Genomic DNA, 55,589 nt, shown 5'->3' with positions numbered 1-55,589 from the left:
TCCCTGCTCTCCTCGAGGGTGATGTAGACCGCACGTTCACCGCGCGAGAGCGCCTCCTCGAGGAACTGCAGCGAGAACGTGGTCTTTCCGGTCCCCGCGGACCCGATCGTAACCATCAACGACCGCGTGGGCACGCCGCCGAGGATCATCTCGTCAAGCCCCTCGATCCCGACGTCGATCCGGTCGAGATTGGACTCGAACGCCTCCTCGTCGAAGTCCGTTCCGCCGCCGGGAGCGGCGAATCCGCCCTCCTCGTCGGCCCCGCCGAAGGACCCGAACCCGAAGTCGTCGCCTCCACCGCCCGGGTCGAACCCGCCCGAGTCGTCGAACTCGGGCGGGGACGCGTCATTCCCGCCCCCGAAGCCGGTGGCATCGGAACCGCCGCGATCGAAGGCGTCGTCCGCCGCGGCGCCGTCCGCCCCGCCGCCATTCGCGTCCCTCGAACCCTCACCGTCGAAGGTTCCGAACCCGAACTCGTCGGTTTGATCCTCGTCGTCTCCCGAATCGGAACCGGAGTCGGAACCGGAAGCTGGGCGCGTCTCGCGGTCGGCCGACCGTGGTCGAGAATCCGGTCCATCGCCCGCGTGCTCGTCCGATTCCGAGCCGTGCTCGGAGGGCTTCGACTCAGAATCCGCCTCCGACTCAGAATCCGCCTCCGACTCAGAATCCGCCTCCGACTCAGAATCCGCCTCCGACTCAGAATCCGCCTCCGACTCAGAATCCGCCTCCGACTCAGAATCCGCCTCCGACTCAGAATCCGCCTCCGATCCGGATTCGGGGGACTCCTCCTCGAGCTCGCGGCGCGCACGCTCGAACCAGTCGTCCTCGTCGTCGCTCATGGCGTCCCCCTCGGCGCGTCCGCCCGCATCGGCTCGCGGGTCGATCGGCGGATCACGTTCGGGAACTGGGTCGGCGAGGGCTTGAAACTTTACGTGTGGTTTTTCTCGGCGGGCCCACACCCTCCGGTATGCAGACCGGCATCGTCGCACAGCGGAACAATCCCCGAGCCGCCTCGCTCGCGGGCGAACTCCGCGACGCGCTCGTCGATCGGGACGTGGAGGTGCGGATCGACGAGTCGACCGCCGCGGCGCTCGATCTCTCGGGATCGCCGATCGAGACGTTCGACGGCTGTGATCTCGTGGTGGCGATCGGCGGCGACGGGACGCTGCTTTTTGCCGCCCGCAACGCGGACGGGACGCCGATCCTCGGGGTGAACCTCGGGGAGGTCGGGTTCCTCAACGCGGTTCCCCCGGAGGACGCCGAATCCGCGGTTCTCGACGCCGTTGGGGAGTTCCGGGCGGACGATCTCTCCGTTCGGGAGGCGTCCCGGCTCGTCGCGCGCGTCGACGGCTGGGAGTCGAATCCGGCGGCGAACGAGATCGTGATCCAGGGCGACCGCCGCGGACACGGCGGCGGGCTCGAGTACGCCGTCCGCGTCGACGGGTCGGTCTACTCCGAGAGCCACGCGGACGGCGTGTTGGTCTCCACCCCGACGGGATCGACGGCCTACAACCTCTCCGAGGGCGGGCCGATCGTACACCCGGACCTCGAGATCGCGGTGGTGAACGAGATGTGTGCACGCGACGGAATGCCGCCGTTCGCGGTCGAACTCGACGCGGAGGTCGTGGTCTCCACGACCGGCAGCGAGCCCGCGATCATCACGAGCGACGGACGCGAGCCACGCCGGTTCGAGGGACCGGTCGAGGTGTCGATCTCGCGGTCCGAAACGCCGCTTCGGATCGCGGGGCCCCAGTCGGACTTCTTCGAGGCGCTCGGCAAGTTGAGCTGACGGTCGGACGCCGCCACCCACGACCGACCACGGCACCCACATCCGCGACCAGCCATGGGCTTCCACGTCCACGACCAGCCAGGGCTTCGTCACCCGCGACCGGCAACGTCTTTGTCGCCCGCGCCCGATCGACCCGGGTGATGTACGTCGGCGCCGACGAAGCCGGAAAGGGTCCCGTGCTCGGGCCGATGATCGCCGCCGCGGTCCGTGCCGACCCGGATCGGCTGCCGGAGGGGATCGACGACTCGAAGCGGCTGGCGCCCGCCCGTCGCGAGGACCTCGCGGAGGGGATCCGGTCCGACTCCGGGACGATCGTCGGCGTCGGAGCGGTCGAACCGTCCGAGATCGACGACCCGGAGACCGACATGAACTCGCTCACCGTCGCCGCGCAGGCGCGAGCGATCGCGGCGGCCCTGCACTCGATCGATCGCGAGAGCTCGGACGACGAAGCGATCCGGCTGGTCGTCGACGCGGGTGACGTCTCCGAGGACCGGTTCGCCCGTCGGTTGCGGGAGGCGACCGAGGGACTGCTCCGCGAGGACGCCGACTTCCGGGGTCCGGTCCCTGCCCTCGAGGTCGACGCCCGCCACGGCGCGGACGAGGATGATCCGGTCGTCGGGGCGGCCTCGATCCTCGCGAAGGTCGAACGCGACCGACGGATGGCGGCGATCGACGCCTCCCATCCGGACCGCGGACCGGTCGGCAGCGGCTATCCGAGCGATCCCGACACGCGCGCGTTCCTCGAGACGTACGTGGACGAAACGGGGGAGTTTCCGGCGTGTACGCGGCGAACGTGGTCGACCTGCGATCGGATTCTGGCGGAGCGCGAACAGGCGGGACTCGAGGACTTCGGGAACTGAGCGACGGCCGGCGTGGTGGCGAACGAGGCGACGAGGAGGCGGCGACCGACACGGATCAGCGACGCGATCCGCCGCTGCGGTCCGCCCGGGTCACCGCTCCGTGAGGAGCGTCCGGAGGATGTCGCCGTAGGCCGGCCGGGTGATCAACACGCCGATGAGCACGCCGAGGATGGTGAAGATGGCGAACCCGGAGAGGTCGCCGAGGCTCAACACCATGAGCGGCGCCATCGCGATGATCGTCGTCGCGGCGGCGGCGCCGATCACCCAGAAGGCACGCCGGAACCGCGAGTCGAAGACCTTCCGCGAGTTGACCTCGCCCTCGCTCATCACCTCGTCGGCGATGATGACGAGGTCGTCGACCCCGGTCCCGACCACGGCGATGAACCCGGCGATCACCGCGAGATCCAGCGGATACCCGACGAGCGCGGCGAAGCCGAGGAGCGCGTACACCTCGGAGAGCGCCGTCACCGTCATCGGGAGGGCGACCTTCGGCTCGCGGTAGCGGAGGAAGACCATCCCGGCCACGGCGAACACGGAGAGGACGCCGACGATCAGCGAGTAGAACTTGAACTGCTCGCCCTGGGTCGGCGAGATGAACGAGGCGGAGCCGTCGCCCAGCTCGGCCGGCAGCGCGCCGGCCCGCAGGTTGATGGAGATCTGCTGGGCGCGCTCGAAGGAGCCCTCGGCGGCGCCGGTCGTCAGTCGGAATCCGGGATCGTTCACCCAGGTCCCACGAAGCATGGGCCCGAGCAGTGTTTCGTCCATTCCGAAGGAGTTGACGACCTCGTCGTCGACGACGAGCAGGAGACACGGGTCGGAGCTCTCGGTGTAGTCCTCCGTACAGGTCCAGTCGTCGCCGCCGCCGGCCGCCGAGTCGGCCTCCTGGACGGTTCGCTGGAGCCGTTCGGCGGGCGACTCCTCGCCCTCGGGTGCGTCGTCGATCACCGAAACGGGCACGTAGGAGCCACCCTGGTCGGTTCGGGTCGCGGTGCCGATGTTCTCGAAGTCGTCCTGGGTCAACACGCCCCGCTCGACCGTCCCGTTCCCGTCCGATCCGCCCGGGACGTAGATGTCGATCCGGACGGTGCCGCGCTCCTCGATCAGGCTCGTGACGCTCTCGATGTCCTCGCCGGGGACCTCGATGAGCACGAACGACCGGCCGGAGGCGTCGACGATCTCCCGGACGCTGCCGCCCGAGAGGCCCGCCTCGTTGATCTTCCCCTCGATGACGTTGATCGTCGCCTCGCGGGTCTCCTCGGTGACGCCCTCGCGGATCCCGTCGTGTTCGTAGCCGGCCGCCGCGAGCGCGGACTCGAACTGTTCCTCGCTCACGTCTGGGTCCGTGACCTCGACCGCGCCGGACCCGCCGTCCTCCTGGCTCCGGAGCTCGGCGTTGACGTCGCTGCTCGTGGTCTCGGGGAGTTCGGCCGCGACCTCGCTTGCGACCGTCGCCGGATCGGCGCCGTCGAAGGGAACCTCCATCGCGGTGTAGCCGACGAGCGGGGCGCGTATTCGCGTTCCGCCGTCGAGATCGAGGCCGAACTGGAGGTTCGTCAACCCCTGCGCCTCGGCGTCGTTCTCGGCGGCTATCCCCTCGGCGCCGGCGTCGGGCGCGAACTGCGGGGCGAACAGCACGACCGTGGAGGCGAGGAGAACGAGGACGAGCAGCCCGATCCGCCAGTGCTTCTTGACGGCGTCGATCATCGATCGGACACCCCCTCGAACTTGTACCACCGAAGCAGCGAGACGTTGAGCAGGTAGGTGTTCATCAGGTCGGCACACAGCCCGACCGCCAGAATGATTCCGATGTCACGGAGCAGGTCGACGCCGAAGACGGTCGCGACGACGGCCATCACGGCCATCGCCGCGATGGAGGTGATCGTCATCGTGACGCCGGTCCGCATCGCCCGGCTGACCGACTCGTAGAAGCCGCCGGTCCGGCGCAACACGGAGTTGTTCAACAGGATGTCGGAGTCGACGGAGTACCCGATGATCATCAAGAGCGCCGCGACGGTCCCGAGGGTCATATCGATCCCCAGCAGGTTCATGACCGCCACGGGGATCACGAGATCCGAGAAGGCCGAGAGGACGACGGCGATGGACGGAACGAACGTCCGGAACATCGCGAAGACGAGCACGCTCATGCCGAGGAAGGCGACGAGGAGCCCGCCGAGCGCCTGCGTCTGGACGCCGCTACCGAAGCTCGCGGAGACCCGGTCCTGGGCATCGACGGTGAATCCGACGTCACGCGCCTCGCCGGCCACGGAGCCGAAGTCGCCGCTTTCCCCGGAACCGTCGGGGGGGGCGTCGGGGCGGAACGTCACGACGTAGGTCTCGTCGCCGGGCACGTACTGGATCGAGGACGGCTCGACCGAGAACGTCTCCGGGTCCTCGAGCGTCCCGCGGGCCGCCGGCGTTCCCGGCTCGAAGTCCGCGCTCTCGTTGACGGAGAGCCGCAGTTCGGCTCCGCCGGTGAACTCGACGCCGAGGTCGGCGGGGGCGCCCGTCGCGAGGTACCACCCGCCGAGTATCAAAAGCGCTATCGCCAGGATCGCGAGGGGAACCGCGACGAGCTGGCGATTGGAGTACTCGGTGTAGTCGACCTCCGGTACCTCGATCGCTACCATATGTCTGCGGGGTCCGGCTGCATGCCGAATAAGCCTTCTTATCGAGCGGCTTCGCTCGTATCGAGGGGCCACGGACGGCCCTCCGGTCCGCGGGTCAGGAGACCTCGATCGTCTCTCGATGCCACCCGGTCGCGCCGCTCGGTCGAGGGCTCGACTCCTCGGCGGTCTGGACGGTCCCGTCACGCCGGATCGAGCGCGTCACCACCTCGAACTCGCTTCGATCCGGGGCCGCGAACTCGTGGCGCCATCGACGCCACGCGTGGGGTGCGAGCTGCGGCTCCAGTTCGGCCTCGCTCCACGTCTCGCCGCCGTCGACGCTGACCTCGACGGAAGCGATCTCCTCGATCCCGGTCTCGAGACCGCCGAAGGCGACGCCCCCGATGATGACGGCGTCCCCATCCCGCACGCCGCCGCGGACGTAGGAGGTGGTGTTGACGACCGCCTCCTCGTCCCAGCCGCGGGCCTCCCAGTAGGCCTCGTGATCGCCGGGTACAACCTCGATACGGTCGATCCACTTGGTCATCTTCATCCCGTAGCGTCCGGGGACGATCAGCCGGGCCGGGAAGCCGTGTTCGGTCTCGAGGGTCCGCCCGCCCATTCCGAAGGCGATCATGACGTCCTCGCGCTCGACCCGCTCCAGCGGGATGGCCTCGCTGTATCCGTCCGCGGCGTGGGTCACCACGTCGACGGCGTCGGAAGCGGGACCCGCCGCGGCGACGAGATCCGAGAGGGGAACGCCCGTCCAGTGTCCCGTCCCGATCAGGTCCCCGCCGACGACGTTCGAGACGCACACGAGCGTCACGGTCCGATCGACGGCCGCGTCGTGACCGATCAGCTCGTCGTAGGAGAGGGAGTAGGATCGCTCCACCGCACCCTCGACGTCGAGCGTCCACGTCTCCGGGTCGATCCTCGGCGGATCGACGTTGATGTCGACCACGTAGTGCTCCTCGGGCGGCGTGACGGCGGCCGGCATCCCCTCGAAATCGAACGCCGGATCGCCCTCCGGCGGGGACGTCGATCGCGCCAACGGCTCCGCGACCCGGTCGCTCTCCGAAACGCCGGCGAGCCGGTCCGATCCCCGTGCGAGACGATCGAGGAGCCATCGAAGACCGACCGTCGAGACTCCCGCGAGGACGCCCGCGTATCCGACGCGGCGAACGAACCGCCGCCGCCCCGGGAGATCGGGTCGCGCCCGCACCAACTGTGCCACGAGGGCCGCCACGGCGGTCACGACGGCGACCGAGAGAAGCAGGCCCGCGGAGAGTGGCGCGCCGGCGAGGAGGAACGACCCGGCGGTCACGCCCGCCCCGACGAACGCCATCGTCGAGGGACCGATCGGCACGTGGTGTCGGAGGACGCCGGCGACCCCGCTCGCGAGCAGGAGGGCGGCGATGACCCCGGCGACGAGCGCCGGCTTTGTCCCGAATCCGAGCAGGCTCACCGCCATGGTCGACAGCCAGCCGGGAGACCGGACGATGATCCCCTCGGCGAGCGCGGCGGGGACGAACACCCCGACCAGCGGCTGGACGGCGAACGTCCCGGAGATCCACGCCGCGCCGATCGCGACGCCGGCGTACGCGCGTCGATGGCGTGACGATCTCGATCGAGAATCGCCCGACTTCGAGGCGTCCGATGGACTCACGGTCGTGACGTTCCGGGGATCGATACGGTCATGTCGGTCCGTTCGGGGTCCAACGGGATAACGATGTTCCACGGTACCATGCCGGATACCACGGCGAGCGGGGAGACGAACGAACGCTCGACGGAATCCTTATCGGGACCGGTCGCCTACCGACGGACGGACAGAGGGAGCTCGACTCCCGTGCCGGGACGGCTCGCCGTCCACGGCATGAGGAAAGTCCCCCCACCGGCCGGACGGGCGACCGGGCACAAGCCCGGAGTCGGAGACGGCTGGCTCTGGAACAGAAACGCGACCCCCTGCCCCGACCGATGAGGCGTGCGAACCGACCCGCAAGGGAAGGGAGATAACCCGCCGAGGGACATGCGGCACGACGTGGCGCAAACAGCCCGAACGGCCCTGCCGTGAGGGATACGCGGTGCTCGCACCGCGACCAACCCGAACGGCCCTGCCGTGAGGGATACGCGGTGCTCGCTCCGCGGACGGGCAGGAACGGATGGAACGGCGAATCCTCGCCGGTGCAAGTCCGCGCCGCTAGGTAGTCCGGCCACGGCGTGGACGCTCAGCCGAATGTCGAGTCGAACGGAAGGGGGCTTACTCCCCTCAGTCCGAACACGACCGCGAGCGGCGGCTCTCGATCCGGGGTTCACCGGCGAGATCGTGTGTTTCCGCGAGGAGACCACGTTTCCTCGAACGAACGGGCTTATACGCGCCGGTGCGCAACGAACCGTATGATCTTCGAGGACCTCCCGACGACCCCCCGCGCGGAGGAACTCATCGACAAGGCGTTCTCGCGGGCGGCCCGCGCCGGGCGCGCGAAGTCGGGCCACGAGGCCCAGGAGTCGATGCTGCGAACGGCGGGGAACGTGCTCTCCGACAACCTCTCGAACGTGGTCACCTCCTGGCCGGACTTCGAGTACGACGTCGATCCGTTCTACTACGAACTCGCCGACGCGATCGTCGACGTCGACGCGCTCCGGCAGTCGCTCTCGGAAGTGATGTGGGCGAGCCGCCAGATCGAATCGATCCGCGACGAGTACACGACGAAGCTGCGGAAAAGCGACGTCGATACGGCCCGGAAACACCGCAAACAGGCGTTCGCCCGAATGGCCGACGTCACGGAGGAGGTGGCCGACGATCTGCGATCGATCGGCGACGCGCGCGACGAGTTGAAGACGCTTCCCGACGTCCGACTCGACGAGCCGGCGATCGTCGTCGCCGGCTATCCGAACGTCGGCAAGTCCTCGTTCGTCAACCGGGTCACCCGCGCGTCGAACGAGATCGCGGAGTACCCCTTCACCACCCGCGGCGTGCAGATCGGCCACTTCGAGCGCGACCACATCCGCTATCAGATCGTCGATACCCCCGGGCTGCTCGACCGGCCGCTCGCCGAGCGCAACGACATCGAGCTGCAGGCCGTCTCCGCGCTCGAGCACCTCGCGGACTGCGTGTTGTTCGTGGTCGACGCCTCCGGCGACTGCGGGTATCCGATCGGCGTCCAACTCGAGTTGCGCGAGGAGCTGCGGTCGCTGTTCGACGAGTCGGTTCCGCTCATCACCGTCTGCAACAAGGCGGACCGATCCCGGGACGTCGAGGCCGACGCGTACATGAGCGTCACCGAGGACGAGAACGTCGATGGCGTCCTCGATGCGGCCGTCGAGGCGGTCGGCTACGAGCCGGAGCTTCCCTCCCGGGAGTGACGGCCGACCGGGGATGGGCCGGGCGGGAATCGGGCACGATCAACACCGGATCGGGAGCGAACAACAAGGAAGCGGAAGCGAACAACAGCGGAGGATGAACGTCAACAGCAGAAGATGAACGGGTAGACCAGCGCGACCCGATCGCCGTCTTCCAGTTTCGTGTCGAACCCGCGCTGATTCTCGTTGAACCGCCCGTTGACGAGCACCCGTGCGTACGCCACCGTCTGTTCGCCGACGGGGTTCTTCCGCCACGTGCCCGGCAGCTCCTCGGGGGCGGGCGCCCACCCGTGGGCGGTCGACTCGTCCTCCGACTCCGCGATCAGGAGCTCCTGGAGCTCGGGGTGTTCCTCGAAGAGCGCGTCGAGGAACTCGCGCAGCGTGTCGCCCTCGAAGGTGTAGGTGAACTCGGATCGGCCGAGCTCCGTTCGGACGTGGCCGGTACACCGGACCGTCACCGTCGTCTCCGCGGACCGTTCCTCGGCCTCGCCCGTCGGACGTGCCTGCTCGTCGCTCGTCGCGTGCATATCGATCGTAGGAGGGCCGTCCGGTTACCCTCGTTGGCGAACATGTTCGAACACCGGGATTCGACACGAGGGCCCGATCAGGCCCCAGAGGATTCGATCAGGACCCGGACTCCGCCTCGAAGACCACGTGGACCTCGACGTCGACGGTCACGTCGCCGCTTTCGATCGTGGTCGGAACGCCGCCACCCCCGTTCCCGGCATCCTCAGCGACCGTGGGCTCGGCCCGGTACGGCGAGACGTGGTGGTTCGTCGTGGAGATCGTGTAGACGTCGACGATCTCCAGGCCGGTGCTGTTCGCGAGGGTTCGCGCGTTCGCGTCGGCGTTCTCGACCGCGTTCTCGAAGGCGGTCGTCCGAAGTTCGGACTCGCGCTCGTCGCTCAGTCCGAACTGGACGCGCTGGACGCGGTCGGCGCCGGCGCCGATCGAGACGTCGATGACCTCGCCGACGGCGTCGACGTCGTGGATCTCGAGTTCGTACTGGTGGACGCCGACGTACTGGCTGGACTCGTTCCGCTCCTCCTCGGGGTAGGGACGTTCCTCGCGGACGTCGTATCGGGTCGTCCGGATCTGGTCGTCATCGAGGCCCCAGTCCGCGAGTGCTGCCCGAAGCGATTCGTCGTCGCTCGCGAGCTCCTCGCGGACTGCCTGTGGCGAGTCGCCGCGCGCCTCGACCGCGACCGTGACGGTCGCACGATCCGGTTCGGCCGTCGCCTCGCCGCTCGCGGTCACCTCGACGGTTCGTTCGGGTTCGGTCTCGCCCGGGGCGTCGGAACTGCCGGCGACGCCGGCACAGCCGGCGAGCAGCACGACCGCGACGATGGCGAGCGCGCCGATGAGTCGTCTATCCATACGGCTCCGTAGGACGGGTGAAGTCCTTAAGCCAGCGGTGGCACAAAGAGCGGCTTGTCTCACCCGGACTGCTCGACGGTGAGGATGCGGACCTCCACGTCGACGGGCCCGTCGACGATGGGCTCGATCCGTGCGTCGAGGCGGTCCGCGAGCCCGGAGACCGTCGACCCCGGCTCGGAACCGACGGTTATCACCACGCGTTCGGTCCGCAGGGGCGGTATTCGCCCGGTTCTGTGGATCTCGAGCTCGAGCAGTTCGAGTTCCGACTCGGCGAGTTCGAGTTCGGTCTCCACCGCGTTGCGGATGTCCTGTTCGGTCGTCGCCGCGGTGTAGGAGTCGTAGGTGACCCCGCCGAGGAACACCGAAAGCACGGCGATCGCGGCGAGCAGGACCGCGACGCGCGTGAGGACTGCCGAGCGAGCCTCCGCCTCCCGAAACCACGAATCGGGTCGGTAGCCCTCGTACCACAACACGACGAGCGCGGCCAGGTTGATCGAGAGGACGTTGACGGACACGAGCACGCCCGACCCGAGCGCCAGCCGGGGGATTCCGAAGGCGATCCCGATCCCCACGGCGGCGGCGGGCGGGATCAACGCCACCGCGATCATCACGCCGACCAGCGCGGAGGAAACGCCCGTCATCAACGAGACGATGCCGGCGATGCCGGCGCCGATCGCCACCGCGAGCGCGAGGACGTTCGGGGCGAGACGCTCGGACACCTCCGCGAGGGCGAGGGGATCCATTCCAGGTGGAACGAGGTTGAGGGTTCGGAGTGCAGCGGCGAAGGCGGCCGCGGAGGCGACGGCGAGCGCGATGCCGAGCACTTGCAGGCGGATGCCCCGCGCGAACAGCTCGTCGTCGTCCACGACGGTGCCGACCGCGGCGGACATCGCCGGCCCGATGAGCGGCGCGATCACCATCGATCCGACGACCGTCGCCGGCGAGTCGAGGAGCAGGCCGGCGGTCGCGATGACCGCGGAGATGACGGTCATGAGGACGTAGGTCCGAATACCCGAGACCAGGTCCTTCGCTTTGGCCTGGAGCTCCTCCTTTGCGATCCGGTCCTCGCCGTGTTCCGCCTCCTCGGCGTAGTCCTCCTCCAGCTGCTCGAATCGGCGCGAGATGACCGTCTCCGCCTCGACGATCACGGTGTAGGTCCCCTCGTCGATCCCGGCCTCGCGGAGCCGCTCGAGGACGGGCTCGACGGCCGACGTCGGCAGGGGAAAGGAGACGACGCCCGTGTACTTCCGGCCGCTCGTCTCGTCCGTCACGACGTAGTCGATCCCCTCCTCGTCGAGGGCATCGACGACCGCGGCCCGCTTGCCCGCCGGGATCATCACCTGTACGAGTCGCACGGTACCGGGTGGGCGCGCCAAGGGATAAAAACCCGGGGGTGATCCACCGGCTCACTGATCGACGCGTCCAGCGAACCGCCGGTCGATCCCGGGTGGCAGATCACCGATTCGTCGGGCCCATCGACGGCAGATCACCGATTCGTCGCGTCCGCCGGCTCGTCGTCCCCCGTGTACGTTCGAAGCGACTCGATCCGGTCTGTGCCGATCGAGAAGACGTCGAGGAACGCGAACAGCACCTCCCCGTCGGCATCGAGGAGGCGGCCGCGTGCGGCACGGTCCGAACCGTTCGCGTAGACCGCGTCCACGACGTGTTCGGTGTCGGTCATCGGCCGCTCATCGCGCATGAACGCGACGAAACGATCGCGGCCGTCGAGCGTTCGGTCGGGCCGGTCGTGGACGAACGCCGGATCCAGAAGCGCCGCGAGCGCCTCGTAGTCGCCCGCGTCGATGTGCGCGTAGTAGCGTCGAACGAGCCGTTCGGCGTCGGCGTGGTCCGCATTCGTGAGGTCCTCCGTGCGGTTCCGACCGTCCATACCCGACGGTGACGCTCCGGAGTGAAACGTGTGGGGGGTCGAGGTCGGCGGGGCCGAACCGTCGATCCCCGCGGTTTTTACTCGATGACGACGAAGACGGCCCAGTGAGCGATCCCGTCCCCATCGGCTGTGAGCCGCTCGACGACCTGCTCGGCGGCGGGTTCGACCGCGGCGTCGTCACCCAGTTGTACGGTCCGCCGGCGGCCGGAAAGACCAACCTCGCGCTGTCGGCGGCCGTGCAGGTGGCGAGCGGAGGCGGGACCGTCCTGTACATAGACACCGAGGGGCTGTCGATCGAGCGGTTTCGTCAGATCGCGGAGGTACAAACCGACGGCGACGTGGAGTCCGTGGCCTCGCGACTGATCATCACGGAGGCGTACGACTTCGACGACCAGGCGGAGGCGGTTCGGGACGCCGCCGAGTTCGCGCCGGAGGCGGATCTGATCGTGCTCGACTCCGCCACCGGGTTCTACCGGATCGAGCGCGCGGCGGACGTCGAGGGCGGCGAGGCGCTCAGAACGATCGCCGACCAGATCACCCACCTCCTCTCGCTCGCGCGGCGACACGACCTGGCCGTGGTCGCCACCAACCAGGTGTACACCGACCCGGAAAGCGATAGAACGCGGCCGCTCGGCGGGAACACGCTCGAACACTGGACCGGGGTGATACTGCGACTCGACCGGTTCCGTGGCGGGAACCGTCGCGCGACACTCGAGAAACACCGGTCGCGAGCGGCCGGCGATCAGGCGACGTTCCGGATCACCGGGTCGGGCATCGAGGGGACGGACGGAGGCCCCGGAATGGACGGACTGTGAGGGATCGATGGGAACGGGCTGTGAGGGATCGGTAGGATCGGAGGGGATCGACGAACGAAAAGAACGGACGACGAAGAGGGACGGACGACGTCGTTCAGGCGGCCGAGAGCCGATCGGGGGCGATGCGGGAGCGACCGCTCACAGCTCGCCGAGCTTGCGGAGGAGCTGTCCGCGGTACTTCTCGTCGGCGTTGACGCCCTTCATCTCGAGGACGTTCCGCTCGAGCTTGTCGAGCGCGACGTGGAAGGCGTGTTCGGCGCCGTATCCCTCGCCGGTTCCCATGACCTGGCCCTTGTTGGTGCGGAGCCGGATCTGACACTGGATGAGCGGGGTGCCCCGGAGCTTCTCCTTGTGTTCGTGCAGGCGAACGTGCGCGTGAAGGACCTGCATCCGGCCGTACTTGTTCGTGACCTCCTGGATCGACTCGATGACGTGGGTGCGCGAGATCGTATCGAGCAGCTCGATGTTCGTGATCTGGACGTCCATCGACTCCTCCTCGGTGAAGGTGAGCGACCGGAGGATGTCGGTCTTGGTGATGATCCCCTCGACGGCGTCCTCGTCGTCCGCCGGGGTGACGACGAGACCGGCGATGTCGTTGTCGAACATGCGCTCCAAGGCCACCTTCGTCGTCTCGTCGGGGCGGACGGTGAGCGTGGGGCTCGACATCAGGTCGTAGATGGGGAGATCGAGCATCCGGTCGATGTCGCCCGCGCGGTCGCCGCTGCCCTGGCGGTCCTGGTCGCGCACGACGAAGTCGACGATGTCGTTGGTCGTGACGATCCCGGAAAGCGCCCCGTTCTCGTTTTTGACCGGCAGCCGGGAGATGCCGTGTTTGCGGAGCCGGTTTATCGCCTGTCCGACGTGTTCCTTCTCGCCGATGGTGACGACGTCCGCGGTGTACACCTGGTCGACGGTGTTCGCATCGAAGCTGTCGATGACGGCCTCGAGGATCCCGTCCTCCGTGATGATCCCGTAGAGCTTCTCGCCCTCGTAGACCGGGGCGATCTTCACGTTGCCCTCGATGAGCAGCCGGGCCGCCTCCCGGACGTCCTCGTGGCGATCGATCTCCGGGGCGGGCTTCATCACCACGGAGACCTTCGTGTCGTCGCCCATCCGCGACCGGATCAGCTGTTTCTCGCCGACGACGCCCGCGTACTCGCCGTCTTCGGTGACGATTACCCCCTTCGGGTTCTCCCGGTCGAAGAGGGAGCGGACCTTTGCGAGACGCTCGTCGACGTCGACCTCGACGTACTCCGGCACCGCGATATCATCGATGTTCATGGGCCTAATCCGAACCTACAGCCGGAACGGTATTGAAAGTACGGGCATCGTCTCGACTCGAGGCGACGAGACGGCCGGCGAACGGCACCTCGTTCCCAAGGCGACGAGACGGCCGGCGAACGGCACCTCGTTCGCCGAGCGCGTGGTGAGCCAAGGTTATACGTCTCTGTCGCTAACCTCACGTCAATGGACTCCGCGGTGCTGCTCGATCTCCTCGGCAACGAGAATCGACGGCGCATCCTCCGTCTGCTCTCGCACAAGTCCTGTTACGTGACGGAGATCTCCGAGTACCTGGGCGTTAGCCCGAAGGCGGTCATCGACCACCTCCGAAAGCTCGAGGAGGCCGGCCTCATCGAGTCGACGACCGACGGGACGCGCCGCAAGTACTTCCGCATCTCCCGGAGCCTTCGGCTCGAGGTGAGCGTCTCCCCGTACGGATTCGGCGCCAAGAGCGCGTATCCGGCGAGTCCGGGACTAGACATGACCGGCCGATGTCCGCATCTCTCCATCGAGGTGGAAACGGCGAACGAGAGCGATACCGACGATCTGTCGGAACTCGCCGGGGAGTTCGGACGTCTCCAGGAGCTCGACCGCGAGCTGTCCCTCGCCCAGCGGTGGGTCCACGGACGGATGGAGGACGTCCTCTCGCGGATCGACGAGCGGTTCGGCCCGGAGGCCGACAGCCGATTTTACGCGGAGATACTCGCGGCCGTCGTCGAGACGGACGGGTCGCCGGAGGCGATCGCCGCCGGGGTACAGGGCTCGAACGAGTCCGTCGAACGAGCGCTCTCACGACTCGACGACGCCGGGTTCCTCGAGCGTGAGAACGGCCGATTCGTGGTCCGGTAGACGGGCGATCGAACGAGGAACGTCGGCTCGCTATCGGTCGATGTTGCGCGTCAGTCCGTCCCGAAGGTCGCGTCCGAAGTAGTACCCGACGAGCGTCAAGGCGAGCCCGACGGCCGCGCCGAAGGCCGCCACGCCGAATCCGTACTCGCGGAGGAACTGGATGCCGACGGGGAGGACGCCGACCGAGACGAGCCCGGCGAGCGCGCTCGCCGTCCCGATCCCCGCGCCGGCCAGCCCGGTCTCAACGTACCGCCGGTCGGCACCGACCGCGCCGACGAGGAACGCGGCGGCGACGATCCCGAGCGCATTTCCGAGGGTCCCTCCGACGAGCGGGACGATCCCGAGGAGGGCTCCACCGAGAAATCCGCCGGCAGCGACCGACACGAACGCGATCGCGAACGCACGCACGGAGAACGCCCGCCCGTCCACGCCGACGATCGGGCGGTCGTCGGAGCCGGACCCGTCGACGGAACCGGATCCTCGAGCGGAGCCGCCCGCGGAACCCGACTCGGAGGCCAGGTCCGCGTCGATGGAGGTGTCCATGTTCGAGGATCGGTCCGACAACGCTTGGGTCTTGTGCCGGGATCCCGTCGCCGGTCCCGCGAAGCCAGGATCCGCGGCCGGAATCGCCATTACGGGTCGTCCTGTATGCTCGGGCGATGGAACCACGAGACTGGCGGACCTACCTCGTCACCCAGCAGGACCGCTCGGCCGGTCGCGGAACGGAGGCGGTGGTCGAGGCGGCGCTCGCCGGCGGGGTCGACGCCGTCCAACTGCGCGAGAAGGACCGCAGCGCACGGGAACGCTACCGGCTGGGCGAGCGGCTCCGGGAGCTCACGGGGTCGGCGGCCGCGGCGTTGATCGTCAACGACCGGATCGACCTGGCGGCGGCCGTCGACGCCGACGGAGTTCACCTCGGACAGACCGACCTCCCGATCCAAGTCGCTCGCGAGCAGCTCGGCGAGGGGGCGATCGTCGGGTGTTCGACGTCGACGGTGCGGGAGGCCGAGATCGCCGAGGCGGCCGGTGCCGACTACCTCGGCGTCGGCGCGGTCTACGGAACCGCCTCGAAGGACGTCGAGGCGGCCAAGGACGGGATCGGCACGGACCGGATCCGGGAGATCGCGGCGGCGGTCGAGATCCCCGTGGTCGGGATCGGCGGCATCGACGCGAACAACGCGGGCGCCGTGATCGAGGCCGGTGCGACCGGCGTGGCGGTCATCTCCGCGATCACGGCGGCGGACGACCCCGAGGCCGCGGCGAGGCGACTGCGGGAGGTCGTGGTCGATGCCGCGTGAGGACTCCCTGACTCCCGAGGGTATCACGGGCGACGCGCTCGCCGACACCCTCGCTTCGATCGCCGATTCGGAGCCGCTCGTCCACCACCTCACGAACGAGGTGACGATGAGCGAGACGGCGAACGTCACGCTCTGTTGGAACGGGCTGCCCGTCATGGCCGACGCGCCCGCGGAGGCCGGCGAGATGGCCGCCGGCGCCGACGCCGTGCTGTGTAACACGGGCCGGATGACGGAGGAGGACGTCGGTGCGATGATCGCCGCCGGCGAGAGCGCCAACGACGTGGGCGCGCCGGTCGTGCTCGATCCGGTCGGATACGGGGCGACCTCGTTTCGCGTCTCGGCGGTCGACCGGATCCTCGAGGCCGTCGACGTCGCGGTCATCAAGGGCAACCGCGGCGAAATCGCCGGGTTGGCGGGCGAGGCGGCGAGCGTCCGCGGGGTCGAGTCGGTCGGCGAACACGACTCCATCGGTCCCGCCGCGCGGGCGCTGGCCGACGAGACCGGCGCCGTCGTCGTCGCCTCCGGCGAGACGGACGTCGTCGCGACCGCGGAGCGCGCCTACGAGCTCGCCGTCGGGGACGAGCGTATGGGGACGTTCGTCGGGAGCGGCTGCATGCTCGGGAGCACGCTCGCGACCTTCGCGTCGACCCTCGGCGACGGGGACGCGCCGCCGGCGACCGCGACGGACGCCGCGATCCTCGCGGTCATCGCCTTCGGGTTCGCGGGCGAGCGCGCGGCCGACGCGCCCGGGGTCGCCGGTCCGGCCAGCTATCGCACCGCGTTCATTGACGCCGTCGCCGCGCTCGCGCGGGAGCGGCCCACGCTCCCGGTGCGGGACCGGATCCGGGCCCTCGACCGGGAATGAGACGTCGACCGACCGCAACGGAACCGGAACTCACGCCGCGAGACGGCGGGTCGCCTCGGCGAAGGTCCGCGCGCCGGCCACGCAGTCGTCCCAGGGCGTGAACTCGGCCTCGTTGTGGGTGATCCCGTCCGCGCTCGGCACGAACAGCATCGCGGCGTCCGTGACGTCGTTCAGGTACTTCGCGTCGTGGCCGGCGCCCGAGACGACCCGCTCCGCGTCCGCGTCGACCGCCTCAGCCGCGGTCGCGGCCGCATCGCACACGCGCGAGGAGAACTCGGTGTGGGGGATCCGCCACAGCTCAGACACGCTCGCGTCGGCGCCCACGCGATCGCTTGCGGCCTCGACCTCCGCGGACGCGCGGTCGATGGCCGCCTCGACCGTCGCGTCGTCGTAGCTGCGGACGTCGATCGTGAACTCGGCTCGGCTCGGGATGACGTTGACCGAGTTCGGCTCGACGTCGAGGCGGCCGACGGTCGCGACCGCGTCCTCGGAGAGACGTCCCGGGAGCGCCTCGATCTCGTCGATCGCGGCGGCGGCCGCGGCGAGCGCGTCGGAGCGTGCGTGCATCGGGGTCGGTCCCGCGTGGTCGGCACGCCCCTCGATCGTCGCCTCGAGCCAGGCCATCCCGAAGACGCCCTCGACGATCCCGACGGGGGTACCGCGTTCCTCGAGGGTCGGTCCCTGCTCGACGTGTAGCTCCAGGAAGGCGTGGATCGAGCGGGGTTCACACGACGTCTCGCCGCGATAGCCGATCCGCTCGAGCTCGTCGACGAATCGGACCCCGTCGCCGTCGCGCAGGTCGTAGGCCTCCTCGAGGTCGACGTTGTCGGTGAACACGCCGCTGCCGAGCATCGGGTTCTCGAAGCGCGATCCCTCCTCGTTCGTCCAGTTCACGATCTCGACCGGCCGCGTCGTCTCGATCCCGTGGTCGTCCAGCGCGCGGAGCGTCTCCAGCGCCACCAGCACGCCGAGTTGGCCGTCGTATCGGCCTCCCCGGGGCTGGGAGTCGAGGTGGGAACCGATCAAAACCGGATCGGCGTCCGGGTCGGTCCCTTCGCGTCGCCCGAAGACGTTGCCCATCTCGTCGATCGTGACCGCGAGGTCGAGCGCTTGGAGGTCGTCGACGAACCGGTCGCGGGCGGTCGCGTCGGCGTCCGAGAGCGCCAGCCGGTGGAGTCCGTCGTTCTCCGTGGCGCCGATTTCGGAGTACGCCTCGAAGCTCCGTCGGAACCTGTCCGCGTCGATCGTGAGCGCGGGCGCGTCCTCGCCCGCCGTCCCGTCGGGATCGCTCATCGTGGCAACCACAGCCGGTCGCGAGTTAACGGTGGCGGTGAAAAGGGGTCGCGATCCGACGAACGGCACGGACCGGGGGAACCACGCGAGTTCGGCGTTCGGTGTGGACGCATCCGGGTGATTCCGGCAGCGGGTTCCGGAACGCGGTCGATAGCTAATTAACCACGGGCCGTGGTGTATCGATCATCATCATATGACACGGTCAGGTGCGGATTACTTCGTGGAGGCGATACAGGAGTACGGCGTCGAGTACCTCTTCGGGAACCCGGGAACGACCGAGGTGCCGATCGTCGAGGCGGCCGACCGCAGCGACCTCGAGTACGTCCTCGGCGTCCACGAGGACATCGCGGTCGGGATGGCCTCCGGATACGCCTGTACGCGACGCGAACACGGCGACGAGACGCCGGTCGGTGTGGTCAACCTCCACATCGCGCCGGGGATGGCTCACGGCCTTGGGAACCTCTACGGGGCGGCGCGCGCGAACGCGCCGGTGATCGTCACGACCGGCGCCCACAAGACCGCCACCCAACACCAGGAGCCGATCCTCCAGGGCGACGTCGTCGAGATGACCCGGCAGTACACGAAATGGAGCGCCGAGGTGAAGGACTCGACCGCCATTCCGAGCATGCTCCGCCGCGCGTTCAAGGTCGCGACCACGCCGCCGATGGGGCCCGTCTTCCTTGCGTTCCCGGTCGACACGCTCCTCGGCGAGGTCTCGGAGCCGATCCGACCGTACACCCCGACTCCCGAACTCGGTCCCGGCCGACCCGAAGGGATCGAACGCGCCGCCGAGATCATCGCCGACGGGGAGGAGGCGACGATCATCGCCGGGGCCCAGATCGCCTGGGACGGCGAGGACGCCATCGACGAGGCGGTCCGGCTGGCGGAGGCCTCCGGCGCTCGCGTCCACGGCGAGGTGCTCCAGTCGGCGATCGCCTTCCCGACCGGCCACGACCAGTGGATCTCGGCGGCCGGAAAGAGCGCCGACGCGCTCCGGGAGATCCACGACGCCGACACGCTGCTCCTGCTCGGCTGTTCACACCACACGCCGACGCTCGGCCACACGGAACCGATCACGCCGCCGGATACCGACGTCGTCGCCGTCGGGACGAACCCCTGGGAGATCGGAAAGAACGAGCCGGTCGACGTAAGCCTGCTCGGCGACGTCTCGGAGACGCTGGAGGCGCTCGCGGACGCGGTCGAGGATCGGGTCCCCGAATCGGAACGCGAGCGGCGTCTCGAGGCGGTTCGGGAGTTCAAGGCCGCGAAGGCGAGCGGAGCGGACGACGCGGACGGGGACGGGGCGGAAACGGAGCGGTTCCTCTCGAAGCCCGAGCTGGCGGACGCGATCGCCGAGGTCGCCCCCGAGGCGTACCTCGTCGACGAGAGCGTCACCACGCGCGGCGCCCTCTACACCCAGATCGAGATGGGCCCGAGACAGCTCCACGGCAACAAATCCGGCGGACTCGGCTACGGTCTCCCGGCGGCGGTCGGCGCCGCGATCGCGGAGAACGACCGCGAGAACCCCCGCTCCGTGATCGGGACCGTCGGCGACGGCTCCTACCTCTATTACCCGCACTCGCTGTACTCCGCCGCCCGCTACGACGTGGATCTCACCGTGTTGGTCTCGAACAACCACAACTACCGGATCCTCAAGGACAACGCGGCGCGCGTCCTCGGGGAGCGCGGCGAGGATCCGGAGTTCTCGATGATGGACTTCGATCCGGGCGTCGACTTCGTGCAGAACGCCGAGAGCCACGGCGCCGACGCCGCGTCCGCGGAGACCTACGAGGAACTCGTGGACGAACTCGAGTCGGCGATCGACGACGACGGGGCGAACGTGATCGACGTCGCGGTGCGGGACTGACCGACGTCGCGGTGTGGAGGTGCTCGGGGTCGATCGAAACGAACCCCCTCGAGGTCGTTCGCCGGCGCCGTCGATCCGGCGTCCGCAGGGGACCAACTATATGGCCGTGGGCGCCCCTTGAAGGGACGATGGACGTTCGCGAGGGGGACCGGGCACAGTCCGTACAGGTCGGGGTCATCTTCCTGTTCGGGTTTCTCATCGTCGGCCTGTCGGTCTATCAGGTCGCGGTCGTGCCCGAACAGAACCGCCAGGTCGAGTTCAACGCCTACCAGCAGGCGGCGGCGGACCTCACGGACGTGCGAAACGACGTCCTGGCCACGGCGGAGCGCGATACAACCCTCGGAACGACGGTGAAGACCGGCGTGCAGTACCCGAGTCGTGCGATCTTCGTCAACCCCGGTCCGCCGCCCAACCGGATCGCGACGACGGGGGAGCGGAACGTGTCGATCGAGAACGTCGAGGCGGTCGACGCCGAGGCCGACAACGCCCGCGCGTTCGTCGCGAACAACGTGAGCGACCGGAGCTACGCGACCCGTGACGTTCGCTACGACCCGAACTACAACGTGCTCAACGCGCAGCCGATGGTCGTGACCGGACAGCAGGCCTATCGCGTCGCCGGCGACCGGCCGATCCCGCTCGCCAGCCAGACCCTCATCGGCGGCGAGGAGGGCGAACGGATCCATCTCACGACGATCGACGGCGACCTCTCCGCGGGGGGGTCCACCGTTCCGGTCACGAGCGACTCCGTGAGCGCCTCGACCCGGGCGACGACGATCCGATCGGCCGACGGCGGGGACATCACGCTTCGACTCGAGACGCCGGCTGGGCTGTCCGCGGACGGGTGGATCGACCGGACGGGACGCGACCTCAACGGGACATACGCGCGCGTCCTGAACGTCGAAAACGCGACGACCGGCGGCGGTCCAGAGCGGGTCGCCGTCACCCTCGCCGGGGGCGGCGGACGGTCCTACCAGCTTCGTCTCTCGCGCGTCGAGGTCCGAAGCGCGGATGCGGCGTCGACGGTCGAGGACCCCGAACCGGCGTACATCACCTCCCGAGGGGAGGGATACCGGACGGTGAGTGCCGGCCAGCGAACCGCGGTTTCCACACGGGTTCGAGACGAGTTCACGAATCCGGTGGAGGGGGCGACGGTCCGGTTCAACGTCACCCGGAGCAATGCGACCCTGGTCGACGCGGACGGCCAGAGCCTCGGGACGACACACGAGGTCACGACGACCGCCGAGGGGACCGCGTCGGTGCGCGTCGACACGGCGGGCGTGACCGAGGACGTTCGCGTGAACGCGACGGCGGTCGATGCGACGTCGGAGTTCGATTCGACGACGGCCGAGATACAGATACTCGAGACCGGAACACCGGCTCCCGGCGAGCAAGCCTCCGCGAGCATAACCACGGGATCCCCGAGCATCTCGGGAGATAGCGTCACGGTGCCGCTGGAGAATCCGACGGGCGAATCGGCGACGATCGAGGCGCTCGGGTTCAACTTCTACTTCGAACAGACGCCGGGTAGAGGAGGTGGCGGCAATAATCGAGACGTGAGTTCCGCCACGCTCGCGTCGACGGGACAGACATTCGAGATACCCGGACCGATCGATCCCCTCGATCAGGAGATCGCCGTTCCGGCGACCGGAACCGACGTGACGTTCCAGTTCGACGACACGCCGAGGGAGGGGGACTTCTTCGTGATCACCGTTCAGTTCGCCGACGGCGTCACGAGGACCTTCTTCGTCTGACTGTGAGCGGGGTTCCGCTCAGTCCTCCTCGACGACCTCGGGGTCCTGGATGGCCGACTGCAGCGAGTCGAGGCCGTTGACCCACTCGGAGACGAGGCCGTACTCGAGGTCCTCGACGAGTTCGATGTCGAGGCGGTCGCCATCGATGACGCGCGTGCCGGCCTGGACGACGTACCCGAGGGCGGCATCGAGGTCCTCGTCGGCCTCGGCGTCGGCGGCCGCGCGGACGTACTCGTCGAGGTCGCCCTCGACCGTACCGCCGACGACGTACTCCTCGGCCGCGTAGAAGACGGGGACGAGGGACGTCTGGACGCCGTCTATCAACATCGCCTCCTCCTCGTCCTCCAGTTCGACGTCGGCTAAGACGATCTCGCGGACCGTCTCGATCTCCTCGAGGGCGCGGTCGTCGTCGATCCGGCCGTCGTCGAGCGCGGAGAGGATCTTCGCGACCGCGATGGCGGCGTCGTCCTGGAGGTTCAAGAGCAGACGGGCGGAGTCCTCGTTTTCGGGATCAAGGTCCTCCTCCTCGACGCGAGTGATCCAGTTCTGCCAGCGTTCCTCGGTGTAGAAGGTCTCTACGGCGTCGTCGGCGTCCTCGGTCATGTACCAACCGTCTCGTGGGCCACTCAAATGCCTTTCTTATCCGCCATCCTCACGGGAGGGAGTGGCACGACGGGCGGGTCGATGCGACGCCCGTCCGCGCCTCCCTCACGCGTGACCCGCGTCCCCGAGTTCAAGTGGATCCGCGCCGTCCACCCGACATGGCTCTGTACGACGCGATCGCCGATCTCCCCGTTCACATCGAGACGGAGGAACGGCGCCAGCGCCGCGCCGAAACGACGAGCGAGTTCGAGCGCGTCACGACCGAGATCGAGCTCTCCGGCGAGGGTGCCGTTGGACGCGGCGAGGACGTCACCTACGACGAGGTCGACCACGACCGGTTCCCCGAGGCGCCGGACCTCGACCTCGCGGGCGAGTGGACGATCGACTCCCTCTCGAACCACCTGGGGGAGATCGACCTCTTCGCGGACGGCGGGCCCGAACGGGAGCCCTCGCGGGCCTATCGGCGGTGGGCCTACGAGAGCGCGGCCCTCGATCTGGCGTGTCGACAGGCGGGGACCGACGTCGCGAGCGTCCTCGATCGCGAGGTCGAGCCGGTCCGGTTCGTGGTCTCCACCCGGCTCGGCGACCCGCCGAGCGCGGACCGGATCGAGCGGCTGTTGTCGGCCGATCCGGACCTCGAGTTCAAGCTCGATCCGACCCCGGCGTGGACGACGGATCTGGTGGCGGCGATCGCCGACACCGACGCCGTCCGCATCCTCGATCTGAAGGGCTGGTACGAGGGGACGGACGTCGACGTGCCGGCCGACCCGGAGCTGTACGATCTGGTGATCGACTCGTTCCCGGAGGTCGTCATCGAGGATCCGGCGTTCACGGTGGAGACCCGCGAGTCGCTGTCCGCGGAGGCCGACCGGATCGCCTTCGACTACCCGGTGTCCGACCGCGAGAGCCTTCGGTCGCTGCCGGTCGATCCCGGGTGGTGTAACGTCAAGCCCTCACGGTTCGGCTCCCTGAGATCGCTTCTGGAAACGATCGAGTACTGCCTGGGGAACGACATCGAACTCTACGGAGGCGGGCAGTTCGAACTCGGCGTGGGTCGCGATCAGATCCAGCTTCTCGCGTCGCTTTTGTACCCGAACGGGCCGAACGACGTCGCGCCGCGCGCGTACAACGACCCGGACTCCTCGCCGCCGTACCCGGGGAATCCGCTGTCGATCGACGACGTCGTCGGGTTCCGGATCGAACGCGAGTAGCGACGCGTCGCGTCCGCCGGAACTCCACCGGGAAACGAATCAAGCGCCTCTCCGGAATTCCCGTGAGCGGAGCGAACGGGAAGTCGGAGTGGCGCGAAGTGAGTGAAACGAACCGAGCGCCTCTCCGGAAGGTGCAGCTTCAAGTCGGTCGAACCGAATGTCGATCGGACGTGAGCAACTCGACGATCCGCCGCGCCTGGTCGGACCCGTACCGCCGGCGCTGGGTGCTGTGGGGCATCCTCGCCGTCTCGTTCCTGCTCGTCAACGTCTACCGGCTCTCGACGGCGGTGCTCGCCGGCGACCTGATGGACGCGCTCGGAACGACGGGGGCCCAGCTCGGGACGCTGCACGCGATGTTCTTTCTCGTCTACGCGCTGTTGCAGATCCCGACCGGCGTGCTCGTCGACCGGATCGGCCCCAGGATGACGGCAGCGAGCGGCGGGGCCGTGATGAACGTCGGGGCGATCTGGTTCGCGCTCGCGGACACCTACGTCTCGGCGCTGGGCGGCCGGTTCCTGGTGGGCCTCGGCGGGAGCGTCATCTTCGTCTCGCTGCTCGGCTTCTGTGCGAACTGGTACCGCGTCGACGAGTTCGGCACGATGAACGGGATCTCCTTCGGGGTGAGCGGCGTCGGCGGCATCCTCGCGACGACGCCGCTCGCCGTGGCGGTCTCGCTCGCGGGTTGGCGGACGGTCCTCCTCGGACTCGCGGGGTTCGGGCTGGCCATGTCGGCGCTCGTCGTTCTCCTCGTCCGCGACTCGGCCGAGCACGCGGGGCTGGAGCCGATCGAGGACACTCCGGAACAGTCACGGCCCTCGGTCGGGGAGATACGGACGTATCTCGGCCGGATCCTCGCCGACCGATGGATCTGGGTCGCCGCGGTGATGCTCTACTGCGTCGGCGGGATCAACTTGACCCTGCTCGGCCTGTGGGGGATCCCCTACGTCGTCCAGGTCTACGGCGTGAGCGTGACGACCGCCTCGACGATCACGCTGCTCGGCGGGATCGGGACGGTGATCGGTCCCCCGGCGTTCGGGTGGGTCACGGATCGGATCGGCCGTCGCTCGGAGTTCATCCTCGCGTCGACGGTGGGGTATACGATCGCCGTCGGGACCATCGCACTCCTCGGCGACCCCCCGCTCGTCGTCGTCGGAGCGGCGTTCTTCCTGGTCGGCGCCCTCTTCGGCGCCGTCGTGTTGACCTACCCGATGGTCCGCGAGCGCTTCGACGAGCGCGCGAGCGGGATCGCGTTGGGGACGATAAACGGGGCCGCGTTCTTCGGGGCGGCGTCGTTCCCGACGCTCATGGGCTGGGTCCTCGACGTCTACTGGACCGGCGAACTGCTCGACGGCGTCCGCGTGTACACGATGGCCGGCTACCGCGTCGCGTTCGCGATCGGGACGCTCGCCGGCGTCGTGGCGTTGGTCTGTGCGGTCCGGATCCACCGAACGGCCTGAGTCGTGCGGACCGAGCCGCACGGCCACGTCCCGAGCCGTGGAAGGCCATCCGACGCCCGTCTCACCGGGTGAGCGGCATGTTGTAGGACGTCTCCTCGGCCATCACGTGCTCCCAGGTGCGCTCGCACGCACACGAGACCTGCTCGAAGACGCTCGGGTCCTGTCGGAGGTCGAAGTCCTTGATCGCGGTCTGGACGCGGTCGTCACACTCCCCGCAGTTGTGCGCGCCGCGGTCGGAGCCGTGTCCGACCGGGTCGGAGACGACGATCCCGTCGACGTCGGCGGTCTCCTCGAGGACGTGTGCGACGCTCCAGAGCCACGGCGGCCGGTAGCCCCCCTCGAAGAACAGCTCGTCCACCATCGTGTACCGCTGGACGTTACACGGGTTCATCGAGACGGTGTGACATCCCTCGACGTCGACACAGCGGCGCACGGAGGAAACCATGTCCGAGACCGCCTCGGGCTCCGCGAGGAACGGCGGCTTCATCAGGAGGTACGCCTTCACGCCGGCGCCGACGGAGACGGCCTCCGCGCAGGCGGCCTCGAAGTCCGCGAACTCGAAGTACTTGTTCACACAGTCCCGGCGGACGCGATCGGTGGCCGTCTCCAGACCGATTGCGACGTCCGTCTCGAGGCCGACCTCGGTGAAATCCGATACGGAATCCGCCTCGACGAAGTCGGGCAGCGACTCGACGACGATCCGGTCGCGATCGGCGAAGGTATCGGCGATGGCGGCGCGCGTCTCGGCGGGGACCTCGCGCTCGTCGAGGAACGATCCGGAGGTGTAGATCTTGACGAGCTCCGAGGGGTACTCGGCGTTGTTCCGCTCGTGGGCGAGGCAGGCGTCGATCTGGTCCATCAGCGCCTCGTGGGGGACGCTGCCGCCCTCGACGGATTCGGCGACGTAGCCGCACATCGTACAGCCGCCGGCGCGGGCCCACCGGCAGCCGCCGGTGTTGAGGATGATCGTGAGCGACTGGCGGACGCCGTCGGGGGTGTTGTCCTCGTCGATCCACACCCGGGTCGGCTCGTGGGGGTCGTAGGTCTCCTCGCGCTCGGCGCGGACGTCGCGCATCACGGCGTTGTGCGCGTCCATGCCGCGCCCCTGCTCGTAGGCGTCGGGGGTCGGAGTGCTCATTACGTCCCGATCCGGGACGACCGCCTAAAGCCGCTTCGTCCGGCGGGAGCCGCGGCCGGTTCGGATCAGTAGTCGAGGTCGAGCGCCCAGTTGACCGCGAGCGAGACGGCGACGAGCGCAAGGAGGACGGCGAGGAACCCGAAGGAGATCCCCCAGTCGAACCGGTCGGCGAGGAACCCCATCACGACGGATCCCAGCGAGGCGACGATCATGTAGACGGTCCGAACGAGCCCGAATCCGGCGCTTCGTTCGTCGGCCGTCATCTCCTCGAAGAACCGGGGCAACACGGCCGGGCCGAAGCTCATGGCGAAGCCCACGAGGACCGACCCGACCGCGAGGACGACGAGCCCGTCCTCGAGCGTCAACGCCGCGATCCCGACGACGCCGGCGAGCATGCAGCCGGCAGTGACCCCGTCGCGTCCCAGGCGGTCCGCGAGGATCCCGACGCCGACCTGGCCGATCCCCTGGGCGACGAAGTACAGCGAGAAGAGCGCGCCGGCGAGCGCGGTCGAGTAGCCGTGGCGCTCGACGAGCAGGGTCGGCAGGAACGAGGCGACCCCCTGCCAGGCGAACTCGCCGACGAGGGCGAGCCAGAGCGTAAAGAGGATCGAGGGCCGCGAGAGCAGGTCGACCATCGGCTCGAGTCGAAACCGGTCGCGAAGCGACTCGTCGATCCGGCGTGGATCGACCGGCCGCACGCGCCAGGCGAACAGCACGACCGTTGGGATCCCGATCGCGGCGGTGATCGCGACCGCCGGTCGCCACCCGTACCGGTTCGCGATCCAGGCGACGGCGACGGGCGTCGCGAGCCCCGCGACCGTCCCGCCGGCGTTGTGGATCCCGATCGCGCTTCCCACGTCGTCGTAGAGCCGCGAGACGAGCGTCGTGGCGACGCTGAAGTGGAGTCCCGCAAGCGCGCCGAGCAGGATCGCGGCGAGGAAGAAGACGGGAAAGACGGGCGCCAGCGCCACGACCAGACAGGCGACCGCGGTCCCGCCGACGGAGACGAGGACGACCGTCCGGTCGCCGTAGCGGTCGGCGAGCACCCCGCTCGGATACTGGACGAGCCCGTAGGCGAGCCACATCCCGCTCAGGGCGACGCCGATGGCGGCGTTCGAGACCCCGAACTCGTCCGTGATCGCCGGCACGACCGGGCTGATCGCCAGGCGGCCGACCATCGTGACGAGGAACGCGAGCGTACACAGCGTGAGGACGGTGTCGCGATACCGCCACGTCGGGAGCCAGCGAGCCTGCACCGTACTCGGGTATCGATCCCGCGGCAAAGAACGTGCGGGTCCCGGCGATCGGTTGCCGGTGAACGGACGCACCCGACGGATGCCCGAGAGCCGCCGCGAGGCGCGTCGGGAGAAGATTGATTACGGTCACCGATCGATCGCCGAACATGGCCCCGCATTCAGACTCGCCCTCCAGCGAGATCGAATCGACCAACGACGACGCGATCGACGATCCCGACGACGCCGGCGACGATCCCGGCTGTCCGAAGTGCGGCCACGGCGAAACCGAGGTCGGCGCGATCTCGACGACCGGCGGCGGCCTCTCGAAGATGTTCGACATCCAGACGAACAGCTTCAAGGTCGTCTCGTGTACCAACTGCGGCTACTCGGAGCTCTACCGCGACACCACCTCCGGAGCGAGCGACATCGTCGACGTCTTCCTCGGGTGATGGCGGGGGCGGGACTCGTCTCCATCGTAATCCTGCTCGCGATCGTCGCGCCGGTCGTCCTCTACCTCCTCGTGCGCTCGGAACACGACCGCCGCGAGGTGATGGACAGACGAAGCGCCGAACGAGCCGCTCGACGCGACGCCGACGAGGGTGTTCGCGAGGCCGATGACGAGCCGAGGGCTAACGGCGACGAGTGGGGCAGCGAAGACGGGGATTCGACCGCCGGGCGCGGCGGCTGGAAGTAGCCGAGTTCGAATCACTCCTCCGAGTCGGCGAAGTCGTCGTAGATCCGGTCCATCCGCGCCGCCATGACGAAGTCCGTCTCGTGGAGCCCGTCTATCGCGTGGGTCCACATCTCCACCGTCACCTCGCCCCACCGCAGGTGGACGTCGGGGTGGTGCCACTCCTCCTCCGCGAGTTCGCCGACCTCTATCGTGAAGTCCAACGCCTCCCGGAAGTCCTCGAACGCGTAGGTCCCCTCGAGGTGGTGGTCGTCGACGACGGTCCAGACGTCGTCGTCCAGTTCGTCGAGCAGTTCCGCGTACTCGTCCGCCGAAAGCGGGTCCTCGGCGGAGGAACACGCCTCGCACTCCCGATCCGCGAGTTCAGGGGTCATGTACGTCCGTAGGGGCTCTTTCGGCATGTATCTTGCCGGGAGGACGTGTCGCCATCCAGTCGGCGTTTCCCCCGATCCCAACCCCTTTGGCGATCGGCGGTACCGATGAGGTATGTACGCGACGGCACCCGACCTGCTGCGGTTGGCCATCGTGCCGGTCCTCGCGTGGGCGGCGCTTCGCGACGTCCGGACGCGCCGGCTCCCGAACCGGATCTGGCCGCCGCTTTATGCCCTCGGAGCGGTCTGTCTCCTCTGGGAGAGTGCGCTCCGGTGGCCGCTCTCGGGGCTCGACGGGCGGCTGTTTCTCGTCAGGATCGCGATCAGCCTGCTCTTCGTCGCGCCGCTCGGGATCGGGTTCTGGTACGTCGGCGGCTTCGGCGGCGCCGACGCCAAGGCGCTGGCCGCGATCGCGATCGTCCTCCCGACCTACCCGAGCTACGTCCTGCCGGTCGCCGGGATCCCGGCGCTTCCGGCGGTCGAGACGCACGTCGGCGTGTTCTCGTTGACCGTCCTCACGAACACCGTCCTGATCGGCGTCTGTTACCCGATCGGGCTCGGCGTCTACAACGCGCTTCGGGGGCGGTTCTCGGCCGCGATGTTCCTCGCCCGGCCGGTCGACGTCGAGCGCCTCCCCGACCTGCATGGCCGGCTCTTCGAGACGCGCGAGGGATACACGCGGCGCGGGCTCGACCTCGACGCGCTCCGGATGTACCTCCGCTGGCGCGGCCTGACGCTCGCGGCGGTTCTCGAGGAGCCCGACCGCTATCGTGACCCGGAAACCGTCGACGAGACGTTCGATCCGACCGACGGCGGCACGCATCTGGAGCCGGCGACCGACGGCGGCGAGGGTCCAGAGAAGCCGGGGTCAGAGCCGAAGCCGGAGTCGGAGCCGGACTCGGAGCCGGAGCCAAATCCGGACATGAACCCGGAGCCGGACCCGGATCCCTGGGCGGCGGAGCGGTTTCTCGCGTCGATCGAGGGATCCGCCTACGGAACGGATCCCGGGACGCTCCGTGAGGGGCTCGAGACGGTCTGTGAGCCCGACCGGGACCGCGTCTGGGTCTCCCCGGGAATGCCGTTCGTGGTGCCGATGTTCCTCGGGCTCGTCGTCTCTCTCACCTACGGCGACGCGTTGTTCGCGTTCCTGCGAGCGATCGGGCTGGTGTGAGGCCGACCGCAGGCGGACCGATCATCGGGCGATACCCGCCCGTCAGGCGGAGCCGCCGGCCTCGATGGTCGTCTCGCGGGTGCGGTCGCCGTCGCGCCACCGGAGGTCGAGTCGCATGCTCGGGTCCTCCAGGTCCGCGATCTCCGGATCGGAGACGGGGAACTCGAACTTCCGGACGGCGATCTCACCGGCCGGCACCGAGATCGCGATCGCCTCCGCGGGAGCGTACGCGATCCGCGGCCCCCGGCGGTTGAGGGCGGCGACGAAGGTCCCGTCGACGTCCCCGACGTTCGAGACCGTCACCCGCGCCGTGACGGTCCCGCCGATCGAGACGGACTCGGGAGCCTCGAAGGAGACCTCGAAGTCGGTCGGCGGCCGGACGAGTCGAGCACGTGCCGCCTCGGGGAGCGCGTGCTCGCCGTCGGGACGGACGAGTCGGGCGTCCTCGGCCCCGGACAGCGGCTTGGAGAGCGGGACGGCGATCCATCCACGCGCCGCCGGATCCGACTCGGGAAGGCCGTAGGCGTCGCCGAATCCGGGCAGCGACCACGGGTCCTCCCCGATCCCGGCGGTCGCCGGGTGCGTCCCGTCCGGAGTCCCGATCGCGAACCCGTCCGCGGGATACGCCCCGGGGTCGGCGGTCTCGACGTCGGCGATCAGGTACTGTTCGTTCCGGTCGCCGTAGACGCCGTAGGAGTCCGGCGAGTCGAGCGCGACGACCGCGGGACGAACCGTCACGTCGTGGACCGTGACGCCGCCGTTCTCCCCGTCCTCGCTCCCGCTTCCGTCGCCGAAGCGACCGACGCTTCCGAGACACCCGCCGAGCGATGCGAAGGCGACGGGACAGAGCCCGGCCAGGAAGCGACGTCGGGAGGCGGTCATGGTCCCGGCTACGCGTCCGTCCGTGAAAACACCACAATTGGCACAAAGGGGCGTTTGAGTCATCCGGGCGACGAAGCGCCACAACGGCTATGGCGTCGCCGACCCAGGTCGGCCCATGGGTCCCGTCAACGAATCCGAACTCGAGTGGGACGCCGAGGAGCACGGGGAGGCGAGGTTCCGCCGCAAGCAGCTCGGCGAGGCCGGCGACGGCGAGCGGATCGGCTGTGGCCTCTACGAGCTGCCCGCCGGATCCCGCTCGTGGCCGTACCACTACCACGCCGCGAACGAGGAGGCGATGTACGTGCTCTCGGGGTCCGGATCGCTTCGGCTCGCGGGGGAAACGTACCCGATAGAGGCCGGCGACTACGTCGCGTTTCCGGCGAACGAGGCGGGCGCACATCGCGTGATCAACGACTCCGAGGAAACGCTTCGATACCTGATGGTCTCGACGATGGAGGACCCGGGCGTGACCGTGTATCCCGATTCCGGGAACTTCGGCGTCTACGTCGGATCGCCGCCCGGCGGGCGCGATTCGCGGTCGCTACACGGGTACTACGCGATCGACGACGGCGTGGACTACTGGGAGGACGTTGCGAGCGGAGACGCTCCCGATGCGGACGCAGATTCCGACCCCGACCCCGATGCCGACACCGGATCCGATCCCGACGCCGATTCCGGAACGGTGGAGTGAACACGGCCGCGGACCCCAAAAGGCCTATTCGACCGGTCCGCCTCGAGTGTCGTATGAGCGAATCCGAAAGCGGGATCGAGGAGGCCGAAGTCGACGTCGACTTCGGCGAGGACGGTCTCGTCCCCGCGATCGCCCAGGACGCGGACTCCGGGGAGGTGTTGATGCTCGCGTACGTCTCGCCAGAGGCGCTCGACCGGACCCTCGAGACGGGCGAGGCCCACTACTACTCCCGCTCGCGCGAGGAGCTGTGGCACAAGGGCGGGACCTCCGGACACGTCCAGTCGATCGAGGAGGTGCGGGTGGACTGCGACGAGGACACGCTTTTGTACCTCGTCGACCAGACGGGCGGCGCCTGCCACACCGGCCACCGGTCGTGTTTCCACCGGACGATCGACGGCGAGCACGTCGGCGAACGGGTCTTCGAGCCCGACGAGGTGTACTGACGATGCGTACCCGGGAGGCGGAGTGAGATGACGGACTCGCGAGCGGCGGACGAGGACGAGGGGACCCACGTCGAGCCGGGCGAACCCGCGGTCGGGGAGGCGGACGAGGCGGTGACGAGGGCAGCCCGCGCCGCCGCCGAGCTGCGCGAGCGCTACGACGAGCGCCACGCCATCGAGGACCGGATCGAGGAGATCGGACGCGAACGCGTCGAGGCGGCCGCGGACGGGTATCGGACCGCGATCCGGGTGCTCGACCGATACGAGGAGGACGCGACGGGAACCGGCGACTTCGAGTCGTACGTCCGGTTCGAAAGCGAGTTCGACGCGGCGACGAACGTGGACGAGGACGTGCCCGCGGGCGACGCCTTCGAGGCGGCCGACGAGGCGGCCGACAAACGGCGGCTCTCGACGGAGGACTTCGAGGCCGCACGCGAGGCGCTCGAGCCGGCGGGGGAGTACGTCGACCTGCTCGAGCGACGCGACGAGGCGATCGACGCGTACCGGCGAGCGAGACACGACGCGCGGGAGGCGCGCGACGAGCTCGCAGAGCACGTCTCTGAGCTCGAGCGGATCGAGGAACACGCCGACGTCGACCTCGACGCGCCGGTCGAGGAGCTGGAGGAGCCGATCGAGGCGTACAACGAGGCCGTCGAGGAGGACTTCGAGACGCTTCTGAAAGCCGAGAGCGCGCGGGAGGTCTTCGACGTCCTCGAGACCGCGGAGCGCTATCCGCTCGTCGAGGTCGACCGACCGCCCGCGGACCTGCGGGAGTACGTCGCGGAGCACGCCGCCGGGGAGGAGCCGCTCCGGACGCTTCTGGAGTACGCGGACTACTCGCCCTCGAAGCTCGACCACTACGTCGAGGACCCCGGCGCGCTCCGGACCGCGGTCGCGGTCCACCGGACGTGGATCGACCGGCTCGACGGCGAGCCGTTCAGGGTCGAGTGCCCCCCGAAGCCGGCCGAGGAGCTCCGTTACCGGATCAAGGAGCTCACCCCGATCGTCTCCCGGTTCGCCGACGAGGAGACGGTGGCGCTGTTGCGCGCGGTCGACGACCTGACGCGGTCCGAGGAGTACGAGTCGCTGCGGGAGGCCGCGACCGTCCGTGCCGAACTCGACGACGAGGAGCTGTCGCTTCTCGTCTCCGGTGTGATCCACGACCGCCTGACGACGGCGCGTGACGTCCTCGACCTCCTCGAGTCGGTGATCGCGGAGACGGAGGAGTGAGCTAGCGGGCGTCCTCAAGCGCGTCGATCAGATCGGCGGCGAGTTCGCTCGCACGGTCGTCCGAGCGCGCCTCGGCGTAGACGCGGATCTTGGGCTCGGTCCCCGAGGGCCGAACGAGCACCCACCCGTCGTCGTGGTCGAGGCGATAGCCGTCGGTGGTGTCGAGCGCCGCGTCGGCCGCGCGCGCATAGTCCTCGGCGGCGGCGAGCAGCCGGTCGCGTTCGGCCGTCGAGCCGTACTCGAGCCCGGACCGGACGTTGTGGTAGTCCGCGTACGGCGCCACGACCTCGCTCGCGGTCGCCCCGTCCGCGAGGAGTTCGAGGAAGCGCGCCGCGATGAAGGCGCCGTCGCGCGAGAGGCGGTACTCCGGGAAGAAGACGCCGCCGTTGCCCTCGCCCGCGATCGGGACGCGCCGACCTTCGGCCTCCAGCTCGCGAACGCGGGTGATGATGTGGGTCGCCCCGATGGGCGTCAACTCGAGGTCTGCGCCGACGTCCTCACAGACGTCAACGAGCCGCTTGGAGGCGTTGACCGCGGAGACGACCGCGTCGCCGGGCGAGAGCGCGTCGGCCGCGAGCGCGGCGAGGGAGGCGTCCCCCTCGATGTACGTCCCGGTCTCGTCGACGAAGACCGCCCGGTCGGCGTCGCCGTCGTGGGCGATCCCCAAATCGGCGTCCGTCGTCCGAACCAGCCGCCGGAGGTCGTCGAGGTGGTCCGGGACGGGCTCGGGAAGCCGGCCGGGAAAGCGACCGTCCGGCTGGGCGTTGACCGTGCGAACCGAACAGCCGAGCCGGCGGAACACCTCGGGATTGGCGACCGACCCTGCCCCGTGGCCCGGATCGACGGCGACGGTCAACTCGGCGTCGACGATCGCCTCCCGGTCGACGGCGGAGACGACGGACTCGACGTACGCGTCCGCGACCCCGTCGATCTCGCGGGTCGAACCGGCCGAGAGGGGGTCGGCGTCGGCGAACGACTCCTCGAGAACCAGCTCTTCGACGCGCGAGAGCGCGTCCACCGTCAACTCGACGCCGTCGGCACCGACGAGCTTGATGCCGTTGAACTGGGGCGGGTTGTGCGAGGCGGTGACGAGCACGCAGGGGATCCCGTGTTCCTCGCAGTACCGCCCGACCGCGGGCGTCGGGACGACGCCGAGGCGATCGACGTCGCGGCCGACCGCCGCGAGCCCCGCGGCGACCGCGTTCGAGAGCAGCTCCCCCGTGGTCCGCGTGTCACGGGCGACGGCGACCCGGTCCGTCCCCCAGACCGTCCCCGCGGCCTTCGCGATCCGCATGGCGAACTCCGGCGAGAGGTCATCGAGCGCGACGCCGCGGACGCCGCTGGAGCCGAAGAGCTTCATACGCCGACCAGGGTGGCGGGTGGGAAAGCCGTTCCGAAGGACGCGACCCACGCCGTCCGACGAACGCGATCCACGCCGAATCGGCCAGGACGGGGCCACGCCCGATCGAACGTCGGGACGTTCATACGACTGCGCCCGATACCCTCGACATGGAGCTGTCACGACGGGACCTGCTCGCGAGCGTGGGAACCGCCGGTACCCTCGGCGTCTCGGGGTGTCTCGACTTCGCGGCCGGCGAGGGGCCGCAGGGGCCCTCGGGCGACATCGACGACCTGCAGTGCGAGGAGGAGGGGTTCCGGCGGCTGGACCAGCGGTTCTCCGAGGAGGGAATGAGCTACGTCAGCGCCTACACCGCAGAAGACGTCCGGTTCGAACTCGCCGCACAGGGGACCGAAAAGACGTACGGGAGCGATCTGCGGGTCGTCCTTCGCTGTCTCGATCAGGGCGTCGACGTCGAGATCGCCAGCAGCGACCATCTCGCCATCCAGCGTGAGACCGCCTCGGGCTGGCGCGACGTCCGTGGGACGACCGACGGGAGCGCCGTCACCTATCCCGACGAGACGAAGACGGTCGGTTCCGGCGGCGGATACACCTGGTCGATCACGCTTCGCGAGGAGTCCGTCGCCGACACGCTTTCGACCGCGGATCTGACGGTCTGTCCCGAACTGGGGATCGGCCAACACCGGTTCGTCTACTGGGGCCTCCCCGGTGAGACGGCGATCGGCCGGCAGTTCGAGCTGATCGGTTGATCGCCGATGCGAAAGGAGACCGCCGAGAGGCGTCAGATCACCGATTCAGCGTGTGGATCGCCTGATCCCGAACGTTCTCCGCGGCCTCCATCACGGCCTCCGCGAGCGTCGGGTGCGTGTGGATCGTCGCCGCGACGTCCTCTACGGTCGCGCCCATCTCGACCGCGAGCGTGACCTCCGCGATCAGCTCCGAGGCCTCCGGGCCGACGATCTGGCCGCCGAGGACGAAGCCGGTCTCCTCGTCCGCGACGATCCGAACGAACCCGTCGGTGTGGCCGGTCGTGAGCGCCCGCCCGGAGGCGTTGAACGGCATCTCCCCGACCGCCGGATCGAAGCCCTCCGCCTCGGCCTCCGAGGGCGTCAGCCCGACGGTCGCGATCTCCGGGTCGGTGAAGACCGCCGCCGGGACGGCCTGGTGGTCGAGCGCGGCTGGCTCGCCCGCGATCGTCTCGGCCGCGACGATCCCCTCCCTGGAGGCCGCGTGCGCGAGCATCGGGTCGCCGGCGACGTCGCCGACGGCGAAGACGTGATCGAGGTCGGTCCGCGCCCGGTCGTCCGTCTCGATGAATCCGCGGTCGTCCGTCTCGAGGCCGAGGTTCTCGAGATCGAGGGTGTCCGAGACCGGTCCGCGGCCGACGGCGACGAGCACCCTGTCGGCGTGGTAGCTCGAACCGGCGTCGTCCGTCGCCTGATCGCCGGCGTCGTCCGATCCGGAGTCGTCGGCATCGACATCCTCACCGTCGTTGTCCGCCGGCGGCTCCGTCTCGATCAGGATCCCGCCGTCCGCGGCGTTCGACCAGCCGGTCGCCCCCTCGCCGGTCCGGATCTCGATGCCGAGGTCCGCGGCGCGGCGTTCGACGACGCGCGTGACGTCCTCGCCGTAGGGCAGGAGGATCTCATCGAGCATCTCGAGGACGGTCACCTCGCTGCCCAGCTTGGCGTAGACGGTCGCGAGTTCCATCCCGATGTAGCCGCCGCCGACGACCACGAGCCGATCGGGGACGGTCTCGGCCGCGAGCGCCTCCTTCGAGGACCACACCGGGTCGTCGCCGAAGGAGAAGCCGGGGATCTCGATCGGTCGCGATCCGGTTGCGATGATCGCGTGTTCGAACTCGATCGACTCCGAGCCGCGCCCCTCGCCGCCGTGGGCGATTCGGGCCGTGTGCTCGTCGACGAAGGTGGCGGTCCCCTCCACGAGGTTCACGCCGTTCGCCTTACAGAGCTTCTCGACGCCGCCGGTCAGCTGTCCGACGACGCCCGACTTCCACGACTGCATCCCCTCGAAGTCGATCGCCGGGTCGGCGTGAACGCCCATGTGTTCGGCGGAGCCGGCCTCGTGGGCCACGTCCGTCGCCGTGATGAGCGCCTTCGAGGGGATACACCCGCGGTTGAGACACGCGCCGCCGTAGGCGTCCCGCTCGCAGAGCGTGACGTCGAGCCCGTGTTGTGCGGCGCGGATGGCGGCGACGTAGCCGCCCGGTCCACCGCCGATGACCAATACCTCCGTTCCCGTCGAGACGTCTCCTACTACCATGATTGTGTGTTCCGTGATACCGTGTTACTCCGCGAGCAGGAGCATCGGGTCCTCCAGATGCGCCCGCACCGTGTTCATAAACCGCGCGGCGACCGCGCCGTCGATCACGCGGTGGTCGATCGAGAGCGAAAGCGGGAGAGTCGGACGAGCGACGACCCGATGGCCGTTCGCCGGGTCCGCTCCCCCACCTTCGGATACCGATGCCGCTCCACCGGCTCGCGCGCCGCCGAGTTCCTCGGCGGGCTCGGCGACCGGCCGGTGTTCGATCGCACCGAGCCCGAGGATCGCCGTCTCGGGCGGATTGATTATCGGGGTCGCGTACTCCCCGCCGATGGCCCCGAAGTTCGTGATCGTGAACGTGCTTCCGCGAAGCTCCTCGGGGGAGCACTCGCGGGCGCGGGCACGCTCGATGAGATCCGAAAGCGTCTCCGCCAGCTCGAAGAGCCCCAACTCGTCGGCGTCCTCGACGACCGGAACGAGGAGCCCGTCGTCCGTCTCGACCGCGATCCCGACGTCGTAGTACCGCTTCGTCACGATCTCGGCGTCGCCCGAACCCGCGTCATCGGAGGGGTCCTCCCCGACGGTTCGAAGCTCCGAGTTGAGGATCGGATACTCCTCGAGCCCCGCGATGACCGCCTTGATGACGAAGGGGAGGTAGGTGAGCCGGATCCCACGCTCGTCCGCCCTCGACCGGAGCCGATCGCGCGCCTCGACGAGCGCGGTCACCTCGGCCGTGTCGTGATGGCTGACGTGCGGGGCCGTGAACTTGGATCGCTGCATCCGCTCGCCGGTCGCCCGGCGAACGCCGCGGTAGGGGGTCGTCTCCTCGTGGCGTCCCTCCGACGTCGTCGATGTCGAGCGACCGGACGCCTCGGATCGCTCCGAACTCGCGTCGGCGCGCTCGCGCGCGTCGGGGGCGGCCGCGTACTCGCGAACCTGTTCGGCGGTGACGAGGGCTTCCCCGTCGCGGGTCCGATCGGTCGGGACGACCTCGAGGTCGACGCCGAGTTCGCGGGCGAGACGCCGGGTCGCCGGCACGGCGAGGGTTCGCTCGCGGGCGCCGGAGACGCCGGATTCGGGACCGTCACCGGCCATCTCGACACGGGAGGACGGCGATTCGCGTTTGGAGTCGTCCCCATCGTCCCCGTCGTCCTCCGCGTGTTCGCGAACGTCCGGTTCGGTGATGCGACCGCCGACGCCGGACCCGGAGACGCCATCGAGATCGACGCCGAGTTCGCGGGCGAGGCGGCGGACGGAGGGCGGAGCGAACGTCCGGCCGCTCGAGGAAGCCGAATCCGTTGGCGGCTCCGCTTCACCATCGGGTGGTTCCTCGCCGTCCGCTGACGCCCCTCCGTCATCCCCCGGCGGTTCCCCGTCGTCCACGGGGGGCGAGGAGCCGACGGATCTCTCCTCGTCCGGAACCTCGATCGTGACGATCACCGTCCCGACCGGGACGACCGCGCCCTCCTCGACGTGCAGCTCGCGCACCGTCCCCGTGTAGGGTGAGGGGACCTCAACGAGGGCCTTGTCGGTCTCGACCTCAGCGATCGGCTGATCCTCGCGGACGGCCTCGCCGGGTTCGACGAGCCAGCTCACGATCTCACCCTCCGCGATCCCCTCGCCGACGTCGGGAAGGGAGAACTCCTCGACGGTCATGGTCGACGCCCCGCGACGGTCATGGCTCAAACCCCGCGACCTCACGGATGCCCTCGGCGATGCGCGCCTCGTTCGGCAGGTAGTAGTCCTCCTTGGCGTACTGGGGATAGGGTACGTCGAAGCCGGTCACCCGACCGATCGGCGCCTCCTGATACAACAGCGCCTCCTCCTGGAGGATGGCCGCGATCTCGCTGGCGAGTCCGCCGGTCCGGGGCGCCTCCTGGACGACCGCCGCGCGGCCGGTCCGTTCGAACGCATCCACGATCGCCTCGCGATCGAGCGGCGAGAGCGTCCGGAGGTCGAGGACCTCACAGGAGATCCCCTCTTCGGCGAGGGTCTCCGCCGCCGCGAGCGTCGGCCGGGTCATCGCGCCCCAGGTGTAGACGGCGACGTCCTCGCCCTCCCGTCTCCTCGCGGCCTCGCCGAGGGGGACCGTGTACGGCTCCTCGGGAACGGGGCCGCGAAAGGCCCGGTAGATGAGCTTCGGCTCCAGGAAGACGACCGGGTCGGGATCGCGGATCGACGCGATCAACAGTCCCTTGGTGTCGCGGGGGGTCGAGGGGACGACGACCTTCAGGCCGGGCTCGTGGACGTAGAACGCCTCCTTCGACTCCGAGTGGTGTTCGGGCGCGCGAATGCCGCCGCCGTAGGGGGCCCGCAGGGTGACCCGAAGCGGCATCCGCCCCTGGGTTCGCGTTCGGAACCGCGCGAGGTGTGAGACGATCTGGTCGAAGGCGGGATAGATGAACCCCGAGAACTGGATCTCCGGGACCGGAGCGAGCCCCATCGACGCCATGCCGACCGACGCGCCGACGATCGCCGACTCCGCGAGCGGGGTGTCGACGACGCGGTCCTCGCCGAACTCCGCCATGAGCCCCTCGGTCGCCCGGAAGACGCCGCCGTTCGTCCCGACGTCCTCGCCCAACACGAGGACGTCCTCGTCGCGTTCGAGCTCGGCCTCGAGCCCCTCCCTGACGGCCTGGACGATCGTGAGATCGCGCGACGAGTCGGCGCCGTCGGTCGCGTCGCTTCCGGGACGATCGGAGTCGTGCTCGTCCGCCTCCGTCGCCGCCGGATCGCTCATCGAGGCCTCCGTTTCGACGGCGACGGCTGCCCGTCGGCGCGGGTCAGCCCCGTCGGATCGGTGCGGGTCGCGGGTCGCGTCCACCGTCCCATGGACGAAGACACCGACGCCCGAGTATTAGGGTTTTCGTCGGGATCGACGATACGAAACGGCGGCAGGGACGGTCGAAGGAGATCCGAGTTCAACTCCCGCCGGCGGCCGCCCGTGCCCGGCGGCGTGCCTCCTCGACGGAGCGCCCCTCGCGTACGAGCGCGTCGACGAACAGCTCGCCCGCCTTGTAGGAGGACCGAACCATGGGGCCCGAAGCACAGTAGAGGAATCCGAACTCCTCCTCGGCGACGCGTCGCCACGTCTCGAAGACGTCCGGATGGACGTACTCGAAGACGGCGAGATGGGATCGGGAGGGGCGGAGGTACTGGCCGAAGGTGACGACGTCGACGCCGATCTCACGCAGGTCCGAGAGCACCCGGTAGACCTCGTGGTCGTACTCGCCGAGCCCGAGCATCAGACTGGTCTTGGTGTGGATCTCGGAGGTTCGATTCACGCGCTCGAGCACGCGAAGCGACTGCTCGTAGTTCGCCCGGCGGTCGCGAACCGGCCACTGGAGGCGTTCGACGGTCTCGACGTTGTGGGCGATGACGTCCGGTCCCGCCTCGACGATCCGGTCGATCGCGTCGGGATCGCCGCCGAAGTCGGGGATGAGTACCTCCACGAGGATTCCCGGGTCGCGTTCCTTGATCGCCCGGATCGTCTCGGCGAAGTGTGCCGATCCACCGTCCTCCAGATCGTCGCGATCGACCGACGTGAGGACCACGTACTCGAGACCGATCTCCGCGACTGCCTCGGCGACGTTCGCCGGCTCCTCCGGATCGAGGGGCTCCATCCCGCCGGTCTCGACGTCACAGAAGTTGCAGCCGCGAGAACAGCGGTCGCCCATCAACATGAACGTGGCCGTACCGGGTCCGTCGCGGCCCGACCAGCATTCGCCGAGGTTGGGACAGTTCGCCTCCTCACAGACCGTGTTGAGGTTCCGGTCGCGAAGCGTCGATCGGATCTCCGTGAACCGTCTCCCGGCGGGCGGCCGCATCTTGAGCCAGTCCGGTTTGCGCCGCCTACTGCTCATGGTCGATCCTGGGCCGGAGCCGCCAAAAGCGTGCGGGTCGGTGCGGAGGCGGTGGGGGCTCCCGGCTTCGGCAACCTTTACCACCTGCGACGATTATCCGCGGGTATGCAGTGGAGCACCGACTGGGGTCTGAGAGGCAGGATGGCGTTGACCATGTTCCTGCTTTTCGCCCTCTATCTCGTCTTCATCGCGTTCCTGCTCGAGACGGGGATGATCAGCATGGGCGGAGCGATCGTCTTCATGGGCGCGTTCTCGTTCATCCAGTACTACTACAGCGACAAGCTCGCGCTCAGGAGCATGGGCGCTCGAACCGTCGAGCCGGAGGAGGCGCCGGAACTCCACCGGACGATCGAACGATTGAGCCAACAGGCGGACCTCCCGAAGCCGGCCGTGGCGATCGCCGACACGCAGGTTCCGAACGCGTTCGCGACCGGACGCAACCAGCGGAACGCGACGGTCTGTGTCACGACCGGGCTCACGAACACCCTCTCACAGGAGGAGCTGGAGGGCGTGATCGCCCACGAGCTCGCACACGTCAAGAACCGCGACGTGATGGTGATGACCATCGCGTCGTTCCTCTCGACCATCGCCTTCTTCGTCGTGCGGTGGGGATGGCTCTTCGGCGGCAACGACCGAAACGCCCCACCTGTGTGGGTGGCGATCGCCGTCTCGCTCGTCATCTGGGTCGTCTCGTTCCTGCTGATCCGCGCGCTCTCGCGGTACCGCGAGTTCGCCGCGGACCGGGGGGCCGCGAGCATCACCGGGAACCCGAGCGCACTCGCGTCCGCCCTCCTCTCGATCGACGGTCGGATGGATCGCGTTCCCAAGGAGGACCTCCGGCAGGAGGCCGAGATGAACGCGTTCTTCATCATCCCGATCCGGTCCGGCATCATCGGCAAGCTGGCGAGCACCCACCCCCCGACCGAGCGACGCGTCGAGCGGCTCCGCGAGCTCGAACGCGAGATGGAAACGGCGTGAGAAAGGCCCTAATCCCCGGGGCACGAATCCACGGTCAGTAGATGGGACTCTTCGAGACGATCCGGTCGGTCCTCGGCACGAACGCGGAATCGGACGCGACCCGGGAGGCCGATCCGGAGGACCTCTTCGGCATGTCGACCGCGTACATGACGATGCAGGCGGACCTCGGGTACGACCACGTCGGGGAGGCGGCGCTTTGTTTCTCCGACGTCGACTCGACCGCCTTCGGCGACGCCGTCGAGGAGGTCGAGGCGATCCTCGGCGCCGGCGAGGACGAGACCGGAACCGGGTACCACCAGCACGCAGACGAACACGGGTACCGGTGGTTCGTCCTCGAGGACGAGGATCCGGAGGACCTGGTGACGAGCGTTCACTTCGCCGCCGATACGTTCGTCGAATCCGGGTTCGGATCGCGGCTACTCGCCGCAGTCTTCGGGTTCGAGAACGAGGAGCGGCGCGCCTACTGGATCTACTCGTTCCGACGCGGGAGCTACTACCCGTTCGTCCCGGACGGAGACCACGACCGCGACGAGCGCGTCGAGTTCAAGCTCCGGTCGGTGCTCGAGGGCGAACTCGGCGTCGAGGACGACGAGTCCTACTGGTACCCGTTGTGGCCGGACGCGCCGGGACGTCATCCGTGGGAGTGACGTGCGTGACCGACGACGACTCGACGGGACGAGGGGGGATCGAACGGTCGGGGCGAAAACGCGCGCTCCGACTCGTCGCGATCCAGGCGAGCCTGCTCTCGGCGGCGGCCCACGTGCTGTGGGCGTGGCCGCGGCTCCGGAGCGGAGACGGTCAACGAGCACCGATATTCGTGCTCGCGGCGGCGTTCACGCTCGCGATCGCCGTGGCCACGTTCCGCGGCGGCGAGTACCGGCGGCTGTACGCGCTCGGTGCCGGAACGCTCTCGACGTTCCTGCTCGGGTTTCTCGTGTGGCATCGGTCGGCACCGGTCGAGGCGTTCCTCGCCGACCCGTACGCGATCGTCTCCAAACTCGCCGAGATCGTCGGCGTCCTGGCGTTCGCGGCGCTCTACCGGCTGGCGCCGCCGACGCGGGTCGCCCTCGAGCGTCGACGCGAGGGGAGGCGGGAGGGATAGCCGACGATGGTCGAACCGTACCGGACGGTCGCCGGACGGGCGCGTTCCGCCTTCGAGGTCCGCGGATCGGAGTTCATCGGCCACGCCTCACCGGCCGCCTCCGTCGAGGACGCGGAAGCGTTCGTCGAGACCATCGAGGCGGAGTTCGCGGACGCAACGCACAACGTGCCGGCATATCGCGTTCCGGACGATTCCTCGGACAGGGGTTCGCCCGAGAGCGAGGCGATGCTTCGCGAGTACGCGAGCGACGACGGGGAGCCGAGCGGCTCCGCCGGAAAGCCCTGCTTGAACGTGCTCCAGGGGGAGGAGATCCGCAACGCCGTCGTGGTAGTGACTCGCTATTACGGCGGGACGAACCTCGGGGTCGGCGGGCTCGTTCGGGCCTACTCGCGAGCGACGAAGGAGGCGATCGAGGCCGCGGGCGTGATCGAGGAGGAGCCCGCTCGGGAACTGGACCTGGAGTGCGTCTACGACGACTCCGGGACGGTTCGCGGGATCCTCGAGTCGACCGGTGCCGACTTCGAGGCGACCTACGGCGAGGACGTCTCCTTCGAGGTTCGAGTGCCGATCGACGACGCCGAGGAGCTCGAGGACCGCCTGCGAAGCGCGACGAGCGGGCGCATCGAGATCGGGGAGTAACCGATCACGATCGCGACGGAGTCAGGATTTCGCGGGAAGCGATGGCGAGCAGGTGATACGTCGGGGCGACACGTCGTCGTCCAAATCGTTCCCGCGGCGGTGTATCACGCACCCGCCTCGTTCGCCGCGGGGGAGGTCTCAGGACACGCGGCGGCTGGGTCGCGATCGGTGATAAACCTCCGGCGGAAAGGCGTCGCCGAGCCGCCGATCAGTCGACGATGATGTCCGAGTGATCACCGCCGCCATCCACGGGATCCGTCTCCGTCTCCATCTCGCGTTGGTAACGTGCGATCCATTCGGCGAAGCAGTCCGGACAGAGCCGCTGTGTGTCGATGTTCGCCCGGTCCACGCTCAATCGGACGGTTCGCGAGAGCGCGTCCGGCGTCGGGTCCCCGCAGGCGCTACAGGGGGCGTCGGCCTCCGTGTCGCTCATACCGGCACCTCGACCGGCTTCGACTTAAAAGGGGAGGAGGGATCGGGACTCAGCAACCGCGGGATGAAGACCGACCGTTCAGGGCGATCGATGAATCACGTCGAACGGTGGTCACGTCGTTCGAAACGGCGGTCACGTCGTTCGGAACGCCCTGTCGCCCGCATCGCCGAGGCCGGGGACGATGAAGCCGTCCTCGTCGAGCCGGTCGTCGATGGCGACGGTGAGGAGGTCGGCCTGGGGGACCGCCTCGCCGACGCGAACGAGCCCGTCGGGGGCGGAGACGGCCGAGAGGACGAACAGGTTCTCGAACCCGTCGGCCTCGCTGAGGACGTGGTCGAGGACCGCGGACATCGTCGAGCCGGTCGCGAGCATCGGGTCGGCGACGATGACGGTGTCGCGTTCGGTGATCTCCGGGAGCTTGACGTAGTCGATCGTGATCGGGAACTCGCCGTCGTCGTTCATTCCGGCCTCCTCGTCGCGGCCGGCCGAGATGACGCCCTGTTTCGCCCGCGGGAACGCCTTCAACAGCCCCTCGACGAAGGGGGTCGCGGCGCGCAGGACGTTGATGATCACGACGTCGTCGAGGCCCTTCACGCGCTCGCCCGTCGTCTCGGCGAGCGGGGTGTGTACCGGGACGTACTCCGTCTCCATGGCGCCGTCGATGATCTCGTACCCGCAGATGCGGCCGAGCTTGACGAGCCCCTTCCGGAAGGCGACCTGTTCGGTCTCGACGTCCCGGAGCCGCGAGAGGGTGTCCTTCGCCAACGCGTGCGTGATGAGGTAGGCGTCATCGCGGTCTTCGATCGTCATCGTCGGCGATTTCCGCCCGCCGAATCTTTAACGACCCGGTTTCACGCTCCCGGGGAGACCGAGAGCCGGACGTGTTTGTCGGCGTCGAACCACTTCCGCCGAGGCACCCGACCCCTTTTACTCGATGACGACCAACCCGGGAACGTGTCAGACCCGGCGTACCTGCGGTTCTTCCCCTACGAGGAGCCCTATCCGAACCAGCGCGAGGCGATGGATCGGATAGCGAACGCGCTCTCGCGCGGCCAGGACGTGCTCTTCGAGGGCGCGCCGGGGACCGGAAAGACCCTCTCCGCGCTCGTGCCCGCCCTCGAGTATGCGCGCGAACACGATCGGACCGTGGTCATCACGACCAACGTCCACCAGCAGATGCGCCAGTTCGTCGAGGACGCGCGGGCGATCACCCGAACCGAGCCGATCCGGGCGGTCGTGTTCAAGGGGAAGTCGTCGATGTGCCACATCGACGTCGACTACCGGGAGTGCCAGACGCTTCGGGACGCGACGCGCTCGCTCGTCGAGAGCGAATCCGACAGGGCCGAACTCGAGCGACGCCAGCAGGAGCTGCTCGCGGAGAGCCGCGAGGGGAACGACGACGCGGCGGCGGCACGCGAAGCCGTGATGGAGGAGCTCGAGGAGGTCGAATCGGAACTCGAGGAGGTCGAGTCGTCGAACGTCTGTGACCGCTATCACGCGAACCTCACGCGCGATACGGACGCGTTCTTCGAGTGGCTCTTCGAGGACGTTCGCACTCCGGAGGAGGTCTACGAGTACGCCGACGAGCGGGGGCTGTGCGGCTACGAGCTCCTGAAGGAGGGCATGGAGGGGGTGGATCTGGTCGTCTGCAACTACCACCATCTGCTGGATCCGACGATCAGAGAGCAGTTCTTCCGGTGGATCGACCGGGAGCCGAGCGAGATCCTCACGGTGTTCGACGAGGCGCACAACGTCGAGGACGCCGCACGCGAGCACGCGACGCGGACGCTCACGGAGAACACCCTCGAATCGGCGCTCGACGAGCTCGAGGAGGTGGACGACTCCAGAGCGGAGGCGGCGGAGAACGTGCTGTCGGCGTTCAACGAGGCGCTCGTGGAGACCTACGAGGAGTCGTTCGGCTACGGGGCCGCGGCGACCGTCGGCGACCGTTGGGAGGACGTCCCGATCGACAACGACGACCGGCGCGACGACCTCACGCTCGCGTTCTTGAACCGCTATGAGGGACGCGGGATCGACGTCGAGGCCGAACTCGCCGTCCAGCTGGGGCGCGCCCTCGAGGAGGAGTACGACCGGCAGTATCGCGAGGGCGAGACCACGACGCGCAGGGAGTCACAGACGTTACAGGCCGCGCGGTTCGTCGCCACGTGGATGAAGGAGGGGACCGAACTCGGCCAGTATCCGGTCGTCTCCGTCCGACGCAACGAGACCACGGAGGAGGTCTACGGGCGCGCGGAGCTGTACACCTGCATCCCGCGGGACGTGACGAGCGAGCTGTTCGAGGAGGTCGCCTCCTCCGTGTTGATGAGCGCGACGCTTCGCCCCTTCGAGGTCACCTCGGAGGTGCTCGGCTTAGAGGACGTCGCCACGATGGCCTACGGAATGGGGTATCCCGAGGAGAACCGACTGACCTACGCGGTGGACACGCCGCCCCTTTTCGCCGCGGATCGGTCGGATTCGGAGGTTCAAGAGACGATCGCGAACCTACTTCGCGACGCGATCCGGTTTACCCCGGGGAACACGCTCGCGTTCTTCCCGTCGTACTCGGAGGCGGAGCGGTACCACCAACGGCTCCAAAGCGGGATGGACGGAGGGCCGACCGACCCGGAGTCAACGGGAGACGACCCGCTCGGGACCCTGTTGCTCGATCGCCCCGGGGAGGACGCGGAGGAGCTGAGACGACGGCTCGTCGGGAGCGAGAACGCCGCGATTTTCACCTCGCTTTGGGGGACGCTCGCCGAGGGCGTCAGCTTCGACGACGGCGACGCCCGGACGGCGATCGTGATCGGCGTGCCGTATCCCCACCTCGACGACCGAATGGAGGCCGTCCAGGAGGCCTACGACCGCGCGTTCGCGGACGCCTCGCCCGGACGCGATCCGGGGTGGACCTACGCCGTCGAGGTGCCGACGGTCCGCAAGACCCGGCAGGCGCTCGGACGGGTGGTTCGAGGACCCGACGATTTCGGCGTGCGGATCCTCGCGGACCGACGCTACACGAGCGCGGACATGGGCAAGTACTCGGTCCGGGGGCGGTTCCCGCCGGAGGAGCGCGAGGAGCTGATCGACGTATCGCCCGAGAAGGTGAAGTTCGGGATGTTGAACTTCTACGGGGACCACGACGCCTACGGGGGATCTCCGCCGGAGCCGTGAACGCGGACCCCTCGAATCGCCCCACGAGCGCGATCAGCTCGGGTTCTTTCGTGTCAGATCGCTCCCACAGACCGGACAGCGATCGGCCTCGTCATCGAAGGTGCGACCACAGCCCGCACACTGAAAGAGCCACTCGCGTTCCTCGGTGATCCCCTCACGGTCGATGGGGTTCACCGCCACGTCGAGCCGTTCGGCGACGTTCTGCATCGCGTAATCGTCGGTGACGAGGGTGGCGTCGAGCTCGAAGGCGGAGGCGACGAGGCGGACGTCGGTCTCGGAGAGGACGTCGGCGTCGCCCGACTCGCGGGCGGCCCGTCGGACGCGGCGGATCGCGTCGTCGGCGGGGACGTGGACGTGCATGCCCGATCCCTCCATCGCGTCGAACCGGAGCGCGTGGCCGCCCGAGAGCTCCTCGTGGACCTCGGGGACCGACGCGGTCGGTTCCTCCGTGCGGTATTCGTGGATGAACGCGGAGGAGTCGAGGACCTGCATCAGCGCGAAACGACGATGTAGTCCTTCACCGCCTGGACGGCTCCGACCGGCACCTCGAGGCGGCCTCGTTCGTCGGTGGAGAAGCCGCTGCGGCTCGGATCGAGCTGTTCGTGCGGCGAGACGAGCAGGTGTTTGAGCTCGCCCGTCTTCAGATCCATCGTGATGTTGTAGAGGTCGCCGAGTTCGGTGCCGTCCGAGCCCATGACCGCCTTGCCGGAGAGGTTCTCCGCGAGGATTTCGACCATGTTCGAAGGAACCCGGCCGTCCACCTTAAACGCCACGGGGGCGTCAGACGGCCGACGAACGCGCGGCGCGGATCGACGCGGTGCGATAGGACCCGCGAGGACGGAGTTCGTGGCTCCTCGACGTTTTGAAACACTTAACTGGCGTCCCCGACTCGAAGACGATATACCGGCCTTCTCGGGGCGATTCTCATGACCGACGATACACATCCCGACACCCTTCGAACGCCGATCGTCGCCGTGCTCGGCCACGTCGACCACGGAAAGACGAGCCTGCTCGACAAGATACGCGGCTCCGCCGTGAGCGAGGGCGAGGCGGGCGCGATCACCCAACACATCGGCGCGACGGACATCCCGCTTTCGACGATCTCCTCGATGGCCGGCGAGCTGGTCCAGCCCGAGGACTTCGATCTCCCCGGCCTCCTGTTCATCGACACGCCCGGACACCACTCGTTTTCGACGCTTCGCGCGCGTGGCGGGGCGCTCGCGGACATCGCGGTGCTCGTCGTCGACGTCAACGACGGCTTCCAGCCGCAGACCGAGGAGGCGATCGACATCCTTCGGCGGACCGGGACGCCGTTCGTCGTCGCCGCCAACAAGATCGACACCACGCCCGGGTGGAACCCGAACGAGGGGCGGCCGACCCAGGTGACCTACGAGGCCCAATCCGAGCGGGCACGGTCGAGACTCGACGAGAACCTCTACTCGCTCATCGGCGAGCTCTCCGATGCCGGCTTCTCCGCCGATCTCTACTGGCGGGTTCAGGACTTCCAGAAGAACATCGGGGTCGTTCCCGTCTCCGCGATGACCGGCGAGGGAATCCCCGACCTTCTCACCGTGTTGATGGGCCTCTCCCAGCGGTTCATGCGCGAGGAGATGGCGATCGACGTCGCGGGGCCGGGCGTCGGGACGGTCCTCGAGGTCAAAGAGGAGCGCGGGTTCGGCGCGACCGTCGACGCCGTGATCTACGACGGGGTGATCCGCACGAACGATCGGGTCGTCATCGGCGGACAGAACGAGCCCATCGTCACGGACATTCGGGCGCTGTTGCAGCCGAAGCCGCTCGCGGAGATCCGCACCGAAAAGCAGTTCGAGCGGGTCGAGGAGGTCGCCGCGGCCGCGGGCGTGAAGATCGCGGCTCCGGGACTCGAGGACGCCATGGCCGGCGCCCCGGTCCGCGTGGTCCGGGACCGGGACGTCGACGACGTCGTCGCCGAGGTGAAGGCGGAACTCGAGGAGATCGACGTCGAGACCGGAGAGGACGGCGTCGTGATCAAAGCCGATACGCTCGGGTCCCTCGAGGCCATGGCGAGCGCGCTCGAGGAGGCGGAGATCCCGATCATGCGCGCGGAGGTCGGCGACATCGCGCCGCGGGACGTCGCGATCGCGGAGACGGCCAACCAGGAGGAGCACAAGGCGATCCTCGGCTTCAACGTCGATCTCCTCGCGAGCGCCCGCGACGAGCTGGAGGCGGCCGACGTCAAGCTGTTCTCGGACGACGTCATCTACCAGCTGATAGAGGAGTACGAGACGTTCGTCGAGGAGCGCGAGCGCTCGAAACAGGAGACGGTGCTCGACAAGATCGTGCGTCCGGCGCGCTTTCGGCTGCTTCCGGACCACACCTTCAGACAGAACGACCCCGCCGTCGTCGGCGTCGAGGTGCTCGCGGGGACCCTCCAGAACAACCGTCACGTCGTGGAGTTCGGAAACGGCGAGCCGGATCGGATCGGCCAGCTGTCGGGGATCCAAAACCAGGGCGAGGACGTCGAGGAGGCGCGGGCGGGCGAGCGCGTGAGCGTCGCCATCGACGGGCCCACCGTGGGCCGACAGATCGAGGAGGGCGACGTGCTCTGGACGGAGCTACCCGAAAAGCACGCGAAGATCCTCGAACAGGAGCTCTCGGACGAGATTCCGGCGGACGAACTCGAGGCGCTTCACGGCTACCTCGACAAACGCCGGAGCAGGGACCCCTTTTGGGGCAAGTAGAACGGGACCGTCTCGTTCGATCGAGGGGGTTCCGCCCCGCGTCACTTCGCCGTCGGCGTGAGGTCGCCGATGGCGTTCATGACCTGCAGCGCGGCGCTCGCCGCGAGGCCCTTCGCGACCTCGTCGGTTTCCGTCTTCTCGAGTCCCGCGTCCAGGTCCTCGGGGTCGGGGGTGAACCCGGCCGAGACCGGGTGGCCGGCCGGGGGATTGACCGCGACCGTCGCCTGCGGGCCGTCGCTTCCGACGGACAGTTCCGACCCGACGACGTAGCTGTCGGGCAGGTACGATTCGGTCTGGGTGACGATCCCGGCGACCGCGCTTCGGAGCTCGCGCTCCTGGGTGGCCGAGAGGTCGACGGGCGGCGTCTCCGGTTCGCCGGCCGCGGTCACGCCTGGGGGTCCGGCATACGGGTTGTTGCCGTTCATTGAGGGGTGGGATCGATACGGACAGGACGGTGAAAAAGGCGTCGGCGATCGCGATCGGATCGAGCCGGCGTCGCGGGCAACCGTGGAGAGGGAACGGCTCAGACGATCGGATCGGAGTGGCCGTAGGCGGCGAGCACCACGACGCAGGTGTGCGCGTCGGCGACGGGAACCGCCGACTCGAGGTGGAGCTCGCGATCGGGAAGCTCCCAGTCGCGAAGCTCGCCGCCGGCATCGAGCCCCTCGTGGATCCGCTTCCTGACGGCTTCGGGGTCAGTGCCCGAGACCTCGTAGAACAGCCCGGGACCCGGACCGGTCGTCCACCCGAGTCCCGCGACGATCTCCGCCGGCGCGTCGTCGGCGTCGAGTTCGTCGGGGCCGACCACCCGTTTCGACTGAACGACGGTAAGGCGGTTCCCGGCCGGACCCAGATCGGGCGCGTGCTCGACGCGCTCGACGGTCGCGTCGGCGGGGACGACGGACGAGACCGTCACGAGGTTGTAATCGTGGAGGTTCGCGTCCGCGAGCGCCGCGTCGTAGGCCGCCATCTCCGTCGGGGCGACGCCGACGCCGCCGGCGACGTGGATCGATGCCATCGCCGGAGGTAGGCCGCCGCGCCGCTAAGGGGTTACGAAACGGGTGGCCGGGGACCGCAGGGATCAGTACTGGTAGTGGACGTTTCGGTCCGCGACCTCGTCCGCGTCCTCCAGCTTCTCGAGGGCGTCCTCGAAGTCGCCGCGCCGGACGGCCGTGCGGTCGTCGCGGATCGCGAACATCCCCGCCTCGGTGGCCAGCGAGGCGATGTCGGCGCCGCTTTTGTCCTCGAGGTCGGCGGCGACCGCCGAGAGGTCGACGTCGTCGTCGACGTTCATGTCCTCCGTGTGGATCTCGAGGATTCGCTCGCGCCCCTCGACGCCGGGTTTCGGCACCTCGATGAGCCGGTCGAAGCGACCGGGACGAAGGATGGCCTCATCGAGCATGTCGAAGCGGTTGGTGGCCGCCATGATCCGGATCTCCCCGCGCTCGTCGAAGCCGTCCATCTCCGAGAGCAGCTGCATCATCGTCCGCTGGACCTCGGCGTCCCCGGAGGTCTTCGAGTCGGTCCGCTTTGCGGCCACGGCGTCGATCTCGTCGATGAAGATGACGGCGGGTTCGCGTTCGGCGGCGAGCTCGAAGAGGTCACGGACGAGCCTGGAGCCCTCGCCGATGAACTTCCGGACGAGCTCGGAGCCGGCCATCTTGATGAAGGTGGCGTCCGACTCGTTGGCGACGGCCTTGGCGAGCATCGTCTTGCCGGTGCCCGGCGGACCGTGCAACAGCACGCCGCTCGGCGGATCGACCCCGACGGCGTCGAAGATCTCGGGGTTCTCGAGGGGGTCCTCGACGGCCTCTCGAACCTCGCGGATCTGCTCGTCGATCCCGCCGATGTCGGCGTACTCGACGTCCGGGGACTCCTGGATCTCCATGGCCTGTGCGCGGGCGTCCGTCTCGTCGTCGAGGGCCGTCTGGATCGAAAACGAGTCGTTTATGGCCACGCGATCGCCCGGTTCGAGGTCCGCCTCGAGCCGCGAGGCGGTTTCGGTGAGGACCTCCTGGTTGTTGCCGTGCTGTTTGATGACGACGCCCTCGTCCGTGATCTCCTCGACCGACGCGACGTACAGCGAGGAGGTCTTGAGCACCTCGTTCTCGCGTTTCAGCGAGTCGACGTCGTCCTTCAGGTCCTCGCGTTGGCTCTCCGCGTCCTCGAGGCGGTCCTCGAGTTCGTCGTTCACCTGGACGATCCGGGCGAAGTGTTTGCGGATCGCCTCCAGTCGCTCGGCCTCGCTCATCTCCGGATCGAGGTCGAGTCGGGGTCGATCCGGAAGTGACGGACTGTGGGACATTCGTTGTGGACGATTGGGTTCGCGCGTAAATGTGCCTTTGGGTCACGGTTGATTTTTTGACCACGCTCATCCGTTCGATCGGCCGAGCCGCGAGAGGTCCTCCAGTTCGACCGCCTCCGGAACCGCCGAGAGCGCGGCGGGGTCCCAGTCGTCGTGAGCGAGCGTGACGCTCGCGTGTGCGTGTTCGCGAGCGAGTCGTGCGACGCCCTCGGCGGCGGCCCGCTCCGCGGCGACGTCGGGGCGTTCGGGGACCTCCGCGGTCAGCGGATACGTCTCGGAGAGCGCGGGGGGGTAGGGACCGAACGGCGGACGGATCCGCCAGACCGCGTCGTAGTCGTGATCCGAGGGGGGCTTCGACTCGGTCACGAGCAGGCGGTCGGGCACCGTGAGCCGACCGAGCCGGTCGTGGTGTCGCTCGACCTCCGGACGGGACGGCGAATCCGCGGAGACCGAAAAGAAGGTCCCCTTCGAGACCGGGTCCGTCCGCTCCAGCTCGCCGCGGTGATCCAGGAGCGCCCGGTAGCCGTCCCACATCGCGGGATGCCCACGCGCGCGGCGCTCGACGAGTCCGAGGAGGTTCCCCGACCGGATCGCCTGTTTGACGCGGCGAAGCTCGGCGAAGGTGACGTGGAGGTTGTGCTCGGCGAGCAGTCGCTCGCGCTCGGTGTCCCCTCGCGATCGGAGGTCCGCCGGCGCGTGCTGTGAACACACCGGACACGAACAGGGGAGATACTCGAGGTCCTCGAGGTGTTCGGTCCCCGAAACCGTGAGGTAGCGGCCGTCCCGGGCCATGAGCGCGTAGGCGGCCGAGTCGAAGAGGTCACAGCCGCACGCGACCGCGAGCGCGAGCATCATCGGGTGGCCGGCGCCGAACAGGTGGACCGGACAATCGGGGTCGAGCCCGCGTTTGGCGCCCATCACGACCTCGACGACGTCGGCGTACCGATAGCCGTTCATCAACGGCACGACCGCGCCGACCGGGAAGACGTCCAAGTCGGTGGACGCGGCGTGGCGACCGGCGCGCTCGCGGAGGTCGGGATACGTCGATCCCTGAACCGGGGCGTTCACGAGCATGTCGCCGGTGTCGACCGCGGCCGCGTCGGCGAGCGCGGTCTCGGTCGTCTCCAGTTCGGCCGCCGCGCGCTCGCGGTCGACGTCGGGAGGGGTCGGGACGTCGACCGGGGTGGCGATGTCCGACCCGATCGCGTGCTGGAACTCGAGGATCTCCGCCGTCGTCACGTCGATGTCGCCGTACTCGGCGAGCTGGAAGGATCCGGAGTCGGTCATGATCGCGCCGTCGAACCCGAGGAGGTCGTGGAGTCCCTCCTCGAGTGCGCGCTCGCGGACCCGGTCGGTGCTGTGGATGATGTAGGAGTTGGTGATCAGGACGTCGACGCCGAAGGTCGAACGGAGCCGGGAGGGGTCGATCGTGAGCACGTTCGGGTTGACGACGGGCAACAGCGCGGGCGTCTCGACGTCGACGCCGGCCCGGGGAACCGTCAGGGAGCCGATCCGGGCGGCCCCGTCGTGGGCCCGTATCTCGAAGTGCTCGCGCATGTGCCGTCTCCACGCCCCCGAGCGGTAAGGGTTGCGTTCCACCCGGGACGCGGGTCACGTTCCGATCGAACCGACCGTGGTCCCCGAACGACCACCGACGGTCGGCCGCTCACTGAAGCAGCATCGGACCGAACAGCATCACGGACAGCGCCGCGAGCATCGTCACGCCGATCGCGGTCGTGATCGCTCGGGTGAGCTCGGATTTGGAGCTCACGGGGAGCCTGGAGACGACCGCCTCGGTCGCGGTCCGGAGGATGCGTCCCCCGTCCAGTGGGAAGGCGGGGATGCAGTTGAAGAAGGCGAGCTGGAGGTTGATCCAGCCGGTCCAAAACAGCAGGTTCGCGGCGAGGAAGACGGCCGGATCGCCGAGAACGGAAAGCGGGCCCGAGACCTCGTAGAACGGGACGTTCGTCCCGACGAATCCCGCGAAGTTGTAGTCGGTAGCCGGATCGACGATGGAGTAGAAGGGAAGAACCGTCACGAGAAGCAGCGTCCCAACGAGCGAGTCGCTCGCGGAGCCGGTCAACATCGAGAGGTACTGTCCCGCCGGATACGACCGGACTCCGAGGCTGTCGGCGGTCACGCCGCTTACCCCGCCGGCGATCTGAACGCCGAGGTAGGCTCCGTCGTCGTCGGTGCCGTCGGCGGCGGCGATCGATCCGAGCTCGACGTCGTACTCAACTCGCTCGCCGTCGCGGTAGGCGACGATCGTGACCGTCTCGTTCGCGGCGCGCGCGTCGATCGCCTCGCTCAAGCCGCGCTGGTCGACGACGCGCTCGTCGCCGACCGCGGTGATGACCACGTGTTCGCCGGCCGGCGCGCCGGCGGCGTCGAAGGGGGCGTCCGGAACGACCGCGACGAGGGCGCCGGCCGGTCCCTCGACCGTGGTTCCGTTCGCGGTCTCGAAGGTGTGAACGTCCCCGTCGCGAACGGCCTCGCGGAGGGCGGCCTCGGTCCGAACCGGCTCGCCGTCGACGGCGGCGATGGTGTCGTTCGCGGAGAGCCCGTTCTCCCCCGCGAGCGGCGAGACCGCGGCGACGCCGGTCACGAGCAGCCGGCGGTCGACGACGCGTTCGCGGCCGTCGTGGAGCGCGACCGTGACGCGCTCGTTCGGGTTCTCCGAGAGCACGTCCCGGAGTTCGTCGGGGGTCTCGACCGGGGTTCCGTCGACGGCGACGATCCGATCGCCGGACCCGATTCCCGACTCCGCGGCCGGGGAGCCGGGGTAGGCGCCGCCGACCGCGGCGCCCGGCGCGACCGACACCGCGCCGGCGATCGGAACGAAGAGCAGGCCGAAGGTGACGATGACGACGATGAGGTTCGCGGTGACGCCCGCGGCGAACATCCGGGTCCGATCCCCGCGGTCGGCCCGCTTCGTGGACTCCTCGTCGGGCTCGACGAAGGCGCCGATCGGCAGGAGGGTGAAGAGCGCGACGCCCATCGAGTCGATCTCGATGTCCTCGACGCGACAGAGCAGGCCGTGAGCCCCCTCGTGGACGACGAGCGCAACGAGCAATCCGAAGACGATCTCGACGGCGACCGTAAGCGGGAGGAAGTCGTTGACGCCGGGGATGATGAGGACGTTCTGGGGCGTGTTGATCCCGGTCGGGGCGGGCGGGTTCGAGAGGATCTCGATCGCGTTGAAGATCAAAAGCAGGAACGTGCCGGCCATGACCACGAGCGCAACGCCGACGCCGAGATTGGCGATCGCCCGGATGAAGCGCTTCGGGCGGGCGAGCCGGTCGAGAAGGGCTCGACCCCGGGTCGTGTGGATCGTCGTCAGGGGACCGGAGATCCGGACCGACTCCGGCAACGCGCCGCGGTTGCGAAGCCACATCGCGATCGCGGTGTAGGCGAGAACCCCGGAGAGGATCCAAAACAGGGTACTCATTGGTCCGTCTTGGCCGCCGGAGGGGGAAAGGGGTTCGGTTGCGGAAGTGACGTGCCGTCGGGCCACGGTGTCCCGCTCGAGACGTTCCACAGCAGTTAGGACCCCCCACGCCGTAGCCGCCCACATGTACACACCGGTGGAGTTCATCACCGAGCTCGTCGGCGGCGTCCCGCGACTCGCGAACATCTTCCTCGAGAACGTTGTCGCGGGCGGAGATCCGCTCTCGATCGTCTCCTTCCTGGTCGGACAGCTGTTGATCGTCGGCTCCGTGGTC

The 55,589-nt window shown here is 68.8% G+C and carries 54 protein-coding genes, 1 other RNA gene and 1 pseudogene (2 of these 56 cut by a window edge); 26 read left to right on the top strand and 30 right to left on the bottom strand.

Annotated elements, in window-relative coordinates; genetic code table 11:
- On the bottom strand, positions 1-839 hold the 5' portion of the coding sequence (locus tag ACZ5YD_RS10990) for a KaiC domain-containing protein (protein ID WP_379801175.1). The gene continues 508 nt to the left of window position 1, outside the view; the window shows 839 of its 1,347 coding nt (coding positions 1-839); it begins with the start codon at positions 837-839; its stop codon lies off the left edge, out of view.
- 128 nt (positions 840-967) lie between these two features.
- Here ACZ5YD_RS10990 and ACZ5YD_RS10985 point away from each other — a divergent pair, with 128 nt between their 5' ends.
- Together ACZ5YD_RS10985 and rnhB are read left to right on the top strand one after the other, a co-directional pair.
- The gene (locus ACZ5YD_RS10985; RefSeq protein ID WP_379743102.1) at positions 968-1,789 is read left to right on the top strand and encodes an NAD(+)/NADH kinase; all 822 of its coding nucleotides are present in this window, start codon (positions 968-970) and stop codon (positions 1,787-1,789) included.
- Between the two features lie 140 nt (positions 1,790-1,929).
- The gene (rnhB, locus tag ACZ5YD_RS10980; RefSeq protein ID WP_379743105.1) at positions 1,930-2,649 is read left to right on the top strand and encodes a ribonuclease HII; all 720 of its coding nucleotides are present in this window, start codon (positions 1,930-1,932) and stop codon (positions 2,647-2,649) included.
- Positions 2,650-2,739: 90 nt separating this feature from the next.
- Here rnhB and ACZ5YD_RS10975 read toward each other — a convergent pair whose 3' ends face one another.
- From ACZ5YD_RS10975 to ACZ5YD_RS10965, 3 genes are all read right to left on the bottom strand, one after another.
- A complete protein-coding gene (locus tag ACZ5YD_RS10975) occupies positions 2,740-4,353 on the bottom strand; it encodes a preprotein translocase subunit SecD (RefSeq protein ID WP_379743108.1) in 1,614 nt (537 codons plus the stop codon).
- The gene (secF, locus tag ACZ5YD_RS10970; protein WP_379743111.1) at positions 4,350-5,276 is read right to left on the bottom strand and encodes a protein translocase subunit SecF; all 927 of its coding nucleotides are present in this window, start codon (positions 5,274-5,276) and stop codon (positions 4,350-4,352) included. Before secF ends, ACZ5YD_RS10975 begins: the two co-directional genes overlap by 4 nt.
- 94 nt (positions 5,277-5,370) lie before the next feature.
- A complete protein-coding gene (locus ACZ5YD_RS10965) occupies positions 5,371-6,918 on the bottom strand; it encodes a molybdopterin-dependent oxidoreductase (RefSeq protein WP_379743114.1) in 1,548 nt (515 codons plus the stop codon).
- 159 nt (positions 6,919-7,077) lie between these two features.
- Here ACZ5YD_RS10965 and rnpB point away from each other — a divergent pair.
- Positions 7,078-7,524: RNase P RNA component (gene rnpB, locus ACZ5YD_RS10960), an RNA gene on the top strand.
- Positions 7,525-7,646: 122 nt separating this feature from the next.
- On the top strand, positions 7,647-8,615 hold the full coding sequence (locus ACZ5YD_RS10955) for an NOG1 family protein (RefSeq protein WP_379743117.1): 969 nt from the start codon (positions 7,647-7,649) through the stop codon (positions 8,613-8,615).
- Between the two features lie 101 nt (positions 8,616-8,716).
- Here the strand turns inward: ACZ5YD_RS10955 and ACZ5YD_RS10950 are convergent, their stop codons facing one another.
- The 4 genes from ACZ5YD_RS10950 to ACZ5YD_RS10935 form a co-directional block, all read right to left on the bottom strand.
- Complete coding sequence (locus tag ACZ5YD_RS10950) at positions 8,717-9,139, bottom strand: MoaD/ThiS family protein (RefSeq protein WP_379743120.1); 423 nt, start codon at positions 9,137-9,139, stop codon at positions 8,717-8,719.
- A gap of 97 nt (positions 9,140-9,236) precedes the next feature.
- The gene (locus tag ACZ5YD_RS10945; protein ID WP_379743123.1) at positions 9,237-9,989 is read right to left on the bottom strand and encodes an SIMPL domain-containing protein; all 753 of its coding nucleotides are present in this window, start codon (positions 9,987-9,989) and stop codon (positions 9,237-9,239) included.
- A gap of 59 nt (positions 9,990-10,048) precedes the next feature.
- Entirely contained in the window at positions 10,049-11,344 is a 1,296-nt protein-coding gene (locus ACZ5YD_RS10940) for a TIGR00341 family protein (RefSeq protein WP_379743126.1), read from the bottom strand.
- Between the two features lie 131 nt (positions 11,345-11,475).
- Positions 11,476-11,877, bottom strand: coding sequence for a nuclear transport factor 2 family protein (locus ACZ5YD_RS10935; protein WP_379743129.1), 402 nt, complete (start codon positions 11,875-11,877; stop codon positions 11,476-11,478).
- A gap of 104 nt (positions 11,878-11,981) precedes the next feature.
- Here ACZ5YD_RS10935 and radB point away from each other — a divergent pair, with 104 nt between their 5' ends.
- Positions 11,982-12,692 (top strand): DNA repair and recombination protein RadB, encoded by a 711-nt coding sequence (gene radB, locus ACZ5YD_RS10930; protein WP_379743132.1) that lies wholly within the window; start codon positions 11,982-11,984, stop codon positions 12,690-12,692.
- A gap of 138 nt (positions 12,693-12,830) precedes the next feature.
- Here the strand turns inward: radB and ACZ5YD_RS10925 are convergent, their stop codons facing one another.
- A complete protein-coding gene (locus ACZ5YD_RS10925; protein ID WP_379743135.1) occupies positions 12,831-13,973 on the bottom strand; it encodes a CBS domain-containing protein in 1,143 nt (380 codons plus the stop codon).
- Positions 13,974-14,159: 186 nt separating this feature from the next.
- Here ACZ5YD_RS10925 and ACZ5YD_RS10920 point away from each other — a divergent pair, with 186 nt between their 5' ends.
- Complete coding sequence (locus ACZ5YD_RS10920) at positions 14,160-14,822, top strand: metalloregulator ArsR/SmtB family transcription factor (protein WP_379743138.1); 663 nt, start codon at positions 14,160-14,162, stop codon at positions 14,820-14,822.
- Positions 14,823-14,852: 30 nt separating this feature from the next.
- Here the strand turns inward: ACZ5YD_RS10920 and ACZ5YD_RS10915 are convergent, their stop codons facing one another.
- Positions 14,853-15,455: a hypothetical protein gene (locus ACZ5YD_RS10915; RefSeq protein WP_379743141.1), complete on the bottom strand. Its 603-nt coding sequence runs from the start codon at positions 15,453-15,455 to the stop codon at positions 14,853-14,855.
- A gap of 26 nt (positions 15,456-15,481) precedes the next feature.
- Between ACZ5YD_RS10915 and thiE the strand changes: the two genes are divergently transcribed.
- Both thiE and thiM read left to right on the top strand, forming a co-directional pair.
- A complete protein-coding gene (gene thiE, locus ACZ5YD_RS10910; protein WP_379743144.1) occupies positions 15,482-16,120 on the top strand; it encodes a thiamine phosphate synthase in 639 nt (212 codons plus the stop codon).
- Positions 16,110-16,985: a hydroxyethylthiazole kinase gene (gene thiM / locus ACZ5YD_RS10905; protein WP_379743147.1), complete on the top strand. Its 876-nt coding sequence runs from the start codon at positions 16,110-16,112 to the stop codon at positions 16,983-16,985. The genes thiE and thiM overlap by 11 nt, the downstream gene beginning before the upstream one ends.
- A gap of 30 nt (positions 16,986-17,015) precedes the next feature.
- On the opposite strand, the gene ACZ5YD_RS10900 is transcribed toward thiM, so the two are convergent.
- On the bottom strand, positions 17,016-18,278 hold the full coding sequence (locus tag ACZ5YD_RS10900; RefSeq protein ID WP_379743150.1) for a Zn-dependent hydrolase: 1,263 nt from the start codon (positions 18,276-18,278) through the stop codon (positions 17,016-17,018).
- Positions 18,279-18,471: 193 nt separating this feature from the next.
- On the opposite strand from ACZ5YD_RS10900, the gene ACZ5YD_RS10895 reads away from it, so the two are divergent.
- Positions 18,472-20,145, top strand: a complete 1,674-nt coding sequence (locus ACZ5YD_RS10895) for a thiamine pyrophosphate-binding protein (RefSeq protein ID WP_379743153.1) — start codon at positions 18,472-18,474, stop codon at positions 20,143-20,145.
- A 128-nt stretch (positions 20,146-20,273) separates the two neighbouring features.
- On the top strand, positions 20,274-21,896 hold the full coding sequence (locus tag ACZ5YD_RS10890; RefSeq protein ID WP_379743156.1) for a hypothetical protein: 1,623 nt from the start codon (positions 20,274-20,276) through the stop codon (positions 21,894-21,896).
- Positions 21,897-21,914: 18 nt separating this feature from the next.
- On the opposite strand, the gene ACZ5YD_RS10885 is transcribed toward ACZ5YD_RS10890, so the two are convergent.
- On the bottom strand, positions 21,915-22,499 hold the full coding sequence (locus ACZ5YD_RS10885; RefSeq protein WP_379743159.1) for a DUF2150 family protein: 585 nt from the start codon (positions 22,497-22,499) through the stop codon (positions 21,915-21,917).
- A 158-nt stretch (positions 22,500-22,657) separates the two neighbouring features.
- Between ACZ5YD_RS10885 and ACZ5YD_RS10880 the strand changes: the two genes are divergently transcribed.
- A complete protein-coding gene (locus tag ACZ5YD_RS10880) occupies positions 22,658-23,710 on the top strand; it encodes an enolase-like domain-containing protein (RefSeq protein WP_379743162.1) in 1,053 nt (350 codons plus the stop codon).
- A gap of 170 nt (positions 23,711-23,880) precedes the next feature.
- Positions 23,881-25,167, top strand: a complete 1,287-nt coding sequence (locus ACZ5YD_RS10875) for an MFS transporter (protein WP_379743165.1) — start codon at positions 23,881-23,883, stop codon at positions 25,165-25,167.
- A gap of 61 nt (positions 25,168-25,228) precedes the next feature.
- On the opposite strand, the gene ACZ5YD_RS10870 is transcribed toward ACZ5YD_RS10875, so the two are convergent.
- Both ACZ5YD_RS10870 and ACZ5YD_RS10865 read right to left on the bottom strand, forming a co-directional pair.
- A complete protein-coding gene (locus tag ACZ5YD_RS10870) occupies positions 25,229-26,305 on the bottom strand; it encodes an archaeosine biosynthesis radical SAM protein RaSEA (RefSeq protein ID WP_379743167.1) in 1,077 nt (358 codons plus the stop codon).
- 65 nt (positions 26,306-26,370) lie between these two features.
- On the bottom strand, positions 26,371-27,483 hold the full coding sequence (locus ACZ5YD_RS10865) for an MFS transporter (RefSeq protein ID WP_464384473.1): 1,113 nt from the start codon (positions 27,481-27,483) through the stop codon (positions 26,371-26,373).
- 224 nt (positions 27,484-27,707) lie between these two features.
- Between ACZ5YD_RS10865 and ACZ5YD_RS10860 the strand changes: the two genes are divergently transcribed.
- Positions 27,708-27,989 carry a zinc ribbon domain-containing protein gene (locus ACZ5YD_RS10860; protein WP_379743173.1) on the top strand — a complete coding sequence of 94 codons (282 nt, stop codon included), beginning with the start codon at positions 27,708-27,710 and terminating at the stop codon, positions 27,987-27,989.
- The gene (locus tag ACZ5YD_RS10855) at positions 27,989-28,234 is read left to right on the top strand and encodes a hypothetical protein (protein WP_379743176.1); all 246 of its coding nucleotides are present in this window, start codon (positions 27,989-27,991) and stop codon (positions 28,232-28,234) included. Before ACZ5YD_RS10860 ends, ACZ5YD_RS10855 begins: the two co-directional genes overlap by 1 nt.
- Positions 28,235-28,245: 11 nt before the next feature.
- Here ACZ5YD_RS10855 and ACZ5YD_RS10850 read toward each other — a convergent pair whose 3' ends face one another.
- Positions 28,246-28,605: a 4a-hydroxytetrahydrobiopterin dehydratase gene (locus tag ACZ5YD_RS10850; RefSeq protein ID WP_379743179.1), complete on the bottom strand. Its 360-nt coding sequence runs from the start codon at positions 28,603-28,605 to the stop codon at positions 28,246-28,248.
- Positions 28,606-28,717: 112 nt separating this feature from the next.
- Here ACZ5YD_RS10850 and ACZ5YD_RS10845 point away from each other — a divergent pair, with 112 nt between their 5' ends.
- On the top strand, positions 28,718-29,773 hold the full coding sequence (locus ACZ5YD_RS10845) for a prepilin peptidase (protein WP_379743184.1): 1,056 nt from the start codon (positions 28,718-28,720) through the stop codon (positions 29,771-29,773).
- A gap of 42 nt (positions 29,774-29,815) precedes the next feature.
- Here ACZ5YD_RS10845 and ACZ5YD_RS10840 read toward each other — a convergent pair whose 3' ends face one another.
- Positions 29,816-30,655, bottom strand: a complete 840-nt coding sequence (locus ACZ5YD_RS10840) for a COG1361 family protein (protein ID WP_379743187.1) — start codon at positions 30,653-30,655, stop codon at positions 29,816-29,818.
- 115 nt (positions 30,656-30,770) lie between these two features.
- Between ACZ5YD_RS10840 and ACZ5YD_RS10835 the strand changes: the two are divergent.
- From ACZ5YD_RS10835 to ACZ5YD_RS10825, 3 genes and pseudogenes are all read left to right on the top strand, one after another.
- Positions 30,771-31,241: pseudogene (locus ACZ5YD_RS10835) on the top strand (cupin domain-containing protein); the annotation flags it as partial.
- A 158-nt stretch (positions 31,242-31,399) separates the two neighbouring features.
- Complete coding sequence (gene hisI / locus ACZ5YD_RS10830; RefSeq protein ID WP_379743190.1) at positions 31,400-31,789, top strand: phosphoribosyl-AMP cyclohydrolase; 390 nt, start codon at positions 31,400-31,402, stop codon at positions 31,787-31,789.
- A gap of 27 nt (positions 31,790-31,816) precedes the next feature.
- Positions 31,817-33,016, top strand: a complete 1,200-nt coding sequence (locus ACZ5YD_RS10825; RefSeq protein ID WP_379743193.1) for a DUF7118 family protein — start codon at positions 31,817-31,819, stop codon at positions 33,014-33,016.
- Position 33,017: 1 nt separating this feature from the next.
- Here the strand turns inward: ACZ5YD_RS10825 and glmM are convergent, their stop codons facing one another.
- Positions 33,018-34,376: a phosphoglucosamine mutase gene (glmM, locus tag ACZ5YD_RS10820; protein ID WP_379743197.1), complete on the bottom strand. Its 1,359-nt coding sequence runs from the start codon at positions 34,374-34,376 to the stop codon at positions 33,018-33,020.
- A gap of 149 nt (positions 34,377-34,525) precedes the next feature.
- Between glmM and ACZ5YD_RS10815 the strand changes: the two genes are divergently transcribed.
- Positions 34,526-35,125, top strand: coding sequence for a hypothetical protein (locus tag ACZ5YD_RS10815; RefSeq protein ID WP_379743200.1), 600 nt, complete (start codon positions 34,526-34,528; stop codon positions 35,123-35,125).
- A gap of 37 nt (positions 35,126-35,162) precedes the next feature.
- Here the strand turns inward: ACZ5YD_RS10815 and lpdA are convergent, their stop codons facing one another.
- The 4 genes from lpdA to lipA form a co-directional block, all read right to left on the bottom strand.
- Complete coding sequence (lpdA, locus tag ACZ5YD_RS10810; protein WP_379743202.1) at positions 35,163-36,659, bottom strand: dihydrolipoyl dehydrogenase; 1,497 nt, start codon at positions 36,657-36,659, stop codon at positions 35,163-35,165.
- A gap of 24 nt (positions 36,660-36,683) precedes the next feature.
- Positions 36,684-38,315: a dihydrolipoamide acetyltransferase family protein gene (locus tag ACZ5YD_RS10805; RefSeq protein ID WP_379743205.1), complete on the bottom strand. Its 1,632-nt coding sequence runs from the start codon at positions 38,313-38,315 to the stop codon at positions 36,684-36,686.
- Between the two features lie 19 nt (positions 38,316-38,334).
- On the bottom strand, positions 38,335-39,399 hold the full coding sequence (locus ACZ5YD_RS10800; RefSeq protein WP_379743208.1) for an alpha-ketoacid dehydrogenase subunit beta: 1,065 nt from the start codon (positions 39,397-39,399) through the stop codon (positions 38,335-38,337).
- Positions 39,400-39,580: 181 nt separating this feature from the next.
- Entirely contained in the window at positions 39,581-40,522 is a 942-nt protein-coding gene (gene lipA / locus ACZ5YD_RS10795; RefSeq protein WP_379743211.1) for a lipoyl synthase, read from the bottom strand.
- 105 nt (positions 40,523-40,627) lie between these two features.
- Between lipA and htpX the strand changes: the two genes are divergently transcribed.
- The 4 genes from htpX to ACZ5YD_RS10775 are packed head-to-tail and all read left to right on the top strand — an operon-like array spanning position 40,628 to position 43,241.
- Positions 40,628-41,500, top strand: a complete 873-nt coding sequence (htpX, locus tag ACZ5YD_RS10790) for a zinc metalloprotease HtpX (protein ID WP_379743214.1) — start codon at positions 40,628-40,630, stop codon at positions 41,498-41,500.
- A 41-nt stretch (positions 41,501-41,541) separates the two neighbouring features.
- A complete protein-coding gene (gene pspAB / locus ACZ5YD_RS10785; protein ID WP_379743217.1) occupies positions 41,542-42,147 on the top strand; it encodes a PspA-associated protein PspAB in 606 nt (201 codons plus the stop codon).
- Between the two features lie 5 nt (positions 42,148-42,152).
- Positions 42,153-42,602, top strand: a complete 450-nt coding sequence (locus ACZ5YD_RS10780; RefSeq protein WP_379743221.1) for a hypothetical protein — start codon at positions 42,153-42,155, stop codon at positions 42,600-42,602.
- Positions 42,603-42,608: 6 nt separating this feature from the next.
- Positions 42,609-43,241: an IMPACT family protein gene (locus ACZ5YD_RS10775; protein ID WP_379743224.1), complete on the top strand. Its 633-nt coding sequence runs from the start codon at positions 42,609-42,611 to the stop codon at positions 43,239-43,241.
- A gap of 208 nt (positions 43,242-43,449) precedes the next feature.
- Here the strand turns inward: ACZ5YD_RS10775 and ACZ5YD_RS10770 are convergent, their stop codons facing one another.
- Together ACZ5YD_RS10770 and upp are read right to left on the bottom strand one after the other, a co-directional pair.
- Positions 43,450-43,674, bottom strand: a complete 225-nt coding sequence (locus ACZ5YD_RS10770; protein ID WP_379743227.1) for a DUF7569 family protein — start codon at positions 43,672-43,674, stop codon at positions 43,450-43,452.
- Between the two features lie 132 nt (positions 43,675-43,806).
- Entirely contained in the window at positions 43,807-44,484 is a 678-nt protein-coding gene (gene upp / locus ACZ5YD_RS10765) for a uracil phosphoribosyltransferase (protein WP_379743230.1), read from the bottom strand.
- Between the two features lie 144 nt (positions 44,485-44,628).
- On the opposite strand from upp, the gene ACZ5YD_RS10760 reads away from it, so the two are divergent.
- On the top strand, positions 44,629-46,842 hold the full coding sequence (locus ACZ5YD_RS10760; RefSeq protein WP_379743233.1) for an ATP-dependent DNA helicase: 2,214 nt from the start codon (positions 44,629-44,631) through the stop codon (positions 46,840-46,842).
- 33 nt (positions 46,843-46,875) lie between these two features.
- Here the strand turns inward: ACZ5YD_RS10760 and ACZ5YD_RS10755 are convergent, their stop codons facing one another.
- Positions 46,876-47,334: an NOB1 family endonuclease gene (locus ACZ5YD_RS10755; RefSeq protein WP_379743236.1), complete on the bottom strand. Its 459-nt coding sequence runs from the start codon at positions 47,332-47,334 to the stop codon at positions 46,876-46,878.
- Entirely contained in the window at positions 47,334-47,579 is a 246-nt protein-coding gene (locus ACZ5YD_RS10750) for a PRC-barrel domain-containing protein (RefSeq protein ID WP_379743239.1), read from the bottom strand. The genes ACZ5YD_RS10755 and ACZ5YD_RS10750 overlap by 1 nt, the downstream gene beginning before the upstream one ends.
- A gap of 189 nt (positions 47,580-47,768) precedes the next feature.
- On the opposite strand from ACZ5YD_RS10750, the gene infB reads away from it, so the two are divergent.
- The gene (gene infB, locus ACZ5YD_RS10745) at positions 47,769-49,562 is read left to right on the top strand and encodes a translation initiation factor IF-2 (protein WP_379743242.1); all 1,794 of its coding nucleotides are present in this window, start codon (positions 47,769-47,771) and stop codon (positions 49,560-49,562) included.
- 41 nt (positions 49,563-49,603) lie between these two features.
- Here infB and ACZ5YD_RS10740 read toward each other — a convergent pair whose 3' ends face one another.
- From ACZ5YD_RS10740 to ACZ5YD_RS10720, 5 genes are all read right to left on the bottom strand, one after another.
- Positions 49,604-49,987: a DUF5811 family protein gene (locus ACZ5YD_RS10740; RefSeq protein ID WP_379743245.1), complete on the bottom strand. Its 384-nt coding sequence runs from the start codon at positions 49,985-49,987 to the stop codon at positions 49,604-49,606.
- Between the two features lie 98 nt (positions 49,988-50,085).
- Positions 50,086-50,580: a pyruvoyl-dependent arginine decarboxylase gene (locus tag ACZ5YD_RS10735; protein WP_379743248.1), complete on the bottom strand. Its 495-nt coding sequence runs from the start codon at positions 50,578-50,580 to the stop codon at positions 50,086-50,088.
- Positions 50,581-50,643: 63 nt separating this feature from the next.
- On the bottom strand, positions 50,644-51,867 hold the full coding sequence (gene pan2 / locus ACZ5YD_RS10730) for a proteasome-activating nucleotidase Pan2 (RefSeq protein ID WP_379743251.1): 1,224 nt from the start codon (positions 51,865-51,867) through the stop codon (positions 50,644-50,646).
- Between the two features lie 66 nt (positions 51,868-51,933).
- Positions 51,934-53,424 (bottom strand): tRNA guanosine(15) transglycosylase TgtA, encoded by a 1,491-nt coding sequence (gene tgtA, locus ACZ5YD_RS10725; protein ID WP_379743254.1) that lies wholly within the window; start codon positions 53,422-53,424, stop codon positions 51,934-51,936.
- 109 nt (positions 53,425-53,533) lie between these two features.
- Positions 53,534-55,315 carry a site-2 protease family protein gene (locus ACZ5YD_RS10720; RefSeq protein WP_379743257.1) on the bottom strand — a complete coding sequence of 594 codons (1,782 nt, stop codon included), beginning with the start codon at positions 55,313-55,315 and terminating at the stop codon, positions 53,534-53,536.
- Positions 55,316-55,439: 124 nt separating this feature from the next.
- Between ACZ5YD_RS10720 and ACZ5YD_RS10715 the strand changes: the two genes are divergently transcribed.
- Positions 55,440-55,589, top strand: the 5' portion of a protein-coding gene (locus ACZ5YD_RS10715; protein ID WP_379743260.1) for a hypothetical protein. The gene runs 72 nt beyond the window's last position; only the first 150 of its 222 coding nucleotides appear in the window; the start codon lies at positions 55,440-55,442; its stop codon lies off the right edge, out of view.

Source organism: Halopenitus salinus, from assembly GCF_055397165.1.
The sequence above is the reverse complement of the archived record's forward strand: the minus strand, read 5'-3'. Positions and strand labels throughout refer to the sequence as shown.

Coding starts and splice junctions, on each gene's coding strand:
- ACZ5YD_RS10865 (WP_464384473.1), bottom strand. CDS start 27,483: ATGGTCGGCCGCCTGGCGATCAGCCCGGTCGTGCCGGCGATCACGGAC.
- ACZ5YD_RS10775 (WP_379743224.1), top strand. CDS start 42,609: ATGGTCGAACCGTACCGGACGGTCGCCGGACGGGCGCGTTCCGCCTTC.
- ACZ5YD_RS10825 (WP_379743193.1), top strand. CDS start 31,817: ATGACGGACTCGCGAGCGGCGGACGAGGACGAGGGGACCCACGTCGAG.
- thiE (WP_379743144.1), top strand. CDS start 15,482: ATGGAACCACGAGACTGGCGGACCTACCTCGTCACCCAGCAGGACCGC.
- ACZ5YD_RS10880 (WP_379743162.1), top strand. CDS start 22,658: ATGGCTCTGTACGACGCGATCGCCGATCTCCCCGTTCACATCGAGACG.
- ACZ5YD_RS10950 (WP_379743120.1), bottom strand. CDS start 9,139: ATGCACGCGACGAGCGACGAGCAGGCACGTCCGACGGGCGAGGCCGAG.
- ACZ5YD_RS10815 (WP_379743200.1), top strand. CDS start 34,526: ATGGAGCTGTCACGACGGGACCTGCTCGCGAGCGTGGGAACCGCCGGT.
- ACZ5YD_RS10900 (WP_379743150.1), bottom strand. CDS start 18,278: ATGAGCGATCCCGACGGGACGGCGGGCGAGGACGCGCCCGCGCTCACG.
- rnhB (WP_379743105.1), top strand. CDS start 1,930: ATGTACGTCGGCGCCGACGAAGCCGGAAAGGGTCCCGTGCTCGGGCCG.
- ACZ5YD_RS10740 (WP_379743245.1), bottom strand. CDS start 49,987: ATGAACGGCAACAACCCGTATGCCGGACCCCCAGGCGTGACCGCGGCC.
- ACZ5YD_RS10735 (WP_379743248.1), bottom strand. CDS start 50,580: ATGGCATCGATCCACGTCGCCGGCGGCGTCGGCGTCGCCCCGACGGAG.
- ACZ5YD_RS10770 (WP_379743227.1), bottom strand. CDS start 43,674: ATGAGCGACACGGAGGCCGACGCCCCCTGTAGCGCCTGCGGGGACCCG.
- htpX (WP_379743214.1), top strand. CDS start 40,628: ATGCAGTGGAGCACCGACTGGGGTCTGAGAGGCAGGATGGCGTTGACC.
- ACZ5YD_RS10870 (WP_379743167.1), bottom strand. CDS start 26,305: ATGAGCACTCCGACCCCCGACGCCTACGAGCAGGGGCGCGGCATGGAC.
- tgtA (WP_379743254.1), bottom strand. CDS start 53,424: ATGCGCGAGCACTTCGAGATACGGGCCCACGACGGGGCCGCCCGGATC.
- ACZ5YD_RS10755 (WP_379743236.1), bottom strand. CDS start 47,334: ATGCAGGTCCTCGACTCCTCCGCGTTCATCCACGAATACCGCACGGAG.
- ACZ5YD_RS10945 (WP_379743123.1), bottom strand. CDS start 9,989: ATGGATAGACGACTCATCGGCGCGCTCGCCATCGTCGCGGTCGTGCTG.
- ACZ5YD_RS10935 (WP_379743129.1), bottom strand. CDS start 11,877: ATGGACGGTCGGAACCGCACGGAGGACCTCACGAATGCGGACCACGCC.
- ACZ5YD_RS10720 (WP_379743257.1), bottom strand. CDS start 55,315: ATGAGTACCCTGTTTTGGATCCTCTCCGGGGTTCTCGCCTACACCGCG.
- ACZ5YD_RS10750 (WP_379743239.1), bottom strand. CDS start 47,579: ATGGTCGAAATCCTCGCGGAGAACCTCTCCGGCAAGGCGGTCATGGGC.
- ACZ5YD_RS10840 (WP_379743187.1), bottom strand. CDS start 30,655: ATGACCGCCTCCCGACGTCGCTTCCTGGCCGGGCTCTGTCCCGTCGCC.
- ACZ5YD_RS10920 (WP_379743138.1), top strand. CDS start 14,160: ATGGACTCCGCGGTGCTGCTCGATCTCCTCGGCAACGAGAATCGACGG.
- pan2 (WP_379743251.1), bottom strand. CDS start 51,867: ATGTCCCACAGTCCGTCACTTCCGGATCGACCCCGACTCGACCTCGAT.
- ACZ5YD_RS10845 (WP_379743184.1), top strand. CDS start 28,718: ATGTACGCGACGGCACCCGACCTGCTGCGGTTGGCCATCGTGCCGGTC.
- hisI (WP_379743190.1), top strand. CDS start 31,400: ATGAGCGAATCCGAAAGCGGGATCGAGGAGGCCGAAGTCGACGTCGAC.
- ACZ5YD_RS10855 (WP_379743176.1), top strand. CDS start 27,989: ATGGCGGGGGCGGGACTCGTCTCCATCGTAATCCTGCTCGCGATCGTC.
- ACZ5YD_RS10975 (WP_379743108.1), bottom strand. CDS start 4,353: ATGATCGACGCCGTCAAGAAGCACTGGCGGATCGGGCTGCTCGTCCTC.
- ACZ5YD_RS10925 (WP_379743135.1), bottom strand. CDS start 13,973: ATGAACATCGATGATATCGCGGTGCCGGAGTACGTCGAGGTCGACGTC.
- thiM (WP_379743147.1), top strand. CDS start 16,110: ATGCCGCGTGAGGACTCCCTGACTCCCGAGGGTATCACGGGCGACGCG.
- ACZ5YD_RS10860 (WP_379743173.1), top strand. CDS start 27,708: ATGGCCCCGCATTCAGACTCGCCCTCCAGCGAGATCGAATCGACCAAC.
- upp (WP_379743230.1), bottom strand. CDS start 44,484: ATGACGATCGAAGACCGCGATGACGCCTACCTCATCACGCACGCGTTG.
- ACZ5YD_RS10915 (WP_379743141.1), bottom strand. CDS start 15,455: ATGGCGATTCCGGCCGCGGATCCTGGCTTCGCGGGACCGGCGACGGGA.
- ACZ5YD_RS10850 (WP_379743179.1), bottom strand. CDS start 28,605: ATGACCCCTGAACTCGCGGATCGGGAGTGCGAGGCGTGTTCCTCCGCC.
- lipA (WP_379743211.1), bottom strand. CDS start 40,522: ATGAGCAGTAGGCGGCGCAAACCGGACTGGCTCAAGATGCGGCCGCCC.
- ACZ5YD_RS10895 (WP_379743153.1), top strand. CDS start 18,472: ATGACACGGTCAGGTGCGGATTACTTCGTGGAGGCGATACAGGAGTAC.
- ACZ5YD_RS10885 (WP_379743159.1), bottom strand. CDS start 22,499: ATGACCGAGGACGCCGACGACGCCGTAGAGACCTTCTACACCGAGGAA.
- pspAB (WP_379743217.1), top strand. CDS start 41,542: ATGGGACTCTTCGAGACGATCCGGTCGGTCCTCGGCACGAACGCGGAA.
- secF (WP_379743111.1), bottom strand. CDS start 5,276: ATGGTAGCGATCGAGGTACCGGAGGTCGACTACACCGAGTACTCCAAT.
- glmM (WP_379743197.1), bottom strand. CDS start 34,376: ATGAAGCTCTTCGGCTCCAGCGGCGTCCGCGGCGTCGCGCTCGATGAC.
- lpdA (WP_379743202.1), bottom strand. CDS start 36,659: ATGGTAGTAGGAGACGTCTCGACGGGAACGGAGGTATTGGTCATCGGC.
- ACZ5YD_RS10985 (WP_379743102.1), top strand. CDS start 968: ATGCAGACCGGCATCGTCGCACAGCGGAACAATCCCCGAGCCGCCTCG.
- ACZ5YD_RS10800 (WP_379743208.1), bottom strand. CDS start 39,399: ATGAGCGATCCGGCGGCGACGGAGGCGGACGAGCACGACTCCGATCGT.
- ACZ5YD_RS10890 (WP_379743156.1), top strand. CDS start 20,274: ATGGACGTTCGCGAGGGGGACCGGGCACAGTCCGTACAGGTCGGGGTC.
- ACZ5YD_RS10805 (WP_379743205.1), bottom strand. CDS start 38,315: ATGACCGTCGAGGAGTTCTCCCTTCCCGACGTCGGCGAGGGGATCGCG.
- infB (WP_379743242.1), top strand. CDS start 47,769: ATGACCGACGATACACATCCCGACACCCTTCGAACGCCGATCGTCGCC.
- ACZ5YD_RS10955 (WP_379743117.1), top strand. CDS start 7,647: ATGATCTTCGAGGACCTCCCGACGACCCCCCGCGCGGAGGAACTCATC.